The sequence below is a fragment of the Pseudomonas brassicacearum genome (genome assembly GCF_918698105.1).
GTDB lineage: Bacteria > Pseudomonadota > Gammaproteobacteria > Pseudomonadales > Pseudomonadaceae > Aquipseudomonas > Aquipseudomonas brassicacearum_F.
Genome location: NZ_CAKKMI010000016.1, coordinates 1 through 56540, shown reverse-complemented (window position 1 = coordinate 56540; position 56540 = coordinate 1). Strand labels below are relative to the sequence as shown.

General features: G+C 62.9%; 53 protein-coding genes (1 of these 53 running past the window's edge). 25 read left to right on the top strand and 28 right to left on the bottom strand.

The window, feature by feature from the left end:
- The 5 genes from narJ to LQ215_RS08825 all read right to left on the bottom strand — a co-directional run.
- Positions 1-221 carry the 5' end (the start) of a nitrate reductase molybdenum cofactor assembly chaperone gene (narJ, locus tag LQ215_RS08845; RefSeq protein WP_230148922.1) on the bottom strand. Its footprint begins 535 nt before the window's first position, so the window shows 221 of its 756 coding nt (coding positions 1-221); it begins with the start codon at positions 219-221; its stop codon lies off the left edge, out of view.
- A gap of 2 nt (positions 222-223) precedes the next feature.
- Positions 224-1762, bottom strand: a complete 1539-nt coding sequence (narH, locus tag LQ215_RS08840) for a nitrate reductase subunit beta (protein ID WP_230148920.1) — start codon at positions 1760-1762, stop codon at positions 224-226.
- 1 nt (position 1763) lies between these two features.
- On the bottom strand, positions 1764-5537 hold the full coding sequence (locus LQ215_RS08835) for a nitrate reductase subunit alpha (protein WP_230148918.1): 3774 nt from the start codon (positions 5535-5537) through the stop codon (positions 1764-1766).
- Between the two features lie 64 nt (positions 5538-5601).
- Positions 5602-6999 carry a NarK family nitrate/nitrite MFS transporter gene (locus LQ215_RS08830; RefSeq protein WP_230148916.1) on the bottom strand — a complete coding sequence of 466 codons (1398 nt, stop codon included), beginning with the start codon at positions 6997-6999 and terminating at the stop codon, positions 5602-5604.
- Positions 6977-8278 carry an MFS transporter gene (locus LQ215_RS08825; RefSeq protein WP_436839562.1) on the bottom strand — a complete coding sequence of 434 codons (1302 nt, stop codon included), beginning with the start codon at positions 8276-8278 and terminating at the stop codon, positions 6977-6979. Before LQ215_RS08825 ends, LQ215_RS08830 begins: the two co-directional genes overlap by 23 nt.
- A gap of 309 nt (positions 8279-8587) precedes the next feature.
- On the opposite strand from LQ215_RS08825, the gene LQ215_RS08820 reads away from it, so the two are divergent.
- The 3 genes from LQ215_RS08820 (at position 8588) to LQ215_RS08810 (ending at position 11892) form a co-directional block, all read left to right on the top strand.
- The gene (locus LQ215_RS08820; protein WP_230148912.1) at positions 8588-10387 is read left to right on the top strand and encodes a HAMP domain-containing protein; all 1800 of its coding nucleotides are present in this window, start codon (positions 8588-8590) and stop codon (positions 10385-10387) included.
- Positions 10384-11031 carry a two-component system response regulator NarL gene (gene narL, locus LQ215_RS08815; RefSeq protein ID WP_003202460.1) on the top strand — a complete coding sequence of 216 codons (648 nt, stop codon included), beginning with the start codon at positions 10384-10386 and terminating at the stop codon, positions 11029-11031. Before LQ215_RS08820 ends, narL begins: the two co-directional genes overlap by 4 nt.
- Positions 11032-11214: 183 nt before the next feature.
- Positions 11215-11892 carry a Crp/Fnr family transcriptional regulator gene (locus LQ215_RS08810; protein WP_003202464.1) on the top strand — a complete coding sequence of 226 codons (678 nt, stop codon included), beginning with the start codon at positions 11215-11217 and terminating at the stop codon, positions 11890-11892.
- Between the two features lie 730 nt (positions 11893-12622).
- On the opposite strand, the gene LQ215_RS08805 is transcribed toward LQ215_RS08810, so the two are convergent.
- The 9 genes from LQ215_RS08805 to norR all read right to left on the bottom strand — a co-directional run bounded on the left by LQ215_RS08805 (position 12623) and on the right by norR (position 20021).
- Positions 12623-12793, bottom strand: a complete 171-nt coding sequence (locus LQ215_RS08805; protein WP_230149013.1) for a hypothetical protein — start codon at positions 12791-12793, stop codon at positions 12623-12625.
- Between the two features lie 146 nt (positions 12794-12939).
- Entirely contained in the window at positions 12940-13305 is a 366-nt protein-coding gene (locus LQ215_RS08800; RefSeq protein ID WP_290369100.1) for a putative zinc-binding protein, read from the bottom strand.
- Positions 13305-13775: a ubiquinone anaerobic biosynthesis accessory factor UbiT gene (gene ubiT, locus LQ215_RS08795; protein WP_230148911.1), complete on the bottom strand. Its 471-nt coding sequence runs from the start codon at positions 13773-13775 to the stop codon at positions 13305-13307. The genes LQ215_RS08800 and ubiT overlap by 1 nt, the downstream gene beginning before the upstream one ends.
- Positions 13769-14659, bottom strand: coding sequence for a U32 family peptidase (locus LQ215_RS08790; RefSeq protein ID WP_230148909.1), 891 nt, complete (start codon positions 14657-14659; stop codon positions 13769-13771). Before LQ215_RS08790 ends, ubiT begins: the two co-directional genes overlap by 7 nt.
- Positions 14660-14670: 11 nt before the next feature.
- A complete protein-coding gene (gene ubiU, locus LQ215_RS08785) occupies positions 14671-15666 on the bottom strand; it encodes a ubiquinone anaerobic biosynthesis protein UbiU (protein ID WP_230148907.1) in 996 nt (331 codons plus the stop codon).
- A gap of 81 nt (positions 15667-15747) precedes the next feature.
- Positions 15748-16995, bottom strand: coding sequence for a molybdopterin molybdotransferase MoeA (locus LQ215_RS08780; protein ID WP_230148905.1), 1248 nt, complete (start codon positions 16993-16995; stop codon positions 15748-15750).
- Complete coding sequence (gene moaB / locus LQ215_RS08775; protein WP_230148903.1) at positions 16992-17546, bottom strand: molybdenum cofactor biosynthesis protein B; 555 nt, start codon at positions 17544-17546, stop codon at positions 16992-16994. The genes LQ215_RS08780 and moaB overlap by 4 nt, the downstream gene beginning before the upstream one ends.
- 88 nt (positions 17547-17634) lie before the next feature.
- Positions 17635-18282 carry a pyridoxamine 5'-phosphate oxidase gene (gene pdxH / locus LQ215_RS08770; RefSeq protein ID WP_230148901.1) on the bottom strand — a complete coding sequence of 216 codons (648 nt, stop codon included), beginning with the start codon at positions 18280-18282 and terminating at the stop codon, positions 17635-17637.
- A 206-nt stretch (positions 18283-18488) separates the two neighbouring features.
- The gene (gene norR / locus LQ215_RS08765; protein WP_230148899.1) at positions 18489-20021 is read right to left on the bottom strand and encodes a nitric oxide reductase transcriptional regulator NorR; all 1533 of its coding nucleotides are present in this window, start codon (positions 20019-20021) and stop codon (positions 18489-18491) included.
- Between the two features lie 159 nt (positions 20022-20180).
- Between norR and ytfE the strand changes: the two genes are divergently transcribed.
- A complete protein-coding gene (ytfE, locus tag LQ215_RS08760) occupies positions 20181-20855 on the top strand; it encodes an iron-sulfur cluster repair protein YtfE (RefSeq protein ID WP_230148897.1) in 675 nt (224 codons plus the stop codon).
- A 179-nt stretch (positions 20856-21034) separates the two neighbouring features.
- Here the strand turns inward: ytfE and LQ215_RS08755 are convergent, their stop codons facing one another.
- Together LQ215_RS08755 and LQ215_RS08750 are read right to left on the bottom strand one after the other, a co-directional pair.
- Positions 21035-21472 (bottom strand): hypothetical protein, encoded by a 438-nt coding sequence (locus tag LQ215_RS08755; RefSeq protein WP_230148895.1) that lies wholly within the window; start codon positions 21470-21472, stop codon positions 21035-21037.
- Between the two features lie 25 nt (positions 21473-21497).
- On the bottom strand, positions 21498-22688 hold the full coding sequence (locus LQ215_RS08750; protein ID WP_230148893.1) for an NnrS family protein: 1191 nt from the start codon (positions 22686-22688) through the stop codon (positions 21498-21500).
- 576 nt (positions 22689-23264) lie between these two features.
- On the opposite strand from LQ215_RS08750, the gene LQ215_RS08745 reads away from it, so the two are divergent.
- Together LQ215_RS08745 and LQ215_RS08740 are read left to right on the top strand one after the other, a co-directional pair.
- A complete protein-coding gene (locus LQ215_RS08745) occupies positions 23265-23948 on the top strand; it encodes a Crp/Fnr family transcriptional regulator (protein WP_046065833.1) in 684 nt (227 codons plus the stop codon).
- Positions 23945-24145, top strand: coding sequence for a hypothetical protein (locus tag LQ215_RS08740; RefSeq protein WP_003202489.1), 201 nt, complete (start codon positions 23945-23947; stop codon positions 24143-24145). The genes LQ215_RS08745 and LQ215_RS08740 overlap by 4 nt, the downstream gene beginning before the upstream one ends.
- Before the next feature lie 4 nt (positions 24146-24149).
- Here the strand turns inward: LQ215_RS08740 and LQ215_RS08735 are convergent, their stop codons facing one another.
- The 6 genes from LQ215_RS08735 to LQ215_RS08710 form a co-directional block, all read right to left on the bottom strand.
- Positions 24150-25988 carry a nitric oxide reductase activation protein NorD gene (locus LQ215_RS08735; RefSeq protein WP_230148891.1) on the bottom strand — a complete coding sequence of 613 codons (1839 nt, stop codon included), beginning with the start codon at positions 25986-25988 and terminating at the stop codon, positions 24150-24152.
- A 161-nt stretch (positions 25989-26149) separates the two neighbouring features.
- The gene (locus LQ215_RS08730) at positions 26150-27577 is read right to left on the bottom strand and encodes a cbb3-type cytochrome c oxidase subunit I (RefSeq protein WP_230148889.1); all 1428 of its coding nucleotides are present in this window, start codon (positions 27575-27577) and stop codon (positions 26150-26152) included.
- A gap of 3 nt (positions 27578-27580) precedes the next feature.
- Positions 27581-28021 carry a c-type cytochrome gene (locus LQ215_RS08725; RefSeq protein WP_230148887.1) on the bottom strand — a complete coding sequence of 147 codons (441 nt, stop codon included), beginning with the start codon at positions 28019-28021 and terminating at the stop codon, positions 27581-27583.
- Between the two features lie 279 nt (positions 28022-28300).
- Positions 28301-28546, bottom strand: coding sequence for a cytochrome C oxidase subunit IV family protein (locus tag LQ215_RS08720; RefSeq protein WP_230148885.1), 246 nt, complete (start codon positions 28544-28546; stop codon positions 28301-28303).
- Between the two features lie 12 nt (positions 28547-28558).
- Positions 28559-29143 (bottom strand): cytochrome c oxidase subunit 3 family protein, encoded by a 585-nt coding sequence (locus LQ215_RS08715; RefSeq protein ID WP_230148876.1) that lies wholly within the window; start codon positions 29141-29143, stop codon positions 28559-28561.
- Positions 29127-29861 (bottom strand): CbbQ/NirQ/NorQ/GpvN family protein, encoded by a 735-nt coding sequence (locus LQ215_RS08710; RefSeq protein WP_371856181.1) that lies wholly within the window; start codon positions 29859-29861, stop codon positions 29127-29129. Before LQ215_RS08710 ends, LQ215_RS08715 begins: the two co-directional genes overlap by 17 nt.
- Positions 29862-30128: 267 nt before the next feature.
- Here LQ215_RS08710 and LQ215_RS08705 point away from each other — a divergent pair, with 267 nt between their 5' ends.
- From LQ215_RS08705 to LQ215_RS08655, 11 genes are all read left to right on the top strand, one after another.
- Positions 30129-31808 carry a cytochrome D1 domain-containing protein gene (locus LQ215_RS08705; RefSeq protein ID WP_230148874.1) on the top strand — a complete coding sequence of 560 codons (1680 nt, stop codon included), beginning with the start codon at positions 30129-30131 and terminating at the stop codon, positions 31806-31808.
- Between the two features lie 24 nt (positions 31809-31832).
- Complete coding sequence (locus LQ215_RS08700; protein WP_003182369.1) at positions 31833-32141, top strand: c-type cytochrome; 309 nt, start codon at positions 31833-31835, stop codon at positions 32139-32141.
- A gap of 176 nt (positions 32142-32317) precedes the next feature.
- A complete protein-coding gene (locus LQ215_RS08695) occupies positions 32318-32647 on the top strand; it encodes a c-type cytochrome (protein WP_230148872.1) in 330 nt (109 codons plus the stop codon).
- Positions 32644-33822 (top strand): cytochrome D1 domain-containing protein, encoded by a 1179-nt coding sequence (locus tag LQ215_RS08690; RefSeq protein WP_230148871.1) that lies wholly within the window; start codon positions 32644-32646, stop codon positions 33820-33822. Before LQ215_RS08695 ends, LQ215_RS08690 begins: the two co-directional genes overlap by 4 nt.
- Before the next feature lie 2 nt (positions 33823-33824).
- The gene (locus LQ215_RS08685; RefSeq protein WP_046065825.1) at positions 33825-34283 is read left to right on the top strand and encodes an Lrp/AsnC family transcriptional regulator; all 459 of its coding nucleotides are present in this window, start codon (positions 33825-33827) and stop codon (positions 34281-34283) included.
- The gene (gene ahbB, locus LQ215_RS08680) at positions 34280-34792 is read left to right on the top strand and encodes a siroheme decarboxylase subunit beta (protein ID WP_230148869.1); all 513 of its coding nucleotides are present in this window, start codon (positions 34280-34282) and stop codon (positions 34790-34792) included. The genes LQ215_RS08685 and ahbB (LQ215_RS08680) overlap by 4 nt, the downstream gene beginning before the upstream one ends.
- Positions 34785-35228: an Lrp/AsnC family transcriptional regulator gene (locus LQ215_RS08675; RefSeq protein ID WP_230148867.1), complete on the top strand. Its 444-nt coding sequence runs from the start codon at positions 34785-34787 to the stop codon at positions 35226-35228. Before ahbB (LQ215_RS08680) ends, LQ215_RS08675 begins: the two co-directional genes overlap by 8 nt.
- The gene (gene ahbB / locus LQ215_RS08670; protein WP_230148865.1) at positions 35203-35772 is read left to right on the top strand and encodes a siroheme decarboxylase subunit beta; all 570 of its coding nucleotides are present in this window, start codon (positions 35203-35205) and stop codon (positions 35770-35772) included. The genes LQ215_RS08675 and ahbB (LQ215_RS08670) overlap by 26 nt, the downstream gene beginning before the upstream one ends.
- 108 nt (positions 35773-35880) lie before the next feature.
- On the top strand, positions 35881-37059 hold the full coding sequence (gene nirJ, locus LQ215_RS08665; protein WP_230148863.1) for a heme d1 biosynthesis radical SAM protein NirJ: 1179 nt from the start codon (positions 35881-35883) through the stop codon (positions 37057-37059).
- Positions 37060-37099: 40 nt separating this feature from the next.
- Positions 37100-37942 (top strand): uroporphyrinogen-III C-methyltransferase, encoded by an 843-nt coding sequence (cobA, locus tag LQ215_RS08660; RefSeq protein ID WP_230148861.1) that lies wholly within the window; start codon positions 37100-37102, stop codon positions 37940-37942.
- The gene (locus LQ215_RS08655; RefSeq protein ID WP_230148859.1) at positions 37939-39435 is read left to right on the top strand and encodes a nitrite reductase; all 1497 of its coding nucleotides are present in this window, start codon (positions 37939-37941) and stop codon (positions 39433-39435) included. Before cobA ends, LQ215_RS08655 begins: the two co-directional genes overlap by 4 nt.
- A 216-nt stretch (positions 39436-39651) precedes the next feature.
- Here the strand turns inward: LQ215_RS08655 and LQ215_RS08650 are convergent, their stop codons facing one another.
- From LQ215_RS08650 to LQ215_RS08640, 3 genes are all read right to left on the bottom strand, one after another.
- Positions 39652-40836, bottom strand: coding sequence for a porin (locus LQ215_RS08650; protein ID WP_230148857.1), 1185 nt, complete (start codon positions 40834-40836; stop codon positions 39652-39654).
- 366 nt (positions 40837-41202) lie between these two features.
- Positions 41203-42477 (bottom strand): glucarate dehydratase family protein, encoded by a 1275-nt coding sequence (locus LQ215_RS08645; RefSeq protein ID WP_230148855.1) that lies wholly within the window; start codon positions 42475-42477, stop codon positions 41203-41205.
- The gene (locus tag LQ215_RS08640; RefSeq protein ID WP_230148853.1) at positions 42474-43871 is read right to left on the bottom strand and encodes an MFS transporter; all 1398 of its coding nucleotides are present in this window, start codon (positions 43869-43871) and stop codon (positions 42474-42476) included. The genes LQ215_RS08645 and LQ215_RS08640 overlap by 4 nt, the downstream gene beginning before the upstream one ends.
- Positions 43872-43978: 107 nt before the next feature.
- Between LQ215_RS08640 and LQ215_RS08635 the strand changes: the two genes are divergently transcribed.
- Together LQ215_RS08635 and LQ215_RS08630 are read left to right on the top strand one after the other, a co-directional pair.
- Complete coding sequence (locus LQ215_RS08635; RefSeq protein WP_230148852.1) at positions 43979-44875, top strand: LysR substrate-binding domain-containing protein; 897 nt, start codon at positions 43979-43981, stop codon at positions 44873-44875.
- Between the two features lie 303 nt (positions 44876-45178).
- Positions 45179-45613: a nuclear transport factor 2 family protein gene (locus LQ215_RS08630; RefSeq protein WP_003202535.1), complete on the top strand. Its 435-nt coding sequence runs from the start codon at positions 45179-45181 to the stop codon at positions 45611-45613.
- Positions 45614-45794: 181 nt separating this feature from the next.
- On the opposite strand, the gene LQ215_RS08625 is transcribed toward LQ215_RS08630, so the two are convergent.
- Complete coding sequence (locus LQ215_RS08625; protein WP_230148850.1) at positions 45795-46718, bottom strand: LysR family transcriptional regulator; 924 nt, start codon at positions 46716-46718, stop codon at positions 45795-45797.
- Positions 46719-46846: 128 nt separating this feature from the next.
- On the opposite strand from LQ215_RS08625, the gene LQ215_RS08620 reads away from it, so the two are divergent.
- Together LQ215_RS08620 and LQ215_RS08615 are read left to right on the top strand one after the other, a co-directional pair.
- Positions 46847-47053 (top strand): tautomerase family protein, encoded by a 207-nt coding sequence (locus LQ215_RS08620; protein WP_003202537.1) that lies wholly within the window; start codon positions 46847-46849, stop codon positions 47051-47053.
- A gap of 314 nt (positions 47054-47367) precedes the next feature.
- Positions 47368-48102, top strand: coding sequence for an SDR family NAD(P)-dependent oxidoreductase (locus tag LQ215_RS08615; protein WP_230148848.1), 735 nt, complete (start codon positions 47368-47370; stop codon positions 48100-48102).
- Positions 48103-48168: 66 nt separating this feature from the next.
- On the opposite strand, the gene LQ215_RS08610 is transcribed toward LQ215_RS08615, so the two are convergent.
- Complete coding sequence (locus LQ215_RS08610; protein WP_230148846.1) at positions 48169-50310, bottom strand: TonB-dependent siderophore receptor; 2142 nt, start codon at positions 50308-50310, stop codon at positions 48169-48171.
- 397 nt (positions 50311-50707) lie between these two features.
- Positions 50708-52090 carry a PLP-dependent aminotransferase family protein gene (locus LQ215_RS08605; protein WP_230148844.1) on the bottom strand — a complete coding sequence of 461 codons (1383 nt, stop codon included), beginning with the start codon at positions 52088-52090 and terminating at the stop codon, positions 50708-50710.
- 137 nt (positions 52091-52227) lie between these two features.
- On the opposite strand from LQ215_RS08605, the gene LQ215_RS08600 reads away from it, so the two are divergent.
- The 4 genes from LQ215_RS08600 to LQ215_RS08585 all read left to right on the top strand — a co-directional run bounded on the left by LQ215_RS08600 (position 52228) and on the right by LQ215_RS08585 (position 56437).
- Entirely contained in the window at positions 52228-53394 is a 1167-nt protein-coding gene (locus LQ215_RS08600) for an MFS transporter (RefSeq protein ID WP_230148842.1), read from the top strand.
- Positions 53395-53608: 214 nt separating this feature from the next.
- Positions 53609-54280, top strand: a complete 672-nt coding sequence (locus LQ215_RS08595; RefSeq protein ID WP_230148840.1) for a GntR family transcriptional regulator — start codon at positions 53609-53611, stop codon at positions 54278-54280.
- Between the two features lie 112 nt (positions 54281-54392).
- Positions 54393-55325 carry a 4-hydroxyproline epimerase gene (locus LQ215_RS08590; RefSeq protein WP_230148838.1) on the top strand — a complete coding sequence of 311 codons (933 nt, stop codon included), beginning with the start codon at positions 54393-54395 and terminating at the stop codon, positions 55323-55325.
- Positions 55322-56437, top strand: a complete 1116-nt coding sequence (locus tag LQ215_RS08585; RefSeq protein WP_230148836.1) for an NAD(P)/FAD-dependent oxidoreductase — start codon at positions 55322-55324, stop codon at positions 56435-56437. Before LQ215_RS08590 ends, LQ215_RS08585 begins: the two co-directional genes overlap by 4 nt.
- The last annotated feature ends 103 nt before the right edge of the window (positions 56438-56540 follow it).

The following is a 56540-nucleotide window of genomic DNA, read 5'->3' as shown; positions in this document are numbered from 1 at the left end:
AGCGACAGCGAGCGACCGCGGCCGAACAGCGCACCGTAGTGCTCCTGGCCATCCATCAGGTCCTTGCCGCAGATCACCTCCAGCAACTCGAACAATCCGGCGCGCTGGTTGGGGCTGATTTCCCGCGCTTGGAGAATCGCTTGTTCCAGCTCATCCCGACCGGCCACCAAGGTCTCGGTCGGGTAGTCGAGCAGCAACGAAATCACCTTGAGAATGCGCATGCTCATTCCTCCCACAACTGCACGGTTTTGATCACGTCGCGGCGGTTGGCCTTCTTGCCACCGAACATGTTGGTGTCGGAGCTGCCACTGCAACCGCTGCCGAAGCTGAAACCACAACCGGAGCGTTCGGCGAACGCGTCGCTCATGGCGTCTTCACGGTGGGCGCTTGGCACGACGAAACGATCCTCGTAGTTGGCGATGGCCAGGTAGCGGTACATCTCTTCCACCTGGTTCACGCTCAAGCCGACGTCGGCCAGCACTTGCAGGTCCTGCACGCCGTCGACCTGCTCGGAGCGCTTGTAGGCACGCATCGCCAGCAAGCGTTTCAGCGCCAGCTTGACCGGTTTTTCATCACCGGCGGTGAGCATGTTCGCCAGGTAGCGCAGCGGGATACGCAGGCTGTCGACGTCCGGGATCACCCCGTTCATGCCCACGGTGCCGGCCGTCGCGGCGTTCTGGATCGGCGACAGTGGCGGCACGTACCAGACCATTGGCAAGGTGCGGTATTCCGGGTGCAGCGGCAGTGCGAGTTTCCAGTCCACGGCCATTTTGTAGACCGGCGAGCGTTGCGCCGAATCGATCACCGACTGCGGTACGCCATCGGCCAGGGCCTGGCGAATCACCGCCGGGTCGTTCGGGTCGAGGAAGATCTCCAGTTGCTTCTGGTACAGGTCCTGCTCATTGGCGGTGCTTGCCACTTCGCTGATGCGATCGGCGTCATACAGCAACACGCCGAGGTAACGGATGCGGCCAACGCAGGTTTCGGCGCAGACGGTCGGCATCCCGGCTTCGATGCGCGGGTAGCAGAAGATGCATTTTTCCGACTTGCCGCTCTTCCAGTTGAAGTAGATCTTCTTGTACGGGCAGCCGCTGATGCACATGCGCCAGCCGCGGCACTTCTCCTGGTCGATCAGGACGATGCCGTCCTCCTCGCGCTTGTAGATCGCGCCGCTCGGGCACGATGCCGCGCACGTCGGGTTCAGGCAGTGCTCGCACAGGCGCGGCAGGTACATCATGAAAGTGTTTTCGTACTCGCCGTAGATGTCCGCCTGGATCTTGTCGAAGTTCTTGTCCTTGCGCCGCTTGGCGAATTCGGTGCCGAGGATTTCCTCCCAGTTCGGGCCCCATTCGATTTTCTCCATGCGCTTGCCGGACACCACCGAGCGTGGTCGCGCGGTGGGCTGGTGCTCGCCCAGCGGTGCGGTGTGCAGGTGCTGGTAGTCAAAGTCGAACGGTTCGTAGTAATCGTCCAGGCTCGGCAGGTCCGGGTTGGCGAAGATGTTCGCCAGTACGCGGAACTTGCCGCCGATGCGTGGGTTGATCGAACCGTCAGCGTTGCGGATCCAGCCGCCTTTCCACTTGTCCTGGTTTTCCCACTCCTTGGGATAGCCGATGCCAGGCTTGGATTCGACGTTGTTGAACCAGGCGTATTCCATGCCTTCGCGGCTGGTCCAGACGTTCTTGCAGGTAATCGAGCAGGTGTGGCAGCCGATGCATTTGTCCAGGTTCAGGACCATGCCGATTTGTGAGCGAATCTTCATCTCAGTTCTCCTCGATATCAGTCGGCAGTGGACGCGGCAAATCATCGCCACTGGAACCATCGAGCCAATCGACCTTGACCATCTTGCGCACCACGACGAATTCGTCGCGGTTGCAACCGACCGTGCCGTAATAGTTGAAGCCGTAGGCCTGTTGGGCGTAACCGCCAATCATGTGGGTGGGCTTGAGCACCACGCGGGTCACCGAGTTGTGGTGGCCGCCACGGGTCTTGGTGGTTTCCGAACCCGGCACGTTCACGATCCGTTCCTGGGCGTGATACATCATCACCATGCCTTCCTTGACCCGTTGGCTGACCACCGCACGGGCGGTCAGCGCGCCGTTGACGTTGAAGCATTCGATCCAGTCGTTGTCCTCGATACCGGCGCGCTTGGCGTCGATTTCCGAGAGCCAGACAATCGGTCCGCCACGGCTCAGGGTCAGCATCAGCAGGTTGTCGCTGTAGGTGCTGTGAATGCCCCACTTCTGGTGCGGGGTGATCCAGTTCAGGACGATCTCGGTCTCGCCATTACTGCGCTTGCCCTTCACGCCGGCGATGGTGCGGGTGTTGACCGGTGGCCGATAGCTCATCAGCTGCTCGCCGAACGCCTGCATCCATGGGTGATCCTGGTAGAACTGCTGGCGACCGGTGATGGTGCGCCATGGGATCGACTCGTGGACGTTGGTGTAGCCGGCGTTGTAGCTCACGTGATCGTCTTCCAGGCCAGACCAGGTCGGGCTGGAAATGATCTTGCGCGGCTGGGCCTGGATGTCGCGGAAGCGAATCGCCTCGTGCTCCTTGGAGATGGCCAGATGGCTGTGGTCGATGCCAGTGAATTCCGACAGCGCTGCCCAGGCTTTCACCGCGACATGGCCGTTGGTTTCCGGCGCCAGGGACAGGATCACTTCGGCAGCGTCGATGGCACTGTCGATCTTCGGCCGCCCTTGGCTGATACCCGCCTCGACTTCCTTGTGGTTCAGCTCACCAAGGAATTTCACTTCAGTGTCGGTGTTCCAGTTGATGCCCTTGCCGCCGTTGCCCAGTTTCTCCAGCATCGGGCCCAGGGAGGTGAACTGCTTGTAGATGTTCGGGTAGTCGCGTTCCACCACGTGCAGGTTCGGCGCGTTCTTGCCCGGGACCGGCGCCACACCGGCGCTTTTCCAGTCGGTGCCGCCGAATGGCTGGGCCAGTTCGCCGACGCTGTCGTGCATCAGCGGTACGGTGACCAGGTCTTTCTCGACACCCAGGTGGCCGACCGACATGGCGGAAAACGCCTTGGCGATGCCCTTGTAGATTTCCCAGTCCGAACGCGATTCCCAGGCCGGATCGATGGCGGCCGACAGTGGGTGAATGAACGGATGCATGTCCGAGGTGTTCATGTCGTCTTTTTCGTACCAGGTAGCGGTCGGCAAGACGATGTCGGAATACACGCAGGTCGAGGACATGCGGAAGTCCAGGGTGGTCACCAGGTCGAGCTTGCCAATGGCGCCCTCGTCGACCCATTCGGCTTCGGTGGGCTTGCACTCGGTGCTATGGCCGATGTCTTCGTTCATCACGCCGTTCTTGGTGCCCAGCAGGTACTTGAGCATGTACTCGTGGCCCTTGCCCGAGGAGCCCAGCAGGTTGGAACGCCAGATGAACATGTTGCGCGGGAAGTTCACCGGGCTGTCCGGCTGCTCGCAGGCAAAGCGCAGGGAACCGTCCTGCAGCGACTTGACCACGTAGTCCTTGGGGTCCATGCCCGCGGCGGCGGCATCGCGGCAGATGTGCAGCGGGTTGGTGTTGAGCTGCGGTGCGCTCGGCAACCAGCCGGCCCGTTCGGCGCGGATGTTGTAGTCCAGGGCGTGCTCGGGGAATAGCGATTTGTCGGCCAGGGGCGAGAGCACATCGTGCATGCTCATCTTCTCGTGGCGCCATTGCGAACTGTGGCCGTAGAAGAAGCTGGTGCCGTTCATCTGCCGTGGCGGACGGTTCCAGTCCAGGCCAAAGGCCAGGGGCAGCCAGCCGCATTGCGGACGGAGTTTTTCCTGGCCGACATAGTGGGCCCAGCCGCCGCCGGTCTGGCCGACGCAACCGCAGAGCATGAGCATGTTGATCAGCCCGCGGTAGTTCATGTCCATGTGGTACCAGTGGTTCATCGCCGCACCGACGATGATCATCGAGCGTCCACGGGTCTTGTCGGCGTTGTCGGCAAACTCGCGGGCGATCTGGATCGCCTTCTCGCGGCTTACGCCAGTGATCTGCTCCTGCCAGGCCGGGGTGCCAGGCACCGAAGCATCGTCATAGTCCTTGGCAACGTTGGCGCCGCCCAGGCCACGGTCGATCGCCAGGTTGGCCGCCGACAGGTCGAACACCGTGGCGACTTTCGCCACGCTGCCATCGGCCAGTACCACGCTGTGCACCGGCACCCGCCGGAACTGCACCGCATCACCGGCCACGTGCTGGAAGTACTCCTGGGCTTCGCCGGCGAAGTACGGGAACGCCACCTCGGCGACGTCGCCGCCGATCAGGCTCAGCTTGAGGTCGATCTCACGGCCCTCGCCGCCCTCACGCGGCAGGATGTTCCACTTGCCCTTCTCGCCCCAGCGATAGCCGATGGAGCCTTGGGGCGAAACCAGTTCGCCGCTGGCATCCAGGGCGATGGTTTTCCATTCCGGGTTGTTTTCCTGGCCAAGGTTGTCGGTCAGGTCGCTGGCCCGCAGGAAACGGTCCGGCTGGTAACCCGCACCCGGCGCCGCGCCGAGCATTGGCTTGAGCATCACCAGCACCGGCAGGTCGGTGTAGCGTTTGGCGTATTCGGTGAAATAGGCGCTCGGCTTGTCCAGGTGGAATTCTTTGAAGATCACATGGTTGAAGGCTTGGGCCAACGCGGCGTCGGTGCCCTGCTTGGGGTTGAGCCACAGGTCGGTGAGCTTGGCGACTTCCGAATAGTCCGGGGTGATCGCCACGGTCTTGGTGCCCTTGTAGCGCACCTCGGTGAAGAAGTGGGCGTCAGGGGTACGGGTCTGCGGGACGTTGGAGCCCCAGGCAATGATGTAGTTGGAGTTGTACCAGTCGGCCGATTCCGGCACGTCGGTCTGCTCGCCCCAAACCATCGGCGACGCTGGCGGCAAGTCGCAATACCAGTCATAGAAGCTCAGGCACACGCCACCGATCAGCGACAGGTAACGCGAGCCCGCGGCGTAGCTGACCATCGACATGGCCGGGATCGGCGAGAAGCCCACCACCCGGTCCGGGCCGTGTTCCTTGACGGTGTAGACGTTGGCGGCGGCGATGATCTCGTTGACTTCTTCCCAGTTGGAACGGATGAAGCCGCCCATGCCGCGCTTGCTTTTATAGGAGTCGGCCTTGACCTTGTCCTCGACGATGCTGGCCCAGGCTTCCACTGGCGGCAGGGTCTGCCGGGCTTCGCGCCACAGTTTGAGCAATGGCTTGCGGATCTTCGGGTACTTGAGCCGGTTGGCGCTGTAGATGTACCAGCTGTAGCTGGCGCCACGAGGGCAGCCGCGTGGTTCGTGGTTGGGCAGGTCGTTGCGGGTCCGCGGATAGTCGGTCTGCTGGGTTTCCCAGGTGATCAGGCCGTTCTTGACGTAGATTTTCCACGAGCACGAACCGGTGCAGTTCACCCCATGGGTGGACCGCACGATCTTGTCGTACTGCCAGCGCGAACGGTAGACGTTCTCCCAATCGCGGGACTCCTTGCGGGTCTCGCCGTGACCATCGGAAAACTCGCCTTGCTTGCGGTTGAAAAACCGCAGTTGATCCAATAAATGACTCACAGTGTGTTCCTCTCAGGCTTGCTCCGCGGGGTCTGCGCCCCGCCCACGCAGGTTTAGGTTCGGCTTAGCAAGGTGTCGCGGCGCCCTTGCGGGCATACCACCACCAGGTCACCACGATGCAGCTCAGGTAAAAGCCGACGAACATGTAGAAGGCCATCTCCGGGCCGCCGGTCAGGGCCATCGAAGTGCCGAATGATTTGGGAATGAAGAAGGCTCCGAAGGCGCCCATGGCCGAGCTGAAACCCAGCACGGCGGCCGATTCCTTGCCGGCGTTCTTGATCGCTTGTTCACGCATCTCGGGCTTTTTGCCCAGGGCGGCTTTCTCATGCAGGGTGCGGAAGATCACCGGGATCATGCGGAAGGTCGAACCGTTGCCCACGCCAGTGGTGATGAACAGCAACATGAACATGCCCAGGAAGCCGTAGAAGCTGCCGCCCTCGCCGTTCTGTGGAAGAAAGTGCAAGACGCCGAACACCATCACGATCATCAACACGAAGTTCCACAGGGTGACTTTCGCGCCACCGAGCTTGTCCGCCAACCAGCCGCCCAGCGGCCGTACCAGCGCACCCACCAGCGGGCCGAGGAAGGCGAATTTCAGGGCGATGACTTCCGGGAACGAGGTCTTGATCAGCAGCGGGAACGCGGCGGAGAAACCGATGAACGAGCCGAAGGTGGCCAGGTACAGCCAGCACATCAGCCAGTTGTGCTTGCGCTTGAAGATCACCGCCTGTTCGCTGAACGAGGCGCGGGCGCTGGACAGGTCGTTCATGCCGAACCAGGCGATCACGGTGATGGCGAGGATAAACGGCACCCAAATGAAGCCGGCGTTCTGCAACCACAGCGAGCTGCCGTCGGCCAAGACTTGCGGTTGGCCGCCCATGAAGCCGAACACGCCGAAGGAGATCACCAGCGGCACGCTGAACTGCATCACCGACACGCCCAGGTTACCCAGCCCGGCGTTCAGGCCCAGGGCGGTGCCCTGCTGGGACTTGGGGTAGAAGAAGCTGATGTTGGACATGCTCGAGGCGAAGTTGCCGCCACCGAAACCGCACAGCAATGCGATCAGCACGAACACGCTGTAGGGCGTGGCAGGATCCTGCACGGCGAAGCCCATCCACAGCGCAGGCGCCAGCAGCGATGCAGTGCTCAGGGCCGTCCAACGACGCCCGCCGAAGATCGGCACCATGAACGAGTAGAAGATGCGCAAGGTCGCACCGGACAGCCCCGGCAATGCCGCCAGCCAGAACAGCTGGTCAGTGGTGAAGCTGAAGCCGATGGCGTTCAGGCGCACGATCACCGTGCTCCAGACCATCCATACCGCGAAGGCCAACAGCAGCGCCGGAATCGAGATCCACAGGTTGCGCCGGGCGGTCAGTTTGCCGCTACTGCCCCAGAAAGCTGGGTCTTCCGGGCGCCAGTCATGAATGACCGGGCCCTTTTCAGGCGTTTGCAGAACGGACATGTTCTTCTCCTTGGGCAATGCTGGAAAACGGGGATTGAGTGGCCGGCGGCTGTTTACCCAGCAGCGGGCGCTTGCGCATTTCGCTGAAGTACATCCAGGCCAGGGAGACCCAGACCACGCCGTACATCAACATGAAGCAGGACGAGCGCACGCCGGTGAGGTCCACCAGGGCGCCAAACATGATCGGCAGCACGAACCCACCCAGGCCGCCGGCCAGGCCGACGATGCCGGACACCGCGCCCATGTTTTTCGGGTAGTCGTTGGCGATGTATTTGAAGACCGAGGCCTTGCCGAACGCGAAGGCGATACCCATCACGAACAGCAGCACGGTGAACAGCGTAGGGCTGAGGCCGATGTGGAAATCGACGATGCCGTTGACGGTCTGCACTTGCAGTTGCGTCTGGGGATAGGAGAGCAGGAACAGGCAGATCCAGCTGACCCACAACACCCACCAGGTCACGCTCTGGGCGCCCCAACGGTCGGACATCCAGCCACCGACGGCCCGCAGCACGCCACCGGGCAAGGAGAAACACGCCGCCAGCAGCGCCGCGCTTTGCAGGCTGAAGCCGTACTCCTGCACGTAGTACTTGGTCATCCACAAGGCCAGGGCCACGTAGCCGCCGAAGACGATCGAGTAGTACTGGCAGTAGCGCCACACGGCCGGCTCTTTCAGGGTTTTCAATTGCTCGCGCAACGTCGCGCCGCCCTTGCCGCTGTGTTCCTTTTTCTCGGTGGTGAGAAACCAGAACAGCAGCGCGGTGATGAACAGGATGGCGCTGAACACTTTCGGCACCAGGTGCCAGGTGCCGAACGCGATCAACGCCGGGGCGAGGAACTTGGTCACTGCCGCACCGGCGTTGCCGGCACCGAACACGCCCATGGCAAAACCCTGGTTCTGCTTATCAAACCACTTGGCGACGTAGGCGATGCCCACCGAGAACGAGCCGCCGGCCAGGCCGACGAACAGGCCCAGCACCAGGAACTGCCAGAAGGCCGTGGCGAGGGTGATCAGGTACAGCGGCAATACGCAGGCCAGCATCAGCAGGAAGAACACGATCCGTCCGCCAAAGCGGTCGGTCAGAAGCCCCAAGGGCAGACGCACCAGCGAACCGGTCAGCACCGGCGTGGCGGCCAGCAGGCCAAACTGGGTTTCATTGAGGGCCAGCAGTTCCTTGATCGGAACGCCCAGCACGGCAAACATCATCCAGACCATGAAGCACACGGTGAAGGCCAGGGTACTCATCCCTAGTACCAGCCCTTGTTGCACTTGCGCTCGCATCACGATGCACTCCGTCAGTTCGATTGAGCGCAGCCTAGTGATACGAACCCCGCGAAAACTTGACTTGGGTCAACGTGCCCCGGGGCGGTCCAGGCCTATGCTTGGCCCGTCTACCTCCAAGGAGGTAGACCCGGATATTGATACAACCCTTTATTTATCAATACCTTGATCAAGTCTGCCGAAGCTTTTATGGAAATGGAGCGGCCGACAACTCTTTAGAGGTAGTGCGCCCAGGATTGGCTGCTACACCCCCAGGTCCAGGGCGCCACCTATGCTCGCTTCACCGTTTTACCCCGCAGGTCCGCGTCGATGATGCGTTGGCTGCGCAGTTCCCTGCCCGCTCGCGCAGGGCTGGCGGTGATCCTGATCGCCATCCTGGCCCTGGCCAGTTCCTTGAGTGCCGGCTTGATCGCCTGGTTCAGCCAGGGCGACGCTGCCGCCATCAATACCGCTGGCTCCGTGCGCATGGAGACCTACCACCTGAGCTGGAAACTGGCGGCGGGGGCCAACGACGACATCCCGGCGATCATCACCAGCCTGCAACAACGCCTCGACAGCCCTGCCCTGCGCGCCGTGCTGGAAGATGGGCCGGAAACCTCCCTGCACAAGAGCTATCGCGACCTTGTGCAACGCTGGAACCAGACTTTGCGCCCGGCCATCGAGCGTGGCGACTCGGCTTTTTTCCAGGCCAGCGCCAACACCTTCGTCGATCAGCTGGACCAGTTCGTCACCCTGCTGCAACGCCAGAGCGAGCACAAGCAAGGCTGGCAGCAGGTAATCCAGGGCGCGGCGCTGTTCAGCACCATGATCATCCTGCTGATCGGCCTGTATGAATTGCAGTACGGCGTGGTCACGCCCTTGCAAGAGTTGGTGGACGCCACCCAACGCTTTCGCCGTGGCGAGTTCCAGGTGCGGGTCAATCACCAGTCCGAAGATGAACTGGGCCAGTTGGCGACCAGTTTCAACACCATGGCCGAGACCATCGAGCAATCGCACCGCACCTTGGAAAACCAGGTCCGGCAAAAGACCCTGAACCTGCAACAGGCCAACGCCGCCCTGGAGCTGCTGTACCAGAGCAGTCGCAGCCTGGCCACGCGGCAGGCCAATGCCGAAGGGCTGGATGAATTGATCCGGCGCTTCCAGCAACGCCTGCCGGGCCTGCGCCTGACGCTGTGCCTGCAAGGCCAGTTGCAGGCACCGGCCAGGCACTTGCTGGCGTTGCATGGCGCCGACAGCCGCCAGGTCTGCGCCAGCAGCGATTGCGCCAGTTGCCATAAACACAACGCGGCACGCCCGCAGGCCTTCAGCATCAGCAACCAGGGCAACGAACTGGGTGAGCTCAAGGCCCATTTTGTCGACGGTCACGCCGCGCAGCCCTGGGAAACCGCATTGATCCAGGCCCTGGCCAACCTGATCGGCACGTCGCTGTCCCTCAAGCGCCAGCGCGAACAGGACCATCGCCTGCTGCTGCTCGATGAACGCACGATCATTGCCCGCGAGCTTCACGACTCCCTGGCCCAGGCCTTGTCGTACATGAAGCTGCAAGTCAGCCGCATGCAGACCCTGATGCGTCGGGGCGAACCGGTGCAGACCCTGGAGACCGTCACCGGCGAGCTGCGTGAAGGGCTCAACAACGCTTATCGTCAACTGCGTGAGCTGCTCACCACCTTCCGCCTACAGATCCACGACGATGGCCTGGTCGAAGAGCTCAAGGACACCGCCGAAGAGTTCTCCAACCGAGGGGACTTCAAAGTGCATCTGTTCGTCGACACCCTGGCCTTCGAGCTGTCGGCCAGCGAGCAGATCCACATCCTGCAGATCACCCGCGAGGCGCTGTCCAACTGCCTGCGTCATGCCCATGCCGAGAACGCCTGGCTCGAACTGCGCCAGGAAGGCGAGACCGTGCGGCTGTCGATCGAAGACGATGGCCGGGGCTTCAGCGGCGAGGTGGACCAGCGCGAACACCATGGCCTGAACATCATGAACGAACGAGCCCGCAGCCTGCGCGGCCAATTGCAGATTCTCTCCCGAACACCCCAGGGCACCCGCATCCAGGTGCATTTCCAACCGGAATTCCTGGGCCAACACACCGAAGGCCTCGCAACATGAACGCCCCCCTGCGCCACACCCTGCTACTGGTCGACGATCATCCGATGATGCGTCGCGGGATCCGCCAGATGCTTGAACTCGAAGACGATTTGCAGATCGTTGGCGAGGCCAGCCACGGCGAAGAAGCCCTGACCCTGATCGAACCGCTCAAGCCCGACCTGGTGCTGCTGGACAACAACATGCCGCAGATGAACGGCATCGAGACCCTGCGCCGGCTGCGCGCCATGCACTACACCGGCAAGGTGCTGCTGTTCACCGTGTCCGATGCCGAGGACGACATCCGCGATGCCTTGCGCCTGGACGCCAACGGTTACCTGCTCAAGGACATGGAGCCGGAGCTGCTGATCCAGTACATCCGCGATGCCCTCAACGGCGCCCTGGTGATCAGCCCCGGCCTGACCCGAGTCATGGCCCAGGCGCTGCGCTCGCCACCGCGCCAGGCCGATGTGGAACTGACCGAGCGCGAACGCCAGGTTCTCAAGACCATCGCCGGCGGCTACAGCAACAAAGTTATCGGGCACAAGCTGGGCATCACCGAAGGCACGGTCAAGGTGCATGTGAAGAACCTGCTGCACAAGCTCGGCTTGCGCTCACGGGTCGAAGCCGCGGTGTGGGCGATGGAGCATTTGCGCGGGGCCGGTTAGCCCAGTGGAATCCATGAATCAGTACACAACCTGTGGCGAGGGAGCTTGCTCCCTCGCCACGGGATTTGCGCCAGCAGTGGAAAACTGGATTGACCGCCTCGCATCCCTCTTCCGAGGTAGGCCAGCCGAGGCATAGGCCGATGACGCCCTGGGCTCTACCATGACGGCACGCGGAGGTACGCCATGCTGACCCACCCTTCCATCGTTTTACTGTTGCGTCGTCATCACCTGTTCAGCCAACTGCCGGAGCGGGTCTTTGAGGATGTCTGCAGCCTGGCTGTCCTCAAACGCCTGGAATGCAACAGCACGCTCATGCACCAGGGCGATCCGGCCAAGCGATTTTTCTTGTTGGTCAGTGGCCAGATCAAGCTGTTCCGGGTGACCGGTGAGGGCCAGGAGAACCTGGTGGAGATCATCCAGCCCGGACAGACCTTCGCCGAGGCCCTGTTGTTCAGCGAGGCGCGTTGCTACCCGGTCAGTGCGTCGGCGATCAAGGACAGCGTGCTGGTGAGTATCGAGGGCACCCATTACCGCAAGGCCCTGGAGGACCAGCCCAAGGTCTGCCTGGCAATCCTGGCGAGCATGAGCATTCATCTGCATCAGCGCCTCAAGGACATCGACAACCTGACCTTAGCCAGCGCCAGCCGGCGGGTAATCAATTTCCTGCTGCAGGAACGCGATCCGCGAGATGGTCAGTTGGTGTTGCAGGTGTCCAAGCGACTGGTGGCTTCCAAGTTGGGGATCCAGCCGGAGACGTTTTCGCGGATTCTTCATCGGTTGGTGGATGGGGGGTTGATTGCCATGGAGCGGCGGCAGATTCGGATCTTGTCTGAGGATGGGCTTGAGGGCTATCAGCAGTAAGCTTGGTGTGTATATCCGTTTTTTTGGTAACGGCGACTTATGGTTTCGCCCTTACGGCGAGTCACTTTCGAAAAGCGCGAAAGTAACCAAAGCGCTTCTGCCCCACCACTTGGTGCCTCGCCTAGGCTCGGCATGCCCTCACTCCGGCATTGCTCCGTGGGCCCGCCGCGAAGGGCCATCCATGGCCCAGCGCGGCTATCCCGGCATCCATGCCGGGATGCCCCACTGCGCAATGCCTGCGTTCAGCCAGCGTGGTTAACGGGGCGCCCAAGATCAACGTCCACCGCGAGGCGGCCTGATAGCCGACCTGACTCTTGATGGGACCGCGTTTCTCCTGTGGGAGCGGGCTTGCTCGCGATGACGTTGGCACAGCCAACCTCACCACAAACTGATACTCCGCTTTCGCGAGCAAGCTCGCTCCCACATGGGTTTGCCGGCGTTCAAAGCCTCTGCACACGACACAAAAAACCTGTGAGAGCGAGCTTGCTCGCGAAGGCGTCGGAACATCCAACATCACCGCAAACTGAACCACCGCTTTCGCGAGCAAGCTCGCTCCCACGTGGGTTTATGGGCGTTCAAAGCATCTGCATACGACACAAAAACCTGTGGGAGCGAGCTTGCTCGCGAAGGCGTCGGCACAGCCAACATCACTGCAAACTGAACCACCGCTTTCGCGAGCAAGCTCGCTCCCACAGGAGAAACGCGGTCCAACCAAGAACCAGGTCGGCTGTCAGGCCGCCTCGCTTTTGATATTGATCTTGATCTGGGACGCCCCGTTAACCACGCTGGCCGAACGCAGGCATTGCGCAGTGGGCACCTCGGCATGGATGCCGAGGTAGCCGCGCTGGGCCATGGATGGCCCTTCGCGGCGGCCCACGGAGCAATGCCGGAGTGAGGGCATGCCGAGCCTAAGCGAGGCACCAAGTGGTGGGGCATAAAGCGTTTTGCTTACTTTTGACTGGGCCGGCTTCCGGGCTTCTCAAAAGTGAGCCGCCGTAAGGGCGGAACCATAAGCCGCCATTACCGAAGAAATGGATATTCACCCCCCTAACCCACATCAATCAACGCAACCACCCGCGAAAACACCAACTCCATCTCAGGCTCACCGCAATCAACCCCAAACCGCTTGCGCAACCCCAGCTGGTTCAGAATCACATGCACATCCGCCACCAAATCATGCTGCTGCAAACACGCCTGAACGCACTGCAACGGACAACCATCCAACGCAATAATCCGCCGCCCCGACCGTGCCTTGTCAACCAGCGGCGCCACATGCCCGCCCACACCGACGATGCAGGACATCTCCGCCAAACCCGCACGGTCCAACCGCAGGGCGACGGTGTTAGCCAGTTGCGCCACGTTGGAACAACCGGAACACGAATACACCAGAGGCACTGAAGTCGGGGCTTTCATCAGACCGTCGCCAACCCCTTGCCCGCCCGCTCCAGGTTGCGCCAGAGCCACGGCGGCAGGACGTCCGGATCAAGACTGTCGATCAAATTTTTCAACGCCAACCCCAACTCCGTATCCCCCTCGATCACCAACCGACGACGAAAAAACAACGTATCCGGGTCTTCCTGACGACTGGCCAGCAACAGGAATTCACGCCAGTTGCCGCTGATGGTGACCTGGGCCTCGGCCCGTTCGGCGATGCGTAATCCCTCTCGCGCTAAGGTCAGGTACCAGCACAACTTCAGGTCGGGCACGCGCAGGCACAGCCAGCGCCCACGCAGCACTTCGAACCCGCCATCGCGCAGCGGCTCGGCCAGGCAGCGATTGAGCGCCTGCTGCAACGCCAGTCTTTGCACCACAAACGGCACCTTGCCCACCAGCGGCAGCAAGTGGTCGGCGCCTTTGAGCACCCACTTCTTCGGACTCAACACAGGCCCGCCTCCTCTACCTTCAACATGCCGGCATGGCCGTGCCAGTAACCGTTGCAACCGTCCACGAACAGCGGTGGCGCCTCGCCTTGGCGAACTTTGTCGAAGGCCGTGACCACGTCGGCCATGCCCTGGGCACGCGGGCTCAGGCGCAGCAGGTCGGCGCCACTGGCCGCGAGTGCGTTGTAATCGGCCAGCAGGTTCGTCACCTCGCCGGACATCGTCTGGATGCCGTTGAGGGTGAACAGCTGTTGGCCTTCCTGACTGCTCAACGCCAGGCCATCGGGGTAGTTGATGCAGCAGAACTGACAGTCGTCCTTGGGGCGGTTTTCGGCTCGGGCGGTAAAGCAGCGCGCCGAGTACGCCAAGGGCAGATGACCGTAGGCGAAGATCTCCACCTCGGGCACCTCGCGGTCCATCTCCCGCACCTGCTCCAGCACATCGCCGATCAGCGCCGCCGAGCACTCCACCGGCGGCACCCAACGGATCATGCCGCTGTCGAGCAATTGCCCCAGGGCGTGGCCGTTGTACAGGTTCAACGCCGGGCCTCCCACAAAGGGCAGTTTGCGTTCAGCCATGAACTGCACCGCGCCCATGTCATTGGCTTCCACCAACAACTCACCGTTGTCACACAGGCGTCGCAGCGAGGACAGCTCCGAGGCTGCTTCGATCAGCGTCAGGCTCGACAACACGATCTGCGCCTGGCTGCAGGCTTGCAGCTCGCGCGCCAAGCCCAGCCATTGATCCAAGGAGAACGCCCGGCGTTTGGAACACACGGTTTCCCCCAGGTAAATCACGTCCAACGGCAATGCCGACATCTCGGCATAGAAATTCCCCAGTTGCGCTTTGTCCCAATAAAACAGGACCGGTCCCAGGCTGAGTTTCATCTGGCCTCCCCTCATTGCCATGATCGATGGTAGGCACCCAAGGTGGTCTGGCTGCCTTCGGACAAGCCAGCCAGCACCTGGCGCCATTCTTCCTGCACCCGGAACCGTTGCGGCGCGACCTGGTGGGCATCCAGTGCGGCGCGCCAGACCCGGGTCACTTGTTCAACGTAGGCCGGGCTGCGTTGGCGACCTTCGATCTTCACCGCTTCGACGCCGATGGCTGCCAACTCCGGCAGCAGGTCAAGGGTGTCGAGGCTGGTGGGTTCTTCCAGCGCATGGAAGCGCTTGCCGCCCACCAGGAAGCGGCCTTTGCACAGGGTCGGATAACCGGCCGGTTCTTCGGGGGTGTAGCGGTCGATCAGCACCTCGCTCAGGCGTGCGCTGAGGCCTTGGGCATCCTCGCTCCAGCGCACCGCCTTGGCGGGCGAGCAGACGCCGCACAGGTTCGGCGATTCGCCAGTGATGTAGGAGGACAAGTGACAACGGCCCTCGGCCATGATGCACAGGCTGCCGAAACCAAAGACTTCGATCGGCACCGGGCTGCCCGCGGCCACTTGGCGCACCTGGGCCAGGGACAGCACCCGCGGCAGCACCGCGCGGCGGATGTCATAGCGCTCGGCGTAAAAAGCCAAGGCCGCCGCGTGGGTGGCCGAGCCTTGTACCGACAGGTGCAGCGCCAATTGTGGATGGCGCTGGCGGGCGTAGCTGAGCACGCCGGGGTCGGCGGCGATCAAGGCATCCACGCCGTAATCGGCGGCACGGTCCACTGCCCGTTGCCAGCGCTCCCACCCCTTGGGCTGCGGGTAAGTATTGACCGCCACGTACAGCTTGCGTTGGTGCTGACGGATGTGTGCAACAGCCGCATCGAACTGTTTGTCGTCCATGTTCAGCCCGGCGAAATGCCGGGCATTGGTGTCATCGCGAAAGCCGACATAGACGGCATCGGCGCCTTGGCGCACCGCCGCTTTGAGGGCAGGCAGATTCCCTGCCGGGCAAACCAGTTGCATGGGGCATCCTCGTGAGAAAACTAAGGGCGCCGCCAGTCTAGCCAGCCCTCGGCCGACCACCTTGACGGCAATCAATTGCCGTCAATGCATCAAGCTCGCGAACGGCAGATACATCACCTTGTCGTGCTTGTGCACTTGCGCCTGGCACTCCACCACGGCCAAGCCATCGGCCCAGCACGCGGCCGCCAACATGGCCGAACTCTGCTGGGGATGCAGCTCGACACACAGCGAGCCATCGGCGGCCGGAGACAATTTCGCCCGCAGGTACTGCCGTCGCCGATTGGGCTTAGGCCAGTCGAACCCGGCTGGCAACTGCAACGCTACGGGCAACACGTCATCCATGCCTTGGGCCCGGAACAGGAACGGGCGCACGATAATCAGCGTGGTAATCAGCGCCGCCGACGGGTTGCCCGGCAGCCCGATCCAGGGTTTGCCGGCCACCTCGCCAAAGGCCAGCGGTTTGCCCGGCTGAATCGCCAAGCGCCACAGGTCAACGCTACCCAGTGCTTCGATGGCTTGCTTGAGGTGATCTTCCTCGCCCACCGACACACCGCCGGAGGTCAGCAGCAAGTCGCATTCGGCCGCCGCCAGGCTCAAGGCTTGGCGACTGGCGAGCAGTTTGTCGGGCATGACGCCGTAGTCATGTACCTCCAGGCCCCAGCCGCGCAGCAGTGCCGCAAGGCTGTGGCGATTGCTGTTGTAGATTTGTCCCGGTGCCAGCGTTTCGCCTGGTTCACGCAGTTCATCGCCGCTGCTGAGCAGGCCCACCTGCAAAGGTCGATAGACCTCCACCCGAGCAATCCCGGCCCCGGCCAGCAACCCCAGTTCCTGGGCCCGCAAGCGTTTTCCGGCCGCAAGCAAACGGTCCCCGCACTGCATTTCCTCGCCTTCCTTGCGTACATGCTCTCCACCATTGACCGCTGGCAACCAGACCCGCTCACCTTCCACCCGGCAGCTTTCCTGAGGCACCACGGTGTCAGCCCCCGGCGGCAACGGCGCACCGGTAAAAATCCGCACCACCTGTCCGGTCCGCAACGGTTGGCCCGGTGCCGCGCCGGCGGCGATGCGTCCGGCCAAGGTCAGATGCCCCCCGACGGCCGGCAGGTCGGCGGCCCGCAAGGCATAACCGTCCATGGCGCTGTTGTCCCATGGCGGCAGGTTCATGGGGCAGCGAATGTCTGCCGCCAGCACTCGGCCCAAGGCCTGGTCCAGCGCCACCCGCTGCACCGGAGGCGGCAGTGGTGCCTGATCCAGCAGGTAGCGGATGGCTTCATCCACCGGCATCAGCGCGCCGCTGTCACAGGCGCTGCCACACGCGCCGCTGCTCATGAACGCGCCTCACAAGGTTCCAGGGCAATACCGGGTTGCGGCTTGAGGTGGGGTGTGAAATTGCACGGGCCGGTACGGCTGTCCAATTGCCCGGCCAGGATCTGCTCCCAACCGGTCCGGCAAGCCCCCGGCGAACCCGGCAAGCAGCACACCAGCACGCCGTTGCTCATGCCCGCCAAGGCGCGCGATTGCAGGGTGGACATGCCGATCTCCGCCAGCGAGACCTGACGGAACAGCTCGCCGAAACCGTCCACCTGTTTGTCCAGCAACGGCGCCACCGCTTGGGGGGTGTTGTCGCGCGGGGTGAACCCAGTACCGCCGGTCATCAACACCACTTGCACTTTCGGGTCGGCGATCCACTGCGAGACCTGGGCACGGATCTGGTAGATATCGTCCTTCACCAGGCCACGGTCGATGAGCACATGCCCGGCGGTTTGCAGCAGGTCCGCCAGGGCCTGGCCCGAGGTGTCGGTTTCGAAGGTTCGGGTATCACTGATGGTGAGGACCGCGATGTTCAGCGGTTGAAAGAAGCGTTGCGTCAGATGGGCCATGATCAGCCGTCCTGTCAGAAAAGATGGCCCAGCCTGAACCGCAATCGTTGCCGGGCCTATTCCTCCTTGGAGGTACCTCCCTCGGTGCTCAAGGCGCCAGGCGGCTACGTTGCCAGGCGCCGTCTTGCAGGCGGTAGTCGAGGCGATCGTGCAAACGGTCGGCGCGGCCCTGCCAGAACTCAATCCGTTCGGGGCGCAGGCAATAGCCTCCCCAATGGTCGGGGCGCCGCACGGGTTGATCGGCAAAGCGTTTTTCGGTTTGCACCAGCAAGGACTCGAGCGCAGCCCTGTCCTCCAGTGGTCGGCTTTGCGGCGAGGCCCAGGCGCCCAGGCGACTGGCGACAGAGCGGGATTCAAAATAGGCATCCGACAATGCCGGATCGAGTTTGTCGACCGGCCCCTCAATCCGCACTTGCCGCTCCAGCCCTGGCCAGAAAAACGTCATGGCCGCCCAGGAGTTGACCGCCAGATCCTGGCCCTTGCCACTCTGATAATTGCCGAAAAACGAGAAGCCTTCATCGCTGAACCCCTTGAGTAACAAGATCCGGCAATGCGGCCGGCCCTGCTCGTCCACCGTCGCCAGGGCCATGCTGTTGGCTTCCACGGGCGGGCTTTCGGTGTCGCGGGCCTGTTGCATCCAGAGCTTGAACAAAGCCATGGGGTCGTCGGGTGCCTGGACTTCAGCCAGGCCATCGAGGGTGTACTGACGGCGCATTTTTGCCAGGGAAAGGGGCATGACGGTGATCTCCACGATGGATTTGCGCCAGTGTGGGTTCTGCAGCGGTGGCGGGCCTTGATCGTTGTCAATGCCGGTTCTTGTGGTGAGTTGAAGGGTGCTATCGCGAGCAAGCTCGCTCCCACAGGTGATATGCCGTGCCCACAAGATCCCTGTGGGAGCGAGCTTGCTCGCGATGAGGGCAACTCGGTCCAACAGATCAACGGCTACTTAAGCCCCAACCGCCGCGCCAGTTTATGCAGATTGCTCGGGTCAACCTCCAACAGCCGCGCCGCCCCCGCCCAGTTCTGCCCGCAGCGTTCCAGGGCCTGGAGGATCGCCTGTCGCTGGCAACCGTCGACAGCCTCGCTCAAGGGTTGCACGGGCGCATCCAACGCTTGCAGGGCCTGTTCCGGCAGCGCCTGCGCCGACGCTGCGCTGGCGTTGACGTCCAGGTCCAGCACCTGCGGTTCCAGGGTCATGATCAGGCTGCGATTGGCGCCGCGGCTCAGTTGCTTGAGCGCCGCACGACTGATCACGTGTTCCAGCTCCCGCACATTGCCGGGCCAGCTGTACGCCAGCAGCGCCTGTTCGGCCGCCGGTGACAAGCGCAACCCACGCAAGCCCAGGCGTGTGCGATTCAGTTCGAGAAAATGCCCGGCCAGCATCAACACATCGTGGCCGCGCTCGCGCAGCGGCGGGATCGGCACCGGGTAGACCGAGAGCCGGTGATACAGGTCGGCGCGAAACAGCCCGTCGCGAATGCTGTCGGGCAGATGCCGGTTGGTGGCTGCGATGATCCGCACATCGACGTGCAGCGGCTTGTCCGCCCCCAGGCGCTGGATCTCGCCGTTCTGCAAGGTGCGCAGCAACTTGGCCTGCACGCTCAACGGTAACTCGCCAACCTCATCGAGAAACAGCGTGCCGCCATTGGCCGCATCGAAGCGCCCGGCGCGATCGGTGGTCGCCCCGGAGAACGCGCCTTTGACGTGGCCGAACAACTCGCTTTCGGCCAGGGACTCGGGCAGCGCCGCGCAATTGACCTGCACCAACGGCTTATGGCCACGTCGGGACAGGCGATGCAAGCGCCGGGCGAACAACTCCTTGCCGACACCGGTTTCGCCGAGCAACAGCACCGGCAGTTCGGAATCGGCCAATACATCCAGCTCGTTGAGCAATTGCTGCAACCCCTCGCTGCGCCCGAGGATCTCGCCTTCCTCGGCTGGCAGACGCAAGTCCGTCTGGTCACTGCGCGACGCCCGCAAGCTGCGGTTTTCCTGCTCGAGCCGGGTGACCCGCACCGCCGCCTCGATCTGCAACGTACAGCGTTTGAGCTCCTCGCGGGCACGGCTGTCGAAGGTGCCGGCATGCAACGCATCCAGGGTGATCGCGCCCCAGAGCCGGCCTTCCACGTACAGGCTCACGCCCATGCAGTCATGCACCGGCAGCGGTTCACCGACATGGTTGTCGAGCAAGCCGTCATAAGGGTCCGGCAGACGGCTGTCCGGCTCGAACCAGGTGGGTTCGCGCGACGCCATGATCGCCGCCAGGCGCGGGTGCTGGGCAATCACGAAGCGCCGTCCCAGTGCCTCGTGGACCAGGCCCACGGTGGCCACGGGCCTGAGACTGTCATCGTCCAGGCGCAGCAGCCCCACGGCGCCACTGTTGAAGTATTCGCGCAGGGTCTGCACCAGGCGTTGCAATCGCACCGCATTGGGCAGCTCGACGATCAGGTCGGCGGCCAGGCTTTCACGCAGCATGGTAGTGATGACCCTCCAGGGTTCGTTTGACCCTTCACAGCCAGGGTAACAATCACCCTGGCAAAAATTTAATACTTCATTTTCAGTCAGTTACATCTGGCATGCGAGCTGCAACTTCGCTTATCTGTCCCTCCCCGGGATTCAACCCAAGGAAACATGATGAGCCTCGATCTGCTGGAACAAAGCCTTGGCCAACTGGCCTGCGATATTCCCGGTGCCACGCGCACCTTCCATCATTACAACCTCGACTTCTGCTGCGGTGGGCAAAAGTCCTTGCGTGACGCGGCCCTGGGCAAAGGCCTGAACCCGCTGCTGATCGCCGATGCCCTGCGCACCCTGCAAGCCGCCGGGGAGTTGGGCCATGACTGGCGCGACGAGCCCCAGGCGACCTTGATTGCCCACATCCTGGAGCGCTACCACGCGCGCCATCGCGAACAGCTGCCGGAACTGATCCGCCTGGCCCGGCGCGTCGAGCAGGTCCACGGTGCGCGACCCAGTTGCCCGAACGGCCTGGCCGATCACCTGCAGGACATGTACCAGGAACTCGAAGGCCACATGCTCAAGGAAGAACAGGTGCTGTTCCCGATGCTGCAACAGGGCCTGGGCGAACGGGCCTCGGCGCCGATCCAGGTGCTGCGCTACGAACACGACCAGCACGGTGAAGCCCTGGAAACCATGCTTACCCTGACCGACCAGATCACCCCGCCCGCCGACGCCTGCAACACCTGGCGCGCCCTGTATCGCGGGCTGATGGAGTTTCGAGACGACCTGATGCAGCACATCCACCTGGAAAACAATGTGTTGTTCGTCAATGCGATAAAACCCGTCCGCTGACCATCAAGCACTGCATTCCCCCCTGTGGGAGCGAGCTTGCTCGCGATAGCGGTGGATCAGACAACTCAATACTGACTGATCCGACGCCATCGCGAGCAAGCTCGCTCCCACAGGGGATTGGTGGTGTTCAGCCTATTTGGCAACCCCCTTGAATCAAGCGCTGGCTTTCACCGTCCTGCTCAAAACTGCCAATAGAACATCGCCTTGGCCAACACCACGATCAACACCATGTGCCCCAGGATACTGCGGCGCAACCAGCAGGCACGGCCGGGCGTCAGGCGACCGCGCTTGAGCCAGTACGCCAACCACAAATAGTGACCGATGATGCTCAGCGCCAGCAGGATCTTCAGGCTCAGCAGCAGGCCGAAGCTGTTGCTCAACGGCTGGCTCAATGCGCCGCGATGCTGCCAGGCCAGGGCCATGCCGGCGCCGTACAGCACCAGCACGACGCCATGGAGCACATGCCGCGAGCGCTGGGCGATGGCCGGGTCGGCAGCGTCCTTGACCCCTTGGGCCAAGGGCCGGCGCGCGCTATGCCAGATAAAGACCTCGAAAAACAACGTGCCAATGAAGGCGATCGCCGCCAACAGGTGCGTAACCAGCAAGACCCCGTACATTATCGATTGCCTCCGCCCAGCCGACTCATCCCGGATGCCCATCCACCCGGGCCTTGAGCAGCATCGGCCCATAGCGCCAGGCGTATAGACCGAACGCCAACGTCCAGCACAGCGCCGCCAGCCACAGCCCGGCCAACGGCAACAGCAGCACCAACAGCACGCGGCTCAGGCACGCCAGGTTCAACAGGATGAACGCCAGGGTCATGCCCGCCGGCGGCTCCAGGGCGCGTCCGGTATGGCCCAGGCTGACACGGGCGATCATCGCCAGGATCAACCCGGCCATGGCGCCGATGGTCAGGCCGTGCACCGCCAGGCTCGGGTTCACCGGCACGCCGAAGTGCCACAGCGCCATGCCCAGGCAGGCCACCGCCAGCCAGGCGTAGGCCAGGTGCAACGACCACAGCAGCGGCACCCGCCACAAATCCCGATCATGCCAACGCACCAGTCGAATCCCGTGGCCCACCGCCAACGCGGCGAACAACAGGCCGACCCAGACGCTGGCCGCCAGCGCCGGACCGAAGGCATACAGCAACGCCACCAGCGCCGACCCTGCCAGCAACAGGCGATCAAGCCACGGCCAAGGGGCAACGCCCTCGACCCGACCGAGGCCGCGCTGGGTAAAGAATGGAATCACGCGACCGCCGATCAACCCCATCATCGCCGCCACCAGCCACAGACCGGTGAGCACGCTCTGGCGCTGCAAGCCCTCGTTGTGCTGCACCAGGCCATATACGGATAACCCATCGGCGGCGGCCAGCAGCAGCAATACCAGGACAATCGGGTAATTGCGCTTCTGCCGCACACGCCACAACGTCACACCCATCAACGCCGCGACCGCCAAGGCAAAACCCAGCTCCAGCAGCGTCAGCAACGGCCAGGGCGCATCCACCAGCCAGGCCAGCCGTGCCCCGAGCCACAACGACGCCAGCGCCGCCAAGCGCTTGCCGCTGATGCCCGGCGTGCCCGTCCAGGTCTGCACCGCCGTCAGCAGGAACCCGGCGATGATCGCCAGGCCGAAGCCGAACAACAGTTCATGCCGGTGCCAGGCCAACCAGCCGCCGGCCGGCTGCCAGGCCGACAACCGTCCGGTGAACGCCGCGAGCCAAAGGGGAACGGCCAACAACGCCAGTACACACCCGGCCAAAAAGAACGGCCGGAACGCCAGGCGCCACAACGGCAAAATGGCCATGGCCTTGCGACGGTCAAGCACTTGCATACATCACTCCTTTTGCCTCGCTGAACCGCCAGCGAGGTACAACAAACCAGGGTTCGAATGATCGGCTATCGACGCCGGCCGGCCTTGTCTCAGATCAAGCCAGTTCATCGGCAACCGCCCGTCTCGAACAGGTACTTGCAAGGGGCTTGCCGGACCGGGTCAAGCCTCCCAACAAAACACCTCTGCCCCCTGTGGGAGCGAGCTTGCTCGCGATAGCGCTGGGTCAGCAGGCATTAATGTCAGGTGTGCTACCGTCATCGCGAGCAAGTTCGCTTCCACAGGGACTATAGCTCACAGGGTATTTAATACCCTTTCATGGTTGTTTTAACCCTGTCAGCCCAGGGTCATTTTTACCCATCTCATCCCCAACGCCCCACGAATCAACGCCCGCAGGCATGGCCCGGCTCTTGCTCAGCCACGGCATTACCTTTCCTGTCGGGGTCATCCATGAAATCTGTCGTTCTGCCGCTTACCTGGTTCGTCTTGCTCTCCTGCGTCGTGGCGCTGGCCAGCGGCCTGTCCCTGAGCCTGGTCTGACCCCGATCACCTTTTTCGCCATTACAAGGATTCCATGCCATGGTGCTCCACCGCGTCCATCACCAGATTCTGCGCAGCCATCACCTGTTCGAGCCCTTGAACGAAGAAGAGCTCAACGAACTGATGAGCAACAGCCAGCTGCTGAACATCGACAAGGGCGATCCGCTGTTCCGCCAGGGAGAACCGGCGCAGGCGTTTTACTTCGTGATTTCCGGGGCGGTGAAAATCTACCGGTTGACTCCGGATGGCCAGGAAAAGGTCTTCGAAGTGATCGGCGAGCGCCAGACCTTCGCCGAAGCCATGATGCTAATGGACACGCCCAACTACGTCGCATCCGCCGAAGCCGTCGGCCCGACCCAGGTGTACCGGCTGTCCAACGCCACCTACATGCGTTTGCTGCAAAGCAACAGCCGGCTGACCTTCGCCCTGCTCGGCAAGCTCTGCGTGCGCCTGCATCAACGGGTCAACGAGATTGAAACCCTGTCGCTCAAAAACGCTACCCACCGCGTGGTGCGCTACCTGCTGACGCAACTGGTGCGCCTGCAAACCGTGGACAGCCAGTTCGAATTGCCGATGGCCAAGCAGTTGATCGCCGGGCACTTGTCGATCCAGCCGGAAACCTTCTCGCGGATCATCCGGCGCCTGATCGATGAAAAAATCATCACCCAGGACGGTCGCCAGATCGCCATTCTCGATCGCCTGCGCCTGGAACAGTTCGAATGACTACACAGCCCACCTGCCTGTATTGCCAGCAAGCCAACCCGATACACGAAACCGAATGTCGCCAGTGCGGCATGCCCCTGCCAGTCGAGGCCGCAAAGGCCAGCGAGCGCCGGTTGCGGCGCTTCACCTGGTTCTGTGTCGGCTTGACGATCTTCTGCATCGTCATGTTCTTCTGGCTGCCCCGCGACATCGTCTGAACCCTTAATCCTGAGTCAATTGCCGGTACAACTGCGGTAGACGCAGCGGCAGTTGCTCGGGCTGGCGAATCAAGGTGTAGCCGTTGGCCCCGAACATGTACGGCAGGTAATCCCCCGCTTCGCGATCGATGGTAATGCAGAACGGCGTCAGCCCTTGGCGCCGGGCCTCCAGCACTGCCTGGCGGGTGTCTTCCACACCGTAGCGCCCTTCGTAGAGGTCCAGGTCATTGGGCTTGCCATCACTGAGCAGCAACAACAATTTGCGCCGCCGCTTGCAGGCCGCCAACCGTTGCGTGGCCTGGCGGATCGCCGCGCCCATGCGCGTGTAGTAACCGGGTTTGAGCCCCTGGATGCGTCCGCGGGTGTGGTCGTCGTAACGCTGGTTGAAGGCCTTGAGTTCATGCATGCGCACCTGCTGGCGGCGCAGGGAAGAGAACCCGTACAAGGCGAAATCGTCCCCCAGCACCGACAGGGTTTCGCCGAACAGCAACAGGCTGTCGCGAATCACATCGATCACCCGGTGCTCGTCGTTGAGGTGCGCATCGGTGGACATCGACAGGTCCGCCAGCAGCAGGCAGGCCAGGTCGCGGCGGGTCTGGCGCTGGTCCATGAACAGTCCGCGTTCGCTGCACTGCCCGTGCTGGCGCTCGACATGGAAGTCCAGCCAGGCTTGCAGGTCCAGTTCCGAGCCTTGGGTTTGTTGGCGCAACCATTGACGATCGTTGCGCAAGTGTTCGAACTGGCGACGCAAACGCTGGGCCGAGCTTCGCAGGCGTGCGGGCAATGGCTGGGGCTGGCAATCGCGAGGGGTGAAGGTTTGCAGGCTGACGAAGTCGTCCTGCAGGCGTTGTTTGCGGTAATCCCATTCCGGCAACAGGATGCCTGCGCCCAACGGGATGTCATCCACATCGGCCGGCGGCAAGTCCAGGTGCAGTTTCAAACCACCGCCCTTGCGCAAGCGGGTGCGAGAAAGCGTCAACTGATCCAGGTCCTCGGCGACGCGAGCGGCGTCCGGGTCTTCGCTGTCATCCGCCCAGCGATCCAGGTCCACGTGCTCGGTCCAGCTGAACAGGTTTTCCAGGCGCACGATCAGCAGCCCACCGTCACGGGTGGTGTCGTCGATTCGCTCGGCGCGCTTGCGCCCGCCCTGCTGTTCACCGGGCGGCGTCGCCAGGTATTGCTCGGACTCCTCAAGATCGGCGGTCTGGGGATTGGCCAAATGTTGGGGTGGGTATAGCCACAGCGGCAACGGCCAGGCCGCCCGCTCGCTGCGTGGAAAACGCTCGACACTGCCCGGTTCGCGCAAGGCTTGGCACAACGCCCGTTCCAGGGCGGCTTCGGCCGGGTTGAGCGTGGCCGGATCGGGGCGCAGGGACAGGTGCGCATCCACCAGTCGCCGGTAACGAGGGCGCAACGCCGGGTAGCGCTTCAACACCGCCAAGGTCCAGCACTGATTGTCCCGCCCCCAATGCTTCATCGGCCCCGACTGCGCGGCCAGCAAGGCAAGCCAGCGATACAGCTCTTCGTTAAGCCCGACATCGGGGAACGCCGCCAGGCTCGCCGGCAGCCGCAGGTTATCGCCATCGCAACAGGCCAGGGGCACTTGCTTGCAGGTGCCGGCGATCTGCTGCAACAGGTTGCGCCGCAGCAGCAGGTCGCGATCACTGACCGCTTCCACCCCCAGGTGAGGCGCACCGCCGGTGGCGCGAAACAGCACCTGCAACGCGCGTTGCCGGGGGACCAGCTCGACCCGGGCCTCAGGAAAATCGACACTGGCCCGACGGGTGATGAAACGGTGCCAGACACTGCCGACCCATTCTTCCAGCTCGAGGGTGAATGCCATGGTTATTCTCCTATCAACCCATTGCAGTGAAGGGACTGGCTCGCACTGCTTTTGTGGCGAGGGAGCTTGCTCCCGCTTGGGTGCGAAGCGCCCATCAAAAAGGGTCTGCTGCGCAGCCCAGCGGGAGCAAGCTCCCTCGCCACAATCTCAGTGGTGATACCTTACGAAGGCACCACCGCCGCCGGTGCGCGCAGGGCCGCACGGCCACGTTGACGGAAGCTGAACAGGTAGCAGAGCAACCCGGCCAGGAACCCAACGCCACTGACCAATCGTGCCCAGAACAGCGGCTTCAAGTGATCCATCGTCGCCATGAACGGCAAGGCACTGCCATCCGTCATCCAGCGCTGCAACCAGACCTGGACGACACCGGCTGCGGTGAGGAACAAGGTGATCATCACCATCGACAAAGTCATCAACCAGAAGCCCCAGATCTCCAGGCGCTGCGAACGCTCGTCCGCCGCTTCACCCAAGCCCCGCAAGCGTGGCATGGCGTAGCTGATCAGCGTCATCACGATCATTGCGTAGGCACCGTAGAAAGCCAGGTGACCGTGGGCCGCGGTCAGTTGCGAACCGTGGGTGTAGTAGTTGACCGGCGCCAGGGTGTGCAGGAACCCCCAGACACCCGCGCCGAAGAACGCAGTGACCGTGGTGCCCTTTGCCCACAACGTGGCGGCGCGGTTCGGGTGTTGCCGCCGACGGTTTTTCACCATGCTGAAGGCGAAGACCACCATGGCCAGGAACGGTAGCGGTTCCATCGCCGAGAAGATCGAGCCGACCCACAGCCAGACCTCAGGCGCGCCGATCCAGAAGAAGTGGTGGCCGGTGCCGATGATCCCGGTGATCAATGCCATGGCGATGATCACGTAGAGCCACTTCTCGACCACTTCGCGGTCCACGCCAGTGATCTTGATCAGGACGAAGGCAAGCATCGAACCCATGATCAGTTCCCAGACGCCTTCCACCCAAAGATGCACCACCCACCACCAGTAGAACTTGTCGCGGGCGAGGTTTTCCGGGTTGTAGAAGGAGAACAGGAAGAACACCGCCAGGCCGATCAGCCCGGTCATCATCACCATGCTGACCGTGGTCTTGCGACCTTTGAGCAGGGTCATGCCGATGTTGTAGAGGAACCCCAGGCACACCACCACGATGCCCATCTTGGTGATGGTCGGCTGCTCCAGGAACTCCCGGCCCATGGTCGGCAGCAAGTCGTTGCCGGTGAATTTCGCCAGCGTCGCATAAGGCACCGAAAGGTAGCCCAGGATCGTCGCCACACCCGCGGCGGCGAACACCCAGAACAGCACGATCGCCAGTTTCGGGCTGTGCAGTTCGCGGTCGGCCTCCTCCGGTATCAGGTAATACGCCGCGCCCATGAAGCCGAACAGCAGCCAGACGATCAGCAGGTTGGTGTGGACCATACGGGCCACGTTGAAAGGGATCAGCGGGAACAGGAAGTCGCCGACCACGTATTGCAGGCCCATGATCAAACCGAACAACACCTGCCCCAGGAACAGCATCAAGGCAAACACGAAGTAGGGTTTGGCGACGGCCTGCGAGGCGAATTTCAGATGCGGATTAGCCATGCTCATCTCTCAGCCCTCCTTGTTTGGCGGCCAGCCATTGGTATTGATTTTCGAGCTCCATTTGAGGAACTCGGCGATGTCGTCGACTTCCTGCTCGCTCAGGTTGAACTGCGGCATGGCCCGACGACCCGGAACGTTCAAGGGCTGCATTTTCATCCAGGCATGGAGAAAAGGCTTGAAGGCCTCGTCGCCACCGCGCCGGTTGACCACATTGCCCAGCTCCGGCGCAAAGTACGCGCCCTCGCCCAGCAGGGTATGGCAGCCGATGCAGTTGTTGCGCTCCCAGACGCCCTTGCCGCGTATCACCGATTCCGTCAATTGCGCCTGGTTGCTGCGTTCTGGAAAGGTCTGTTCCGTGTGGTAGGTCAGGGCCAGGAATATCAGGAAAAAGAAGATGCTTCCCCCGAAATAAATATTCCTGGCCATGCCTTTGGTGAAGGTATCTGACATGGTCACTTCCTCATTGCTTGGCGTGACCATTCTAGGAAGCGAGGGGTCGGAAACCGCTTGATGGCGATCAAGAATCTCCGATGGTTTTGGTGGGTTGTTCCAAGGACACGCAATGATGGAGAGCAGCCTTTGTGGCGAGGGAGCTTGCTCCCGCTGGGGCGCGAAGCGGCCCTAAAACCCGCTGACGCGGTGTATCAGACGGATTGAGCTGTTGCTATTGGGGCTGCTGCGCAGCCCAGCGGGAGCAAGCTCCCTCGCCACAGGGGGTTGTGTCGGGGATCAGAGCGCGAACGAGATTGCAATCGCCAGCAACGCCGCCCAACTCAACACCAACCGCCGCCACAATCGCGGCGCGTGGCGCAGTTCCATGAAGCCGTCGGCGATCAGCCAGGCCTTGGCCACCGCGACCGCCAGGATAGCGACGGACACCAGCCCGCTAGCCGCGATCTGGCCCAGGGCAACGGTGCCGGTGCTCAGCACGGCCAGCGTCATCCAGCAGGCGATCAAGACTCGGGAAACCGACATGAGCACCTCCGCTCAATCAAGGATGTAGACCACCGGAAACAACACCACCCAAACCAGATCGACCATGTGCCAATACAGCACGCCGGATTCCAGCCCACTGTTGCGCTGCGACCCATAGCGACGTCGGCGACAGCCCTCGGCCAGCCAGGCGAGGATCACCATGCCCAGCAGCACATGGAGGAAGTGGAACGCGGTGAGGATCCAGTACAAGGTGAAGAACGTGTTGTGCTCCATGCCAAGGCCGCTCGCCAACAGATGAGCGTACTCCGTGAGCTTGATCCCCACGTAGCCGCAGGCAAGCAACAACGCCACACATAACAACAGTGCGGCTCGACGCGGCCGGTCCTGCCTGACTTGCTCTTGGGCCAGGGCCGCGAACAGGCCGGCGGTCAGCAGGCTGAGGGTCATCGCCAGGCCCGTGGAGCGGTCCAGCAATTGCCGGCCTTCGCTGAAAGTCTGCGGGTGCAACGCCTGGGCGACGGTGAACGTCAGGATCAATAACGCGAACACCGACAGCTCGGCGAGGATGAAAAACCACATCGCCAGGTCCCCGGGCAAACGTCGGGGCACGGCAACGGTTTCAGCCAAAGTGGACATCGACCACATCCATCAGCGCGGCGACAGTCTGCGGATCGTCACTCAATGGCTCGGCCAGGCACGCCAGGCAGGCTTGGCGCGGGTCCATGCCGGAGCCGATCATGCGCGCGGCAAAAATCAGCAGGCGTGTCGAGGCGACTTCCTCCAGGTCATGCTGATCGAGCCGGCGCAGCGCCTGCCCCAATCGCACCACCTGGGCCGCCAGGGCCAGATCGACCCCCGCCTCACGGGCGACGATGCGCTCTTCATCAGCCACCGCCGGATAACCAAAGCGCATCGCCACGAAACGCTGGCGAGTGCTGGGCTTCATGCCCTTGAGCAGGTTCTGGTAACCGGGGTTGTACGACACCACCAGCATGAAGGACGGCGGCGCCTGCAGCACTTCGCCGGTGCGTTCCAGGTACAACTGCCTGCGATCATCGGCCAGCGGGTGCAACACCACGGCCGTGTCCTGGCGCGCTTCGACCACCTCATCCAGATAACAGATGCCGCCCTCGCGCACCGCCCGGGTCAAGGGTCCGTCCTGCCACCAGGTGCCCTGGGCGCCAATCAGGTGACGCCCCACCAGGTCGGCCGCGCTCAAGTCATCGTGGCAGGCCACGGTGTACAGCGGCAGTTTCAGGCGGTGGGCCATGTGCTGGACGAAGCGGGTCTTGCCGCAACCGGTAGGGCCTTTGATCAGGACTGGCATGCCGTGATGCCAGGCCTGTTCGAACATCGCCTGCTCGTTGTCCTGGGGTTGATAGAAGGGTTCGTCGGGGTGCTGCAAAGTGTGGATAGCGTTCATGGCAAGGCCTGATCAGACAACACGATTGCAGGCCACGCTACGGCGCCCTGCGACAACTTGGCAAGGGCTGAGGCCGGCAAACTTGATCGCCGTCAAGCGGCTAACCACCGGCCTGGGCATAGCCTTGCACCGCACCAAGAACCTGCGCGCCGAACGTCAATTACAGCGCAGCGCGGGACACGCCTGAGGAGAAATGGAATGCTGATCAGCCACAAAAAATCGTGGGCCCTACGGGTCACGGCGCTGTGTACAGCGCTGGCCGCCCCCCACGCCTTCGCCGACCAAACCGCTGCGCCGGAACAACCCCGCGTGGTCAAGACCGAAGGCGCGCCCGACCTGAGCCAGGCCGACTTCGACACGGCCAAGGAAATCTATTTCCAACGCTGCGCCGGTTGCCACGGTGTGCTTCGCAAAGGCGCCACCGGCAAGCCGCTGACACCCGACATCACCCAAACGCGCGGCCAGGCCTACCTGGAGGCGCTGATCACCTACGGCTCGGCCGCCGGCATGCCGAACTGGGGCACGTCCAATGCCTTGACCAAAGACCAGATCACGGTGATGGCCAAGTTCATCCAGCACACCCCACCGACGCCACCGGAATGGGGCATGGCGGAAACCCGCAAGACCTGGAAAGTGCTGGTCAAACCCGAAGACCGGCCAACCAAGCAGATCAGCACCCTCAACCTGCAGAACCTGTTCTCGGTGACCCTGCGCGACGACGGCAAGATTGCCCTGATCGACGGCGACAGCAAGAAGATCGTCAAGCTGATCGACACCGGTTATGCGGTGCACATCTCGCGCATCTCGGCGTCGGGCCGCTACCTGCTGGTGATCGGCCGGGACGCCAAGATCGACATGATCGACCTGTGGCCGAAAGAGCCGACCAAGGTCGCGGAAATCAAGGTGGGCATCGAAGCCCGCTCCGTGGAAACCTCCAAGTTCAAAGGCTACGAAGACAAGTACACCATCGCCGGCTCGTACTGGCCGCCGCAGTTCACCATCATGGACGGCGAGACCCTGGAGCCCAAGCAGATCGTCTCGACCCGCGGCATGACCGTCGACACCCAGCAATACCATCCCGAGCCACGGGTCGCAGCGATCATCGCCTCCCACGAATGGCCGGAGTTCATCGTCAACGTCAAGGAAACCGGCAAGGTGATGCTGGTCAATTACCAGGACATCAAGAACCTCACCATCACCAGCATCGACGCCGCGCCTTTCCTGCATGACGGCGGTTGGGACAGCAGCCATCGCTACTTCATGACGGCCGCCAACAACTCCAACAAGGTCGCGGTGATCGACTCCAAGGAACGCAAGCTCACCGCCCTGGTGGACGTTGGCAAGACCCCGCACCCGGGACGCGGCGCCAACTTCAACCACCCACTCTACGGCCCGGTCTGGGCCACCAGCCACTTGGGCGATGCCGGGGTTTCGCTGATCGGCACCGACCCGGTCAATCACCCGCAATACGCCTGGAAACAGGTCAGTACGCTCCAGGGTCAGGGTGGCGGTTCGCTGTTCATCAAGACTCACCCTGCGTCCCGTCACCTGTATGTCGACACCACCCTCAGCCCCGACGCCAAGCTCAGCCAGTCGGTAGCGGTGTTCGACATCGACAAGCTCGACGCCGGCTACACCGTGCTGCCGATTGCCGAGTACGCCGGTATCAAGAAAGGCGCGCTGCGTGTGGTGCAACCGGAATACAACAAGGCGGGCGACGAGGTCTGGTTCTCGGTCTGGAGTGGCCAGGAAGACGAGTCGGCGCTGGTGGTGATCGACGACAAGACCCTCAAGGTCAAGAACGTGATCAAGGACAAACGCCTGATCACCCCGACCGGGAAATTCAACGTCTACAACACCCAACACGACATCTATTGAGCCCCATCAATAAGAGGAAAAACCATGAAGCCTATTCTGATTGCCTTGGCCTTGACTGCCGCCTACAGCCTGCCGGCGTTGGCACAAGACGGCCCGACGCTGTTCAAGAGCAAACCCTGCGCGGCCTGCCACTCCATCGACACCAAGGTGGTTGGCCCGGCCCTCAAGGATGTCGCGGCGAAAAACGCCAGCGTCCCTGGAGCGCAAGACCTGCTCGCCAAGCACATCAAGGAAGGTACGCAAGGCAACTGGGGACCGATGCCGATGCCGGCCAACCCTGTGACGGAAGAAGAAGCCAAGATCCTGGCTGCGTGGGTCTTGACCCTTAAATAACCACCCACCCCCGTGGCGAGGGAGCTTGCTCCCGCTGGGCTGCGCAGCAGCCCCAATAGCAACCTGACGACTCAGTGTGTCAGGCAAACCCAAGGGGCTGCTTCGCGGCCCAGCGGGAGCAAGCTCCCTCGCCACAAAAGCCGCGCCCAACTTTATTTCTTGATCAGGAGGACGTCATGGAACGACACCGTTTTACCACCGCGATAGCCACCCTCCTCTTTGTTTTCTCTTCCTGCGTGCTGGCCGCTCCCGACAGCCAGCGCCAGTCCCAACTGCAACACCTGCTGGACCAGGATTGTGGCGCCTGCCACGGCCTGTACATGACCGGCGGCCTCGGCCCGCCCCTGACCCACGAAGCCCTGGCCGGAAAATCCCGCGACAGCCTTATCGCCACCGTCACCCTCGGACGGCCCGGCAGCGCCATGCCCGGTTGGGCACCGTTGCTTGCACCCGACGACATTCGCTGGCTGGTGGACCGGCTCCTTCAAGGAAAACCCGCCTCATGATCCGTTCATTGCTCTCCTCCGCCGCCATCGCCCTGCTGCTCTGCGGTTGCGCCCAGACACCGTTGCGCGGCACCGGCGATTTGGGCGTGGTGGTGGAGCGCGCCACTGGCAGCCTGCAAATCATTGAAAGCGACACCCGCACCGCCCTGGGCCGCGTCGAAGGCCTGGGCGACTTGTCCCACGCCTCGGTGGTGTTCTCCCGCGACCAGCGCTACGCCTACGTGTTCGGCCGCGACGGTGGCCTGAGCAAAGTCGACCTGCTGACCACACGCATCGAACGCCGGATCATCCAGGGCGGCAACAGCATCGGCGGTGCAATCAGCCAGGACGGCAAGCTGATCGCCGTCTCCAACTACGAGCCCGGCGGCGTCAAGGTATTCGATGCCCAGACCCTGGAGCAGGTTGCCGACATCCCCGCCACGCCGTTGCCCGGCGGCCAAAAACGCTCACGGGTGGTCGGCTTGGTGGACGCGCCCGGGCAACGCTTCGTGTTCAGCCTGTTCGACACTGGCGAGATCTGGACCGCCGACTTCAGCCAGGGCCTCACGCCGATCATCAAGCGGTTCACCGCCATCGGCCAGCAACCCTACGATGCGCTGATCACGCCGGACGGGCGTTATTACATGGCCGGGCTGTTCGGTGAAGACGGCATGGCCCAACTCGATCTCTGGCACCCGGAGCGCGGGGTGAAACGGGTACTGGGCCATTACGGCCGCGGCCAGGAGCGGCTCCCGGTGTACAAGATGCCGCATCTGGAAGGCTGGGCCATCGCCGACCAGCAAGCCTTCGTGCCTGCCGTCGGGCATCACCAGGTGTTGGTAATGAACGCCCAGAATTGGCAGCAGACCGATGCCATCGCCGTGGCCGGCCAACCGGTGTTCGTCACGGCGCGACCGGACGGCCGGCAGCTGTGGGTGAACTTCGCCTACCCGGACAACGACCGCGTCCAGGTCATCGACACCCAGACCCACGCCATCGTCGCCGACCTGCGGCCAGGCCCGGCGGTGCTGCACATGGAGTTCACCGCGCGGGGTGACCAACTGTGGCTGTCCGCCCGGGATGGTGGTCAGGTGCAGGTCTGGGATCCTTATCGCCTCGAACGCCTGAACAGCCTGCCGGCCCTGAGCCCGAGCGGCATTTTCTTCAGCAGTCGCGCGCACAAGCCGGGGTACTGACCATGACTTCCAGCTCACTGGCCCGGCGCCTGATCGATCAATTCCAGCATGGCCTGCCGTTGTGCGCCGAGCCCTATCGGGCCATGGCCGAGACCTTGGGCTGCAGCGAAGCCCAGGTCATCGACTGCCTGCAGCACCTGCAAGTGGCCGGGACCTTGTCGCGGGTCGGCCCGGTGTTCGAACACACCCGGGCCGGGGCCAGCACCCTGGCCGCCCTGGCCGTGCCCGAAGAGCGCTTGCACCAGGTGGCCGCCCGCATCAGCCAATACCCGGAAGTCAATCACAACTATGCCCGCGAACATCGCTACAACCTGTGGTTCGTGCTGACCGGCCCCAACCGCGCCCACCTGGAAAACATCCTCCAGGAACTGGAGAACGACACCGGTCTCACGCCACTGGACCTGCCCATGCTGACCGCCTACCGCATCGACCTGGGCTTTGCCCTGGAGGCCACCCCATGAAAAGCGCCCTGAGCGAACAACAGTCACTGGCACTGCGCCGCTTGCTGGAAACCGGCCTGCCCCTGACACCGCGCCCCTTCCAGGCCCTGGCCGAGCAGATCGAGGCCAGCGAGCAACAGGTGCTCGCGCAGGTGCAGCATTGGCATGAACAGGGACTGTTCCGCCGTGTCGGCCTGGTGGTCAACCATCGCGCCTTGGGTTTTGCCGCCAACGCCATGCTGGTGCTGGACGTGCCGGACGCCTTGGTTGATGAAGTCGGCCGCCGTCTCGGGCAAACCCCGGGCATCAGCCTTTGCTACCAACGCCCCAGGCGCCTGCCCCAGTGGCAATACAACCTGTTCTGCATGATCCACGGTCGCCAGCGTGACCGTGTCGAGGCCCATGTCCAGGCGCTGCTTGAAGAACATCTGCTGGACGACCTGCCCCACCAGTTGCTGTTCAGCACGCACCTGTTCAAGCAATGCGGCGGACGTTTCGCCGCCCCGGCCGGAGCCCGTATCGATGGATGACCTCGACCGGCGCCTGATCAATCGCCTGCAATTGGGCCTGCCGCTGGTGCGCCACCCTTGGCAGGTCCTGGCCCAGGAGCTGGACAGCAGCAGTAGCGAATTGCTCGACCGCCTGCATGAGCTGCTCAACGACGGTGTACTCACCCGCTTCGGCCCGATGTTCGACATCGATCGCCTGGGCGGTGCGTTCACCCTGGCGGCGCTGGCGGTGCCCGAGCCGCGCTTCGAGGCCATCGCCGAGCTGCTCGCGGACATGCCCGAGGTCGCCCACAACTACCGCCGCGAGCACAGCTGGAACATGTGGTTCGTGCTCGCCTGCCCCAGCGAACAGGCGATCAACGACACCCTGCTGCGCATCGAACACCTGACCGGCCTGGTGCCGCTGAACCTGCCCAAAGAGGAGACCTACCATGTCGGCCTGTATTTCCCCGTCTGAATCTTTGTGGCAAGCGCCGCCACGGCTGGATGAAACACCCTTGGCACTGCGCCTGGTGGAACTGACCCAGGCCGGCCTGCCCTTGCTCGAAGACCCCTGGGCCTGGCTGGCCGAGCAACTGGAACTGAGCGTGGAAGCCACCCTCGACCTGCTCAAGCGCCTGCAGGCCGACGGTGCGATCCGCCGCATTGCCGCCGTGCCCAACCACTATCGCCTGGGCTATCGCCACAACGGCATGACGGTGTGGGACGTGGCCGATGCCGATATCTCGCGTCTCGGTGCCCTGCTGGGGGCGCAGCCCTTCGTCAGCCACTGCTACCGACGCCCGCGCCGGCCCGGCTGGCGCTACAACCTGTTCGCCATGGTCCATGGCCGCAGCCGCGAAGAAATCGACAGCTACCGCGAACACCTGCGCTACCTGCTGGGGGACGCCTGCGCCGCCGACGACATGCTGGTGAGCAGCCGCATCCTGAAAAAAACCGGCCTGCGCCTTTCGCCTGTGGGAGCAAAGCTTGCTGGCGAAACAGATGCGTCGGTTTTATGAAGGACCGCATCGGCTTCATCGCGGGCCAGCCTTGCTCCCACCAAACCTTGCTCCCACAACGCGGGGATAAGCCGCGCTGAACCCATTCGCCGACCCAAGGAGCGCTTTATGTTGAGGATCAGCCATTACCTGCGGGCCCTGGCCGGGAACTGCCCCGCCCCACGTGTCGCGCCACCGGGCAGCCACCGCCCGCCAGTGGTGATCTGGAACCTGCTCAGACGTTGCAACCTGACCTGCAAGCACTGCTATGCAACGTCGGCCGACAGCGTGTTTCGCGATGAACTGGACACCCCGGCGGCGCTCCAGGTCATCGACGACTTGCACGATGCCGGCGTGCGCGTGTTGATCGTGTCCGGCGGCGAACCGCTGTTGCGCGAGGACCTGTTCCAACTCAGCGCCTATGCCCGTGGCAAAGGTTTTTTCCTCGCTTTGTCCACCAACGGCACGCTGATCGACGCTTCCAATATCGACCAGATTGCGGCGGCGAACTTCGATTACGTCGGCATCAGCATCGATGGCCTGGAAGCGACCCACGATGAATTCCGCCAGCTCAAGGGCAGTTTCGCCAGCTCCATGGCGGCCATTCGGCTTTGCCGCGAGCAAGGCATCCGGGTCGGGTTGCGCACCACCCTCACCCAGCAGAACCATGCCCAGTTGCCGCGTTTGCTGGACTTGATGAATGAGTACGACGTGCAGAAATTCTACCTGTCGCACCTCAACTACAGCGGCCGGGGCAAGCGCAGTCGCAAGCTCGATGCCCATCAGCAGATGGGCCGCGAGGCCATGACCCTGATCTTCGAGCGGGCCTGGCGCGACATCGAACAGGGCCGCGACAGTGACTTCGTCAGCGGCAACAACGACGCTGACGCGATCCTGTTGCTGCAATGGGTATCCCGGCGCCTGCCTCAACACTACGCCGCACTGGAGCAGATGCTGCGGGCCTGGGGCGGCAACGCGTCGGGCAGCGGCATCGCCAACATCGACAATACCGGCGAGGTTCACCCCGACACGTACTGGTGGCAGCACTCGGTGGGCAATGTCCGCCAGACGCCATTCAAGACCCTCTGGCTCGATCGCCCCGATGCCCTGTTGCTGAAGCTGCGCGAACACCCCCGGGCCGTGGGCGGTCGCTGCGGGCAATGCCGCTGGCTGGCGATCTGCAACGGCAATACCCGCACCCGCGCCTGGGCCGACGGCGACCTGTGGGGCCAGGACCCCGGCTGCCACCTCAGCGACGAAGAAATCGGCTTGCACGCGATCCCCAGCGTTGCGATGCCCTGCGCCTGATCAACCGACGGCGAACCTGATACCGAACCAAGGAAGTCCCATGCCTGCCTCCATCGTTTTGCCCGCTGCCCTGCAATCGCCCTTCAGATCGGGTGAAGTCGCCCTGGTCGGCGCCGGCCCCGGTGACCCGGGCCTGCTGACATTGCGCGCCTGGAGCCTGTTGATGCAGGCCGACGCGGTGGTCTACGACCGCTTGATCAGTTCGCAGTTGCTCAGCCTGATCCCGCTGACCTGCGCCCGGCACTACGTCGGCAAGGCCGCCGGTTGCCACAGCCTGCCCCAGCCACAGATCAACGAACTGCTGGCCGACCTGGCCGACCAGGGACAGCGGGTGGTGCGACTCAAGGGCGGTGATCCGTTCATCTTCGGTCGCGGCGCCGAGGAGCTGGAGTATCTGCTGGCCCGCGGCATCGATTGCCAAGTCGTGCCCGGCATCACCGCCGCGGCCGGTTGCAGCACCTATGCCGGCATTCCCCTGACCCATCGCGACCTGGTCAATTCCTGTCGTTTCATCACTGGTCATTTGCAACGCGAAGGCGATTTGAACCTGCCCTGGCAAAGCCTGGCGGATGACAGCCAGACCCTGGTGTTCTACATGGGCTTGTCGAACCTCGGCACCATCGCCGCACAGCTGATCGCGGCGGGCCTGGCGGCGGATACGCCAGCGGCGCTGATCAGCAACGGCACGCGCCCCGACCAGCAGGTCCTGCGCGGCACCCTCCAGCAACTGCCGGAGATGGCACGGGCCTGCGCCGAAGGCCTGCCGACCTTGACGGTGATCGGCAAGGTGGTTGGTTTGTTTGCCCATCAGGCATTGGAGCATCCGGCCCGCCTGCGCCCGGCCCTGCCGCTGCAGCCAAGTATCGCGAGGGCGGCCTCATGAGAATCGGCTGGCTTGCCCCATTGCTATGGATCGGTGCTGTCCACGGCGCCCAGGCGCCCGCACCGGACCTGGCGTTGGCCGAACAGAACTACCAGCAACACTGCCAGCAATGCCACGGGGTCAATCGCATCGGCGGCGCCGGGCCGGCGCTGTTGCCCCAGAGCCTGAGTCGGATCAAGCCCGACGAAATCCGCCAGGTGATCGAAAATGGCCGTCCGGCCAGCCAGATGGCGGCATTCGGTGCGGTGCTGGCACCAGCGCAGATCGATGGCCTGACCCACTATCTCCAGCGTCCGCCCGCCGTCGAACCAACCTGGAGCGAGGACGACACGCGCCGCAGCCATCGCCTGCTGGCGGATGTCGCCAGCCTGCCTAATAAACCCCAGCACCACGCCGACCCGCTGAACCTGTTCGTGGTGGTGGAAGCTGGCGACCATCACGTGGATATCGTCGACGGCGATCGCTTCGAGGTCCTGGCGCGCTTCGCCTCACACTTTGCGTTGCATGGCGGACCGAAGTTTTCGCCGGACGGACGCTTCGTCTATTTCGCCTCCCGGGACGGCTGGATCAGCCTGTACGACCTGCATAACCTCACCCTCATCGCCGAGGTGCGGGCCGGGCTCAACACCCGCAACCTGGCGGTGAGCAAGGATGGGCGCTGGGTGCTAGTGGGCAACACCCTGCCCGGCAACCTGGTGGTGCTGGATGCCCGCGACCTGTCACTGGTCAAGACCATTGCAACGGTGGGGCTGGACGGCCAGGCGTCGCGGGTCAGTGCGGTCTATACCGCGCCGCCGCGTAACAGCTTCATCGTCGCCTTGAAAGATGTGAAAGAGGTCTGGGAACTGTCCACCGGCCCGAATCCGGACTTTGTGCCCAGGCGGATCGAGGCCGAGGATTACCTCGATGATTTTTCCTTCTCGCCCGATTACCGGCAGTTGCTCGCCACCTCGCGCAAGGCCCAGGGCGGCCAGGTGATCGACCTCGACACCGGGCGGATCGTCACCGACATCGCGCTGCCGGGCATGCCGCACCTGGGCTCGGGGACCTATTGGAAACGCGATGGGCACTGGGTGTTCGCCACGCCCAACATCAGCAAGGGGCTGATTTCGGTGATCGACTTCGACACCTGGAAAGTCATCAAGCAGATCCCCACCCTGGGGCCGGGTTTCTTCCTGCGCAGCCACGTCAACTCGCGCTACGCCTGGACCGACGTGTTCTTCGGCCCGGACAACGATGCCATCCACCTGATCGACAAACAGACCCTGGAAATCGCCCACACCCTGCGACCCATGCCCGGCAAAACCGCCGCCCACGTCGAGTTCACTCGCGATGGCCGCTACCTGCTGCTGAGCATCTGGGATACCGATGGCGCGCTGATCGTCTACGACAGCGACACCCTCAAGGAAATCAAGCGCCTGCCCATGAACAAGCCATCGGGCAAGTACAACGTCGGCAACAAGATCGAGTTCGCCGAGGGGACGTCACACTGAAAAAAAGGGGGGCTGATGCGCAGCCCCCAATATCAATCGATCTGAGACACCAGGGTGTCAGGTCTCAGGGCCGCTTCGCGCCCCAGCGGGAGCTCCCTCGCCACAGGGTTGCACCCGTACTCAAAACTGCTCTTGTGGCGAGGGAGCTTGCTCCCGCTGGGCTGCGCAGCAGCCCCAAAAGCCGACCTGATACACCTCAATTGAAGGGGGTCACCCTTACCAGGTGAGCACCGCCCCTACCGCAAAGGTGTCGGTGTCTTCGTTCTGGGCGCTGGTGTCGTGGCCGTTGATTTCGAACTGGTTGTACTCGGCCACGAGCTTGAGGTTGTCGTTGATGTCGTGGAACAGTGCGACGCCACGGGTTTCGTAATCGGCGCCACTGCCCACCACGCCGTTGCCGTCGTCGTCGGTCTTGCCGTAGGACAACGCCAGGCGGTTCTTGCCCAGCTTGTAGGAACCCTGCAACAGGTAGCCCTTGCTGTCGACATTGCGCAGGGTGGCTTCACCGGCGTTGTTGGTGAAGAACGGGTTGATGCCCTTGGCCTGGAACCCAGAGCCGGTGAGCGACAATCCGCCCATCTTCGCCTGTACACCGTACCCCAGGCCCTTGGAGGTAACCGATTCGACGCTGGAGTCGGTGTTGTCCGAGGTCTGGTAGCTGCCGTTGAGCCAGCTGTAGATCTTCGCCCCGCCCAGGTCGAACTGGTAGGTGATCTCGCTCTCGGTGCGCGGGTTTTCCTGATAGGCCTTGCCCGTGGCGCTGTTATCGTTGGTGTCCACCGGGTCCATGATCCCCACCGCCACGCGCAAGCCCTCCATCACCGGGGTGCGGTAGGTGATCTGCGAGGTCGGGAACGGATACGGATAACCGCTGCCGATGTTGCCGAACGAGACGCCGCCACCGTCCACCAAGCCCAGGGTGTCACTGACCTGGCCGTAACCGGCGAGCAGTTCGTCCAGCAGGATGTTGGAGCGGGCAAACAGGCCGAAGTCCTTACCGATCAGCACTTCGCCCCACTCCGGGTTCGCCACGGTACCGTAGAACTGGCGCACGTCGATGGCGGTGTCGGTGCCATTGGTTTCACTGTCGTTGATGGTCACCCAGAACGAGGCCCGGGCACCGAGCTTGAGGTCATCGACCTGCTTGCCCATGTTGAAGCCCAGGTAGTTGGGCAAGAAGCCCATCTTGACCCGCGCCTGCCGACGGTCGTACTGCTCACCCGCGCGGTCGACGTCGCTGTTGACGTAAAAGGCGTTGATGTAGCCGTCGGTGGAAAAGGTGGTCTGGTCCTTGTCGTACAGCATGATTTCGGCGTTGGCCCAAGGCATCAGGCCCAGGCTCGAAACACCTACGATGACCGCAGGCAAAAAACGTTGGCGGGTATTTTTATTGTTGTGCATGGCGCGCTCCGCAACAGGGGACGGGATGTCGGAGGCGATTATCGAAAGGCACCCGGGCGCGTCATACGCTGCCTTGGAGGCAATTGGCGGATGCTTTGGAAGCGCCGGCCCGGCGCGGCAGTTTGGGTGTAAGACGGCGAGGCTGGCGGGTGCGGTACTTTGGGTGTGGGCCGCAGGGACCTGCGAGGATTAACTCATTGGGCAGTCGTACCGAGTTGGCTGGTTTGGGGCCGCTGCGCAGCCCAGCGGGAGCAAGCTCCCTCGCCACAGGGGTCGCACCCACACTCAAAATTGAAGTCAAATCCAGCTTTTGTGGCGAGGGAGCTTGCTCCCGCTGGCCTGCGCAGCAGGCCCCTCGCCTTCGGCTCAGAACCGCGGCTTGACGGTCTTCCAATCCGGCCGGTAGCGCTGCATCTGGCGCACATCGTCACGCTGACGGATGCCGCAACTGAGGAACTGCTCATGCAGCTTGCCCAGTTGATCCCGGTCCAGCTCCAAGCCCAGGCCCGGCGCCCGGGTGATCTTCACGCAGCCGTCGACAATCGGCAGCTTGCCGCCCTTGATCACTTCTTCATCCGGCTCCTGCCACGGGTAATGGGTGTCACAGGCGTAGTCCAGGTTCGGCACCGCGGCCGCCACGTGGGCCATGGCCATGAGGCTGATGCCCAGGTGCGAGTTCGAATGCATCGACACGCCCAGGCCGAAGGTGCTGCACATTTTCGCCAAGGCCTGGGTGTCGCGCAGGCCGCCCCAGTAATGATGGTCGGCCAACACGATCTGCACGCTGTTCAGTGCCACGCTGCGGCGGAACTCATCGAAATCGGTGACCACCATATTGGTCGCCAGCGGCAGCCCCGTGCGTTTGTGCAGCTCGGCCATGCCTTCCAGCCCTGGCGTCGGGTCTTCGTAATACTGCAAGTCATCCCCCAGCAGCTCGGCCATGCGAATCGAGGTTTCCAAGGACCAGTTGCCATTGGGGTCGATGCGCAACGGGTAGCCGGGAAACGCCTGCTTCAGCGCCTTGATACAGGCGACTTCATGCTCCGGATCGAGGGCGCCGGCCTTGAGCTTGATGCTCTTGAAGCCATAGTCCTGGATCATCCGCCGGGCCTGGGCGACGATCTGCTGTTCATTGAGCGCCTCGCCCCAACTGTCGGGCGGGTACGGCGAGTCGATGTGCTCGGCGTACTTGAAAAACAGGTAGGCGCTGAACGGTATTTCGTCGCGAATCGCCCCGCCCAGCAAGTCCACCAGTGGCACGTTCAGGTAATGGGCCTGCAAGTCCAGGCAGGCCACTTCGAACGCCGAATAGGCATTGCTCACTGCCTTGCTCGCATGGGAGCCCGGCGCCAGTTCGGCCCCGGCAACGCTGGCCGGTTTCTGCGCGGCGACGGTCGCCTGGACGATCGCCCGCAACTGGTTGAGGTTGAACGGATCCAGGCCGATCAACTGGCTCTGTAACTGCTGCTGGATCGCCAGCGCCGGCGCATCGCCGTAGCTCTCGCCCAGGCCGATGTAACCGTTGTCGCTCTCGATCTCGATGATCGAGCGCAGCGCGAACGGTTCATGGATGCCACTGGCGTTGAGCAAGGGTGGATCGCGAAAAGCGATGGGGGTGACGGTAACGCGTTTGATCTTCATACAGCGGCTCCCGATGGGCCAAGGTTCGAGGCGTGGTGTTGGTCCGGCTGATCGGCTTTGGTAACGGTTTCGGGCCGACCGGACAATGAATCCGGGGTGTCGCGCTTGGGCGTGGTGCGGGCGAAAAAGATCACCACGGCGGCGACCAGCGAAGTCGCGGCCAACCCATACAGGCCGCCCTCGATGGAGCCGGTGGTCTGCTCCAGGAAACCGAAGGCCGTCGGCGCGACAAAGCCGCCGAGGTTGCCGATGGAGTTGATCAAGGCGAGCACCGCCGCCGCGATGCGCGCATCCAGGTAACCCTGGGGAATCGGCCAGAACAACGCCGATGCCGCCTTGAAACCGATCGCCGCAAAACAGATCGCCACGAAGGCAAAGATCGGTCCGCCGGTGGTGGACATGAACATGCCGAACGCGGCGACCACCAGCGTCACCGCGACCCAGGCCTGCTGGAATTTCCATTTGCCGGCCAGGGCGGCAAAGCCGTACATCGCGATGATGGAAATGATCCATGGGATGGAGTTGAGCAAACCAACCTGGAAGTCCCCCAGGTTGCCCATTTTCTTGATCATGCTCGGTAGCCAGAACGTGGCACCGTAGATGGTCAGGGCGATGGAAAAGTAGATGAAACAGAACAGCGCGATCTGCCGGTCGGCCAGCAACTTGAACATCGACGGCTTGATCACTTGCGCGGCTTCCCGGGCCCGTTGCTCCTCGGCGATGGCGGCGATCAATACGGTTTTTTCTTCAGCCGTCAGCCATTTGGCCTGGCTCGGGTGCGATTGCAGCCAGAACCAGACAAACCCGCACAGCACGATGGAAGCGAAACCTTCGATCAGGAACATCCACTGCCAGCCATGCAGGCCCATACCGCTGATGTGCAGCAAGGCGCCGGACACCGGGCCGGAAATCACCGAGGCAATGGCCGAACCGCTGAGGAAGATCGCCATCGCCTTGCCGCGCTCGTTGGCGGGCAGCCATTGGGTGAAGTAGTAGATGATGCCGGGAAAGAACCCCGCCTCCGCCGCGCCAAGGATGAAGCGCAGCACATAGAAACTGGTCTCACCGCGCACAAAAGCCATGGCCATGGCCGCCGCGCCCCAGGTGAACATGATGCGCGTCAGCCAGGCCCGTGCGCCGTAGCGTTGCAACAGCATGTTGGACGGCACTTCGAACAGCGCGTAGCCGACGAAGAACAGCCCCGCGCCGAGCCCATAGGCCGCGGCGCCGATGCCCAGGTCGGTTTCCAGGTGGCTGCGCACGAAGCCGATGTTGACCCGGTCGATGTAGTTGACGATGAACATCACCACCACCAACGGCAGGACATGACGTTTGACCTTGGCCGCCGCGAGCGCCAGGGTGCTGTCATGGGTGGAGTCCGTTACGTTATTCAAGGGTGCCTCCCGATCATTGTTTTTGTGAGGAACGGGACGATGATGGACGCGGTGGATTGTTCCCGTCTAATCTAACTTGGCACTTGATTGATACCTGGATTAAATCAATGTTTGAACTGGCCCAGCTACGCTGCTTCACCACCGTGGCGACCGAACTCAACTTCCGTCGCGCCGCCGAACGCCTGAACATGACCCAGCCTCCCCTGAGCCGGCAGATCCAATTGCTGGAGCACCACCTGGGCGTCGAACTGTTCACCCGCAGCACCCGCAGCGTGGCGCTCACGGCCGCCGGCCGGGCGTTTTTCATCGAAGCGCAGAACCTTTTGGAACAGGCCCAACAAGCCGCCATCGCCGCCCGGCGCTATGCCCAGGGCGACATTGGTTCGGTGACCATCAGCTTCGTCGGCAGCGCGGTGTACGAGTTTCTGCCCAAGGTGATTGCCGAGGCCCGGCTGAAACAGCCCCAGGTCAAAATCGTCCTGGCGGAAATGAACACCTACCAGCAGCACGAGGCCCTGCGCGCTCGGCGCATCGACCTGGGCATCGTCCGCTCGCCGCTGCTGGAAACCGGCTACGCCACCGAATGCCTGGTGCGCGAACCCTTCGTGCTGGCGGTGCCCGCCGCGCATCCGTTGGCCAGCGCCGAGACCGTCAGCGTCCAGGACCTGGATGGACAGCCGTTCCTGATGTACTCCCACGCCGCCTACCCGCCCTTCAACGAACTGCTCACCGGCATGCTCCGCTCGGCCCAGGTCGCGCCACAATTCGTGCAATGGCTGGGGTCATCGTTGACGATCCTGGCGCTGGTCAACGCCGGCATGGGCCTGGCCCTGGTACCGCGTTGCGCCAGCAGCGTGGTGTTCAAGCAGGTGGTGTTTCGCGAAATCGACCTGGGCGAAGGGGTGCAGAGCGAATTGCACCTGGTGTGGCGCGAGGACAACGACAACCCGGCGTTTACCATGTTGCTGGAAGGGATTCGGGGGGCGGTTCGGGAGGGATTCTGAAGGCACTATCGCCGAAGCTGCGGTGTGTGAAACCTGTGGCGAGGGCGTTTGTTCTCGCTGGACTTGTGTAGGAGCTGCCGAAGGCTGCGATCTTTTGATTTTGATCTTTCGCCTGGAACTCGAGTGTCTGGGGAAAGATCGCAGCCTCGTTGCACTCGACAGCTCCTACACAGCTCCGGTACAGCTCCGGCACAAGGCCTGCACCCTAGCGGTCTATTCCAGTTCTACTCAAGTAGTTGTACGATGACCGACGAGCTAATAATCGCTCGTGTTCCCGATACCTACAAAAATAAGGAAATCCCCATGAAAAAAGCGACATTGGTCATCAGCTTCTTGTGCCTGTTCAGCGGCTACGCAGCGGCAGCCACTTCATCGGCCGAGCAGGAAGTGGCCCAGGCCGTCGACCACCTGACCCAAGCCATGCTGCACAAAGACATCCCGCAACTCCAGGCACTGGCTGCCGAGAACCTGACCTACGGGCACTCCAGCGGCAACATCCAGGACAAGAAAGCCTTCATCGCCGACATCGAAACGGGCAAGAGTGCGTTCAAAACCCTGGAAATGCAGAACCAGAAAATCACCCTGTCCGGTGATGTGGCGCTGGTGCGCAACCACTTCTCGGCCCAGGCGCTCAAGGGCACTGAGGTGGTGCCAACGGAGATCGAGAATTTCCAGATCTGGCAGAAGCAGAAGAATGGCAAATGGCTGCTGATCGGTCGTCAGGCGTTTCGGTTCTGATAGCGGGCTAGGCCGGGAATCTCTGCGGCAAGCGCATTATTTGAGCTTAGGGTGATCCATTGTGGCGAGGGAGCTTGCTCCCGCTCGGTTGCGAAGCAGCCGCAAAAAAGGGGCCGCTACGCAGCCCAGCGGGAGCAAGCTCCCTCGCCACAGAGTATCTTTTCAGCCCTGACGCCTTGCTTCAGGCTCTGGCCCACCGCTCCCGGTACTGCAACAGGAAATCCACAAAAGCCCGCACCCGCTGCGGCACGTACCGTCCGTGGGGATACAGCAAGGTAAACGGACGTGAGCGCCCCGCGAAAGGCGCAAGCACCTCCACCAACTGCCCGTTGGCCAGCTCCTGTTCGACGATGAATTTGTAAGTCTGGAACAAACCGGCACCATGCTTGGCCAGTGTCACGCCACCAAGCACATCGTCCGAACAACAGTAACCCCCTTCGCCGAACACCTCCTTTTCCTTGCCCTCGACCTTGAACAACCAGGAAATCCGTCGCCCGCTGCTGGGCAATTCGAACTGGATGCACTCGTGCTCGTCCAGCTCCTCGACGGTTTGCGGCGTGCCGGCCTTGCGCAGGTAGTCCGGAGACGCGACCACCACCAGTTTTGCGTCTTCCAGCAGCCGGGCGATCATCGACGAGTCGGGCTGGGCCCGCACCCGGATGGCAAGGTCATAACCTTCGGCAACGAAATCAATGTTTCGATTGCTCAGGTGCAGGTCCACAGTCACTTGCGGGTACAGCGCCCGGAAGGCCGGCAGCAAGGGCAGGATGCGGTGATGGCCGTAGGTGGTGGGCAGGCTGATGCGCAGTTGCCCGGACGGTACCGATTGCGCGCCCATCATTTCCTGTTGCGCCTCGACCAGTTGCGTCAACGCCTGGCGGCATTGTTCGAAATAGGTCTTGCCGGCTTCGGTCAGGCGAATGCTGCGGGTGGTGCGCACGAAAAGCCGTGAGCCCAGGCGCTCTTCCAGGCGAAAGATAGAACGGCTCACCGCCGCCGGGGTAACCCCCGCCAACTGCGCCGCCGCCGTGAAGCTGCCCGCCTCCGCCGCCAGGCAGAACAGTTCTATGCTGCCCAACTGCAGGTCTTCGAAATGACGCTTCATGATTCGTTACACCGCGTATCAACTGAAGTTTCCAAATACCTGTTTATCAGTCCGTGGCGTATAAATACAGTGGCCTTGCAACTCGCGGGCGTTGTCCTGCGTCCATTTCCCATCAGCTGGAGTGCAACATGCCTTTCGTCAATGTGCGAATTACCCGAGACGGCGTCACCCGTGAACAGAAAGCCCAGGTGATTTCCGAAATCACCGAAACCCTCCAGCGTGTGTTGGGCAAGGACCCGCACTTGACCCATATCGTGATCGAGGAAGTCGACACGGATAATTGGGGATACGCGGGGATGACGACGACGCAGTATCGAAGTCTTCCCAAGGAATAACGCTCTGCTCTTGAGAGCCCGGTCCGATTGACCGGGCTTTTTTCTGCCTGCCAACCGGACAGCCTGACAATCCTGTGGGAGCGAGCTTGCTCGCGATAGCAGTGTGTCAGTCAACATCAATACCGACTGGCCTGACGCTATCGCGAGCAAGCTCGCTCCCACAGGGGTTATGTGTGGCCCTGCCATTGATTACATGACGTATCAACTCAAGTACCAGAAGCCTTATTTATCAAACCCTGGCGCATCAATACCCTGAGCTCAACCACCGCCAACACAGGCGCACCGGTTCAACTCAATGTGATCAGGAGTCAATCATGAGCCTCAACAAAACCGTCATCATCACCGGCGCTTCCAGCGGGATCGGCCTGGGTTTGGTCAAGGCGTTCCTGGGTCGGGGGTATAACGTGGTGGGCAATGCCCGCTCCCCGTCCGGCCTGGACGCTGCCGCCGCCGAGCTCGGCCACCCGGCCGGTTTCATCGGCGTGGCTGGCGACATCGCCGACCCGGCCACTTCAACCGCCCTCATCAGCCAAGCCGTCGCGGCGTTTGGCGCCGTTGACGGGCTGGTGAACAACGCCGGTTTCTTCCTGCCAAAACCCTTCGTCGAATACAGCCCCCAGGACCTGGACGCACTGCTCGACACCAACCTCAAGGGCCTGGTCTACGCCAGCCAGGCCGCTGCCGCGCACATGATCGGGCGCCAGCAAGGCTTCATCATCAACATTTCGGCCGCCGTTGCCCTGCAAGCGAACATCCAGGTGCCGGCCGCACTGCCGGTGTTGATCAAGGGCGGCGTCAACCAGATGACCCGCGCCCTGGCCCTGGAACTGTCGCCCCACAACATCAAGGTCAACGCAGTCGCCCCCGGCATCATCGACACGCCCATGCACGACCCGGCGCACCGCGCATTCCTCGACAACCTGGCCCCGGCCGGTCGCGTGGGCACCATCGAGGAAATTGCCGAGGCCGTGTTGTACCTGGCGGGCGCCGATTTCACGACAGGCGCGATACTGCCGGTGGACGGCGGGATGAGCACAGGCAAGTGGTAAAGAGGCAAGTGGTAAAAAGAAAAACCCCGGAGGCAAAGCCTTCGGGGTTTTCATGACGCGTTGGATTCAGAGCGTGTAGGAGATACCGGCCTGCACGGTCCGCGGTGCGCCTGGGTAGGCATAGACGTTACCGAATGCACCTTCTTCATAGTCGGCGTCGAACAGGTTCTTCAGGTCCAGGTTGAGGCGGATCCGCTCGTTGACCTTGTAGTAGCCGAGCAGGTCCACAACCGTATAGCTGTCCATGGAGAACGCATTCGCCGCCGTCTGGCCGGCCCGTTCATCCACATACTTGGCGCCTAGCCCCAGGCCCAGCCCTTTGAGGCCGCCATCCTGGAACTCATAGACGTTCAACAGGCTGAAGGTGTTCTTGGGCACGTTGAGCAAGCGCGTGCCGGACGGGATATTGATGTCCTTGGTCACCTCGGCATCGACGTAGGCGTAACCACCGATCACGCGCCACTCCGGCGTCAGATTGCCCGCCACGTTCAGGTCGAAACCACGGCTGCGCACTTCGCCGGCGGCCACGCTGAAGGTGGAGTCCACCGGGTCAGTGGTGAGCACGTTACGTTTTTCGATCTGGTAAACCGCCGCATCGACGCTCAACTGGCGATCCAGCGCTTCCCACTTGACGCCCACTTCGTAGGATTTGCCCTCTTCCGGCTTGAACCCGCCACCTTCGCGACTGGCACCGCTGTTGGGTTTGAACGAGCGGGCGGTGTTGGCGTAGACCGCCACGGTGTCGGTCAGGTCGTAGATCACACCCAGGCGCGGAGTGACGGCGCTGTCGGTGACGTCCCAGTTCCGGCTACCGGGCGGGTTCTGCGGGACGAAACTCTCGTACTGATGCTCGAACCGCTCAAAACGCGCCCCGGCCAACAGCTTCAAACGCTCAGTCAGCGCCACCTGATCCTGGACGAACACACCAAACGTCTTGAGGTTTTCCTGGTCATCGGTGGGCTTGCGCGTCAAGGCCGGGCGTGGCTGGCCATGCACCGGGTCGAAGATATCGATCGGGTAGGCACCGGCGGCGCCGGAGGAACGCTGGATGATGGACTGGTAGTCGTAGTCCTCATACTCGATGCCTGTCAGCAACGTGTGCTCGAACCCGCCGGTGGAAAAATGCCCGGTGAGGTTAAGCTGGGTGTCGCGGTCGGTCCATTCCAGCTTGCGGTAGTTGAAGTTGCGACTCAGGGTACGCCCATCGGCGCCGATGCTGTTGCCCTCCACGGCATTGCCCTGCAAGGTGCCGTCGAGCCATTGGGTACCACCGGCCAGGGTCCAGTCGTCGTTGAGCATGTGCTCGAAACGCACCTGCAGCATGTTGTTGTCGTTGTGCAGCTTGCCGGCGTCTTTTTCGCCGAAGAACGTATCGCGCGACGCGGTGCCGCGCTGGCCGGCGTAATGGGTCAGGCCACGGTCCAGCGGCGCATTGTTGCGCATGAAATCGCCTTCGAAGGTCAGGCGCGTGGTGTCGTTAACCTGCCAGCTCACCACCGGCGCGATGCCGTAGCGCTCGGTCTCGACGTGGTCGCGGAACGTATCGCCGCCCTCGCCGATCACGTTCAGGCGATAAGCCAGGCGCCCTTCTTCGTCCAATGGACCGGAGGCGTCCAGCGTACCGCGACGCATCCCCTGGTCGCTGACCTGGCTGCCCAGGGTCACCGTGCGCTCGGCCAATGGCTGCTTGGATACCACGTTGAAGGTACCGCCCGGGTCGCCACGGCCATAAAGCATGGTGGCCGGGCCGCGCAGCACCTCCAGGCGCTCGATGGTGTTGGCGTCCGGCATGTTCGGGTAACCACGGTTGATCGGGAAACCGTTGCGGTAGAACTCTCCGGTGGTGAAACCGCGTACGGTGAAAGTCGTCAGGCCCTGGCCGCCGAAGTTGTTGCCCCGGCCTACCCCGCCGGCATAATCGAGAGCGTCTTGCAGGCGCGTGGCGCCGAGGTCTTCGACCACGTCGCGGGACACCACTGAAATGGATTGCGGGGTTTCATGGATCGCCGTGTCGGTACGGGTCGCACTGGCCGAACGGGTGGCGTGATAGCCCTTTACCGGGCCCTGTGCTGATTCATAGTCAGCAGTGCCGACGATGTCCGTGGCTTGCAGCTCAAGGGTCGCCGGGGCGGCAGGGATTGGCTCTTCTGCCCAGGTGGAAACGGAATAAGCCTGGAGCACACACAGTGAAACGAGAATCCGACGCATCGATGCACAATCCTAATGGAAAAAAAGCCACCCACCTGGGAGGCTGACAAGAATGTGTCGCGAAAGATACAGCAACTCATTGTTGTTTGATATCTATTCCCATTAACACTGTTGTTTTTTGTGACCAGTCAGTCCGTCATCGCGAGCAAGCTCGCTCCCACAGCGGACCCGGGGCCAATCACAAGGTTTATACCCACTGAAGATCCAATATGGGAGCGAGCCTGCTCGCGATGGCGTCGGGTCAGTTTGCATCAATGTTGAATGCCAGGCCGCTATCGCGAGCAGGCTCGCTCCCACAGGGGGCTGGGGCCAACCACAAGGTTTATACCCGCTGAAGATCCAATGTGGGAGCGAGCTTGCTCGCGATAGCGGACTAAGCCATTCATCCAAAAGCTGACTAAGCCACCCCAATCGACTCCTGCTCCACCCGCTGGAAGAACACCTGCGCACGATGATCCTGGGTATAGGCCACGTTCAACCGCAACCAGTCGCACGCCTCGCCCTGGGGCAGGAACGTCGAGCCCTGGGACAGTTGGATTTGCAGCTCCCGGGCGATCTGCTGCACCCGTTGTGCCGCCAGGCACCGCGGCCTGGCCCAGACGAACAGGCCCCCCATCGGCTCGGCAAATACTTCCCAGTGGGCCGGGTCCAGTTGGCGCAGCGTACTTGCCATCTGCTTGTTCAGGCGCAGGCGCAAGCGCTGGATCAACTTGCGATAAGCACCGTTGGCCAGCAACGTCGCCACCACGTTTTCCGCCAGCAGCGAACAACCGATGCCGGTAATCATCTTGACTTCGGCCAGGCGCTGGATGATCTCGGGATGGGCGACCACGTAACCGATGCGCAGCGAACTGGACAGCGTCTTGGAAAAACTCGCCAGGTAGATCACCCGGTCCAGGGCATCCAGGGAGGCCAGGCGTGAGGTTGGGCCATTCTGGAAATCGGCGTAGATGTCGTCCTCGATGAGGCGAAAGTCATGGGCCGTTGCCAGTTGCAGCAGACGATAGGCCACGCTCGGCGCCAGGCTGGTGCCGGTGGGGTTCTGGTACATGCTGTTGATGAAGAAATACGAAGGCTTATGCTCGCCGAGAAGCTGTTCCAGGCGGGCGATGTCCGGGCCTTGCGCGGTTCTTGGCACCGCCAGGGGCTGGACCCCATGCAGCTTCAGCAGATTGAACAGGTTGTAGTAGCCGGGGCTTTCCACCAGCACCAGGTCACCGGGCTTGAGCAGGGTTCGCACCAGCAGGTCGAGGCCCTGGCTGGCGCCTTGGGTGGTGATGATTTGCGCCGGGTCGACGTGAATGTCGATCAGGCCCAGGCGCTTTTGCAGGTGCAGACGCAATTGAGGCGAACCCAACGGGGTGCTGTAGTTGAACAACGCGTGGTTGTCGCTGCGCACCACTTGGCGGATCGCCTGGGCCAGGTCGGTGTCGTCGCGCCAGGCATCGGGCAGCCAGCCACACCCCAGCTTGAGCTGCGTCGATTCATTGTCGAACAACCGCCACCGCACGTTATCCATTTCCGGCTCCGCGGGTCGGACCAACTGCTGCGCGACAAAAAAACCCGCGCCATGCCGGGACTCCAGCACCCCGTTGGCGACCAGTTGGTCATAGGCCTTGATCACGCTCGACTGGCTCAGGCCGTTTTCCCGGGCCAGTTGGCGAATGGATGGCATGCGCGCGCCGGGGCGGATGCCATGGGCGTTGATCCAACCCATGAGGTGCGTCACGAGCTGCCGGATCACGGGCTCGGCAACGTTGCGATCGATCTTCAGGTCCACGGCTGGCACTCTTGGCTAAGTGTTCTCGAATTTTGAGCGAACAGTTAAACACAAATGGCCTGGACCTGTTCCTTGTTTGCGTTGTGCCCGGCAGTGATAGTCCCCGGGACTTCATGCACACCCTTTAAGGAACACCCTTGAACCCACAGCATCGACATTCCTGGGGACTGGCTTTCGGCCTTTGCCTGATCACCCTCGCGGTCAACCTGCAGGCGCCGCTGTACACCACCTACGCGCAGTTGTCCGGTTACGGGGCCGGCGCCACGGCGGTGGCGTTTTCCGGTTATGTGCTGGGCGTACTGCCGGTCCTGCTGGCGTTCGGCGGGCTGGCCGACCGGGTGGGACGCAAGCCGTTGATCCTGGTCGCGCTCGGGCTGTCGATGCTGGCGACCCTGGTGACCATGCTCTGGCCGAACCTGGTGGCGCTGGGCGTGGCGCGCCTGATGATGGGGGTCGGCACGGGGCTGGCCTCGGCCACCTCAACCGCCTATATGACCGAGCTCATGGCAACCCGCGATACCCGCTCGCCGGCCAACCGGGTCACCGCCAGCACCTCCCTGGGCTTTGGCCTGGGCGCGGCGTTGACCAGCCTGTTCCTGTTCGTCCATCACAGCGCCACGCCCGGCAGCTTCTGGTTGCAGCTGATGTTGGCCGCCATCGCGATCGTCGTGGTCTGGCGCCTACCGGACCCGGCGCTGAAAATCAAAGACGCACCGCTGCTGCGCCTGCCGTTGTTTCCCGCCGGCAGCCTGCCCTACAGTTTTTCCATGCTGTTGGCCTGGGCGACCTCGGGCCTGGTCATCGCCATATTGCCTTCGGTACTGGCGACCCACGACTTGCAGCGTTGGTCGGGCCTGTCGACCTTCACGGTCATCAGTTGCGGCTTGCTCTTCCAGCCTTGGGTTCGGCGCATGCACCCGGCCAGGGCCACGGGCCTGGGCCTGTTGATCCTGCCCGCGAGCTACGCGTTGCTGGCCTGGGGCGCGAGCGCCGGCTCCCTGCTCGCCGTGTTGCTCGGAGCACTGGGCGCCAGCAGCGCCTGCTACGGTTTCCTGTACCTGGGCGGGCTGTCAGCCGTCACGGCCATGGCCGGCACGGAAAAGGCCCGGGTCAGCGCCGGGTTCTTCCTGTTCGCCTATGTCGGGTTCAGCATCCCGGTGGTGGTGACCGGGTTGCTGGCCGATCATTTCGGCGCGGACGTGGCGTTGATCGTCTTCGGCCTGGCGCTGCTGGCGGGGGCGTCTATCACCGGATGGCGCATCGTCCGGACGCAGGCCTATGTGACCCAGCTGTCCAACGGCTGAACACCAAACTTTGTGGCGAGGGAGCTTGCTCCCGCTCGATTGCGCAGCAATCGCAAAATCCCAGGTCTGCTGCGCAGCCCAGCGGGAGCAAGCTCCCTCGCCACAAAGTCCATCCTATCCCCGGAACCAACAGGGCTGGCTGAAACCCCACTGGGACACCGCGCTCGGCAAAGTCGTATACCATATCCCCACCTAAGCCGAACGACCCGCCGCCGTGACTTTATCCAAGTTCAACCTGCCTGACCTGGGCAACACCCCTTCCACCTCGGAAATCATCACCCGCCACCTGCGCGATGCCATCGTGGCCGGGCACTTTGCCGAGGACGAGCCCATTCGCCAGGATGACATCGCCCGGCAGTTCAACGTCAGCAAGATCCCCGTGCGCGAAGCCCTCAAGCGCCTGGAGGCCGAGGGCCTGGTGATGTTCCAGCGCAATCGCGGGGCGATGGTGACGCGCATTTCCGAGGCGGAGCTGGCGCAGATGTTCGAAGTGCGAATGCTCCTGGAAGACAAAGTGCTGCGCCTGGCGATTCCCAACATGACCGAAGCCACCTTCGCCCGTGCCGAAAGCATCTGCCGGGAGTTCATCGGTGAAGACGACGTCGGGCGTTGGGCCGAACTGAACTGGCAACTGCATGCCTGCCTCTACGAACCGGCGCAACGGCCCTTCATGGTGGGTTTGATCCGCTCGGTCCATGACAAACTGGAGCGCTACTTGCGCATGCAGATGAGCCTTTCGGCGGGCAAGGAGCGCGCCGATCACGAGCACCGGGAAATCATCAAGGCCTGCCGCGCCGGTGACGTCGAGCGTGCGGTGATGCTGCTGGACGAACACATCGCCGGGGTCTGCGAGACCTTGTTCAAGTTCCTGCCTTCCAGCCATTGATGGATTGGCACTGTGCCGATTTCGTCATCGGCGACAGATAAAACCCTCAAGCCGTCGCCCCCCGGCGCGGGCCACGCTTGCCGTCACTCATCTGAACGGACGTGGCCCTCCCATGAAACGTATCACCGTGATCGATTCCCATACCGGCGGCGAACCGACCCGACTGGTCACCGACGGTTTCCCTGACCTGGGCCAGGGCAGCATGGCCGAGCGCAAGCAACGCCTGGCCACGGAACACGACGCCTGGCGCAGCGCCTGCGTGCTCGAACCGCGGGGCAGCGATGTGCTGGTGGGCGCGCTGCTCTGTGAGCCGGTGGACCCCAGCGCCTGTGCCGGCGTGATCTTTTTCAATAACAGCGGCTACCTGGGCATGTGCGGCCACGGCACCATCGGCCTGGTGGCGTCACTGGCCCACCTGGGCAAGATCGGCCCCGGCGTGCACAGCATCGAAACCCCAGTGGGCACGGTACAGGCAACCTTGCACGAAGACCGCTCGGTCAGCGTGCGCAACGTGCCGGCCTACCGTTATCGCAAGGCGCTGGCCCTGGAGGTGCCCGGCATCGGCCAGGTGGTGGGCGACGTGGCCTGGGGCGGCAACTGGTTTTTCCTGATCGCCGAACATGGCCAACGCGTGGCCGGCGATAACCTCGACGCGTTGACCGCCTACACCTACGCCGTGCAGCAAGCCTTGGAGCAGCAGGGTTTTCGCGGCGAGGACGGCGGCCTGATCGACCACATCGAACTGTTTGCCGACGACCCGCAAGCCGACAGCCGCAACTTCGTGCTCTGCCCGGGCAAGGCCTATGACCGCTCCCCTTGCGGCACCGGCACCAGCGCCAAACTGGCGTGCCTGGCGGCCGATGGAAAACTGCAACCCGGCCAGATCTGGCGCCAGGCCAGTGTCATTGGCAGCGAGTTCGAGGGCTCCTACGAGCACTCGGGCGAGCGCATCGTGCCGACCATTCGCGGTCGCGCCTACATCAGCGCTGAAACCACGCTGATCATCGAAGCGGATGACCCGTTCGCCTGGGGCATTCGTCCGTGAGCGAGGGTCATGCCGCCGACGTGATCATCATTGGCGCAGGCATCATCGGTGCGGCCTGCGCCCAGGCGTTGGCCCGACGCAACGTCAACGTGTTGGTGCTGGACGCCGGTTGGCACGGCGCCACGGCGGCCGGTATGGGGCACCTGCTGGTGCTCGATGACAACCCGGCGGAACTGGCCCTCAGTCAATATTCCCTGCAACGCTGGCGCGAACTGGCCCCCGCCCTGCCCGACGGCTGCGCCTGGCGCAACAACGGCACCTTGTGGCTGGCGGCCAATGCCGAAGAAATGGCGGTGGCCCATAGCAAATACCTGAACCTGCTGGCCCATGGCGAAGCCTGTGAATTGATCGGCCACGCCGCGCTGCATCAGCGTGAACCCGAGCTGCGCCCAGGGCTGGAAGGTGGGCTGCTGATCAAGGGCGACGGCATCCTCTACGCCCCGGCGGCCGCGCGCTGGATGCTCGACGCGCCCAACATTCGCCAGCAACGGGCGCAGGTCAGCGAAGTCGACGGCGCTCGCGTGCGCCTCGACGACGGTCGCTGGTTGAGCGCCGAAGCGGTGATCCTCGCCAATGGCATCCAGGCCACTGAATTGTGCCCGGAGCTGCCGATCGTGCCGAAGAAGGGCCACTTGCTGATCACCGACCGCTACCCCGCCACCGTCACCCACACCCTGGTGGAGCTGGGCTACGTCACCAGCGCCCATAACGCCAGTGGACCGTCGGTGGCGTGCAATATCCAACCACGCCCGACCGGGCAACTGTTCATCGGCGCCTCGCGGCAGTTCGGCACCGTCGACCCGCAGGTGGAAGGCTGGATGCTGGCGAAGATGCTCAAGCGCGCCGTCGACTACTTGCCAGGATTGGCGCACCTGAACGGCATCAGGGCCTGGACCGGTTTTCGCGCAGCGAGCCCCGACGGCTTACCGCTGGTGGGTCAACATCCGCAGCACCAAGGGCTGTGGCTGGCGGTGGGTCACGAAGGCCTGGGCGTCACAACAGCGCCGGCAACGGCCGACCTGCTCGTCGCGCAGCTGTTCGACGAACCCCCACCACTGGCCGCGCAGCCTTACCTGCCGCAGCGTTTTTTGGGAGAACCGGCTCATGCCTGAAGCCCGACACACATCCCCTGTTTGCTCCGGGGATAGGGTTGACCCTGTGGCGAGGGAGCTTGCTCCCGCTGGGGCGCGAAGCGGCCCTGTTTTGGGTCTGCTG

What these genes read in the sequence shown, in the direction of transcription:
- narH (WP_230148920.1), bottom strand. Translation starts at nt 1,762, where the DNA reads ATGAAGATTCGCTCACAAATCGGCATGGTCCTGAACCTGGACAAATGC.
- LQ215_RS08830 (WP_230148916.1), bottom strand. Translation starts at nt 6,999, where the DNA reads ATGTCCGTTCTGCAAACGCCTGAAAAGGGCCCGGTCATTCATGACTGG.
- LQ215_RS08825 (WP_436839562.1), bottom strand. Translation starts at nt 8,278, where the DNA reads ATGCGAGCGCAAGTGCAACAAGGGCTGGTACTAGGGATGAGTACCCTG.
- LQ215_RS08820 (WP_230148912.1), top strand. Translation starts at nt 8,588, where the DNA reads ATGATGCGTTGGCTGCGCAGTTCCCTGCCCGCTCGCGCAGGGCTGGCG.
- narL (WP_003202460.1), top strand. Translation starts at nt 10,384, where the DNA reads ATGAACGCCCCCCTGCGCCACACCCTGCTACTGGTCGACGATCATCCG.
- LQ215_RS08810 (WP_003202464.1), top strand. Translation starts at nt 11,215, where the DNA reads ATGCTGACCCACCCTTCCATCGTTTTACTGTTGCGTCGTCATCACCTG.
- LQ215_RS08805 (WP_230149013.1), bottom strand. Translation starts at nt 12,793, where the DNA reads ATGCCCTCACTCCGGCATTGCTCCGTGGGCCGCCGCGAAGGGCCATCC.
- LQ215_RS08800 (WP_290369100.1), bottom strand. Translation starts at nt 13,305, where the DNA reads ATGAAAGCCCCGACTTCAGTGCCTCTGGTGTATTCGTGTTCCGGTTGT.
- LQ215_RS08790 (WP_230148909.1), bottom strand. Translation starts at nt 14,659, where the DNA reads ATGAAACTCAGCCTGGGACCGGTCCTGTTTTATTGGGACAAAGCGCAA.
- ubiU (WP_230148907.1), bottom strand. Translation starts at nt 15,666, where the DNA reads ATGCAACTGGTTTGCCCGGCAGGGAATCTGCCTGCCCTCAAAGCGGCG.
- LQ215_RS08780 (WP_230148905.1), bottom strand. Translation starts at nt 16,995, where the DNA reads ATGAGCAGCGGCGCGTGTGGCAGCGCCTGTGACAGCGGCGCGCTGATG.
- moaB (WP_230148903.1), bottom strand. Translation starts at nt 17,546, where the DNA reads ATGGCCCATCTGACGCAACGCTTCTTTCAACCGCTGAACATCGCGGTC.
- pdxH (WP_230148901.1), bottom strand. Translation starts at nt 18,282, where the DNA reads ATGCCCCTTTCCCTGGCAAAAATGCGCCGTCAGTACACCCTCGATGGC.
- norR (WP_230148899.1), bottom strand. Translation starts at nt 20,021, where the DNA reads ATGCTGCGTGAAAGCCTGGCCGCCGACCTGATCGTCGAGCTGCCCAAT.
- ytfE (WP_230148897.1), top strand. Translation starts at nt 20,181, where the DNA reads ATGAGCCTCGATCTGCTGGAACAAAGCCTTGGCCAACTGGCCTGCGAT.
- LQ215_RS08755 (WP_230148895.1), bottom strand. Translation starts at nt 21,472, where the DNA reads ATGTACGGGGTCTTGCTGGTTACGCACCTGTTGGCGGCGATCGCCTTC.
- LQ215_RS08750 (WP_230148893.1), bottom strand. Translation starts at nt 22,688, where the DNA reads ATGCAAGTGCTTGACCGTCGCAAGGCCATGGCCATTTTGCCGTTGTGG.
- LQ215_RS08745 (WP_046065833.1), top strand. Translation starts at nt 23,265, where the DNA reads ATGGTGCTCCACCGCGTCCATCACCAGATTCTGCGCAGCCATCACCTG.
- LQ215_RS08740 (WP_003202489.1), top strand. Translation starts at nt 23,945, where the DNA reads ATGACTACACAGCCCACCTGCCTGTATTGCCAGCAAGCCAACCCGATA.
- LQ215_RS08735 (WP_230148891.1), bottom strand. Translation starts at nt 25,988, where the DNA reads ATGGCATTCACCCTCGAGCTGGAAGAATGGGTCGGCAGTGTCTGGCAC.
- LQ215_RS08730 (WP_230148889.1), bottom strand. Translation starts at nt 27,577, where the DNA reads ATGAGCATGGCTAATCCGCATCTGAAATTCGCCTCGCAGGCCGTCGCC.
- LQ215_RS08725 (WP_230148887.1), bottom strand. Translation starts at nt 28,021, where the DNA reads ATGTCAGATACCTTCACCAAAGGCATGGCCAGGAATATTTATTTCGGG.
- LQ215_RS08720 (WP_230148885.1), bottom strand. Translation starts at nt 28,546, where the DNA reads ATGTCGGTTTCCCGAGTCTTGATCGCCTGCTGGATGACGCTGGCCGTG.
- LQ215_RS08715 (WP_230148876.1), bottom strand. Translation starts at nt 29,143, where the DNA reads ATGTCCACTTTGGCTGAAACCGTTGCCGTGCCCCGACGTTTGCCCGGG.
- LQ215_RS08710 (WP_371856181.1), bottom strand. Translation starts at nt 29,861, where the DNA reads ATGTTCGAACAGGCCTGGCATCACGGCATGCCAGTCCTGATCAAAGGC.
- LQ215_RS08705 (WP_230148874.1), top strand. Translation starts at nt 30,129, where the DNA reads ATGCTGATCAGCCACAAAAAATCGTGGGCCCTACGGGTCACGGCGCTG.
- LQ215_RS08700 (WP_003182369.1), top strand. Translation starts at nt 31,833, where the DNA reads ATGAAGCCTATTCTGATTGCCTTGGCCTTGACTGCCGCCTACAGCCTG.
- LQ215_RS08695 (WP_230148872.1), top strand. Translation starts at nt 32,318, where the DNA reads ATGGAACGACACCGTTTTACCACCGCGATAGCCACCCTCCTCTTTGTT.
- LQ215_RS08690 (WP_230148871.1), top strand. Translation starts at nt 32,644, where the DNA reads ATGATCCGTTCATTGCTCTCCTCCGCCGCCATCGCCCTGCTGCTCTGC.
- LQ215_RS08685 (WP_046065825.1), top strand. Translation starts at nt 33,825, where the DNA reads ATGACTTCCAGCTCACTGGCCCGGCGCCTGATCGATCAATTCCAGCAT.
- ahbB (WP_230148869.1), top strand. Translation starts at nt 34,280, where the DNA reads ATGAAAAGCGCCCTGAGCGAACAACAGTCACTGGCACTGCGCCGCTTG.
- LQ215_RS08675 (WP_230148867.1), top strand. Translation starts at nt 34,785, where the DNA reads ATGGATGACCTCGACCGGCGCCTGATCAATCGCCTGCAATTGGGCCTG.
- ahbB (WP_230148865.1), top strand. Translation starts at nt 35,203, where the DNA reads ATGTCGGCCTGTATTTCCCCGTCTGAATCTTTGTGGCAAGCGCCGCCA.
- nirJ (WP_230148863.1), top strand. Translation starts at nt 35,881, where the DNA reads ATGTTGAGGATCAGCCATTACCTGCGGGCCCTGGCCGGGAACTGCCCC.
- cobA (WP_230148861.1), top strand. Translation starts at nt 37,100, where the DNA reads ATGCCTGCCTCCATCGTTTTGCCCGCTGCCCTGCAATCGCCCTTCAGA.
- LQ215_RS08655 (WP_230148859.1), top strand. Translation starts at nt 37,939, where the DNA reads ATGAGAATCGGCTGGCTTGCCCCATTGCTATGGATCGGTGCTGTCCAC.
- LQ215_RS08650 (WP_230148857.1), bottom strand. Translation starts at nt 40,836, where the DNA reads ATGCACAACAATAAAAATACCCGCCAACGTTTTTTGCCTGCGGTCATC.
- LQ215_RS08645 (WP_230148855.1), bottom strand. Translation starts at nt 42,477, where the DNA reads ATGAAGATCAAACGCGTTACCGTCACCCCCATCGCTTTTCGCGATCCA.
- LQ215_RS08635 (WP_230148852.1), top strand. Translation starts at nt 43,979, where the DNA reads ATGTTTGAACTGGCCCAGCTACGCTGCTTCACCACCGTGGCGACCGAA.
- LQ215_RS08630 (WP_003202535.1), top strand. Translation starts at nt 45,179, where the DNA reads ATGAAAAAAGCGACATTGGTCATCAGCTTCTTGTGCCTGTTCAGCGGC.
- LQ215_RS08625 (WP_230148850.1), bottom strand. Translation starts at nt 46,718, where the DNA reads ATGAAGCGTCATTTCGAAGACCTGCAGTTGGGCAGCATAGAACTGTTC.
- LQ215_RS08620 (WP_003202537.1), top strand. Translation starts at nt 46,847, where the DNA reads ATGCCTTTCGTCAATGTGCGAATTACCCGAGACGGCGTCACCCGTGAA.
- LQ215_RS08615 (WP_230148848.1), top strand. Translation starts at nt 47,368, where the DNA reads ATGAGCCTCAACAAAACCGTCATCATCACCGGCGCTTCCAGCGGGATC.
- LQ215_RS08610 (WP_230148846.1), bottom strand. Translation starts at nt 50,310, where the DNA reads ATGCGTCGGATTCTCGTTTCACTGTGTGTGCTCCAGGCTTATTCCGTT.
- LQ215_RS08590 (WP_230148838.1), top strand. Translation starts at nt 54,393, where the DNA reads ATGAAACGTATCACCGTGATCGATTCCCATACCGGCGGCGAACCGACC.